Raw genomic sequence first — 57671 nt, 5'->3', positions numbered from 1 at the left:
CGGCGCAGGTCGGAGCCGTCGGCGAGGGAGGAGTACACCGCCCCGACACCCTCGTGGTCGGACAGGAAGGCGATGCGCTCCCCCGCCCACACCGGGAACTCCAGGTTCCCGTGGAGCTCTTCATGCAGCCGTACGAATTCGCCGTTCCCGTCCCGGTCGATCCACAGCTTGCCCGCCGTGCCCCCGCGGTACCGCTTCCACCAGGCGGCCTCGCGCCCCATGGGTGCGGACAGCAGGACGGTGCTCGGCCCGTGGGCGACATGCCCGACGAGGCCGTACGGCAGGACGGCGGAGGGTCCGCCGTCGAGCGGGACGGAGTGCGCCCAGCTGCGGCGCAGGTTCGCCTGGCCGTGCGTGGTGATCGCGAGGACCTGCCCGTCCGGGGTCCAGCCGCGCACCTGGGTGCGCCAACTGCCCCAGTGGGTCAGCCGCTCGGCGGGTCCGCCGGCGACCGGGGCGATGTGCACCTCGGGGGCGCCGTCGCGGGTGGAGGTCCAGGCGACGGTCGTGCCGTCGGGCGAGATGCGGGGCAGGGTGACCGGTGTGTTGTCCACGCTGACCCGCCAGGCGCGTCCGCCGTCGACGGGGGCGAGCCACACGTCGTCCTCTGCCGTGAAGGCCACCAACTCGCCCCACAGGTGCGGAAACCGGAGATAGGCAGGCGTCGCAGGCTGTGTCACCCGATCACCCTACGCAGCGGCGGCACCCGGGGTCAGCGGTTTGGATCACTTGCCCTCGACGGGCCAGCACTTCGGATCGCCCTTGCACCAGATGGTCCTGGTGACCGTCACGGTGACGGTGGCGCCGGGCCGGCCGCCGTTCCCGCCCGAGGGGTTGTTGACGATGGGCGACGGTGTCGCGTTGCAGTTGCCGAGCCCCGTCACATGGAACCACTGTTTGCCGCCCACCTTGGCGGTGAGGTCGCCGCGCACGCAGGCGCCGTCGACAGCGCGGGTGACCTTGCCGGTGACGGTGATCTCCCGTCGGTCCTTGGTCTGCCCCTGGCAGTCGACGTTGGCGACGGTGGTCTCGCTCGCCGAGGGCGCCGTGCGCGTGGAGACCTTGTCGTTGCCGTAGTTGGCGGTGCAGCTGAGCCACTGCACGTCGACGTGCTGCCGCTTCAGTTCCCTGGTCGCGGTCTGGTCGGTCGTGTACGCCACGGACGCCGAGTTCAGCCCGCCCGGGTCACAGGCGACGGCGCCACCGGCACCCAGCACGGCAAGTCCCATCGCGGCCGCCACCCGCCGGGCCCGCGGCCGCCGCCAAATCCGCCTCAAAGCCCCCATGGAGGGCAGCCTGCCACCGAGTGCCGTCCGGCGGTAGAGCGCATACGGTCACGAAAGCGCCCGCGCGCCCTGCCCGTTCAGCCCCGCAGCAGCAGCCACTCCTGCAACTCCACCAGGTTCCCCTCGGGATCCTTGAGATGGGCGACCCGCATGCGGTCCGTCATGGGGGCCGGACCGCGCAGGAGGACGGCGCCCCGGGTGGCGATCTGTTCGCAGTAGGTGTCGAGGTCGTCGACCCGCAGCACCACCAGGGAGCGGTGGCCCGTTGCCGTGTCGCCCAGTTCGTCCAGGACCTCGGCCATCATCGAACGGTCCTGGAGGGCGATGCCCGCCGAGCCGGTGGCCGGGCTGAACTTCTCGTACGGGCCCGCGGTCGCGCCCGACTGCGGCTTGAGGCCGAGGACCTCGGCGTAGAAGCGGTAGCAGGCGGCGAAGTCGCTGACGAGGAGCCGGACTTGGGCGAGTTCCATGGTGTTCCCCCGTGATCGTTCAGGACCAGCGGCCGGTGCGGCCCAGGAGCAGTGCGGTCGCCGCGGTACCCGCGGTCGATGTACGCAGCACGCTACGCCCGAGCCGGTACGCCTTCGCGCCCGCCTCCGAGAAGAGCGCCAACTCCTGTTCGGACACGCCCCCTTCGGGGCCCACGACCAGCACGATCTCGCCAGAGTCGGGCAGCTCGGCGGTCGCCAGCGGCTCGCTGTCGTAGTCGCGGTCCTCGTGCAGTACGGCGGCGAAGTCGGCTTTGGCGAGAAGTGCGGCAACCTGCTTGGTCGTCGCCGCGTCCGCGACCTCCGGGAAGCGCAGCCGGCGGGACTGCTTGCCGGCCTCGCGGGCGGTGGCCCGCCACTTGGCGAGGGCCTTCAGCCCCCGCTCGCCCTTCCACTGGGTGATGCAGCGGGCCGCCGACCAGGGCACGATCGCATCCACGCCGGTCTCGGTCATCGTCTCGACGGCCAGCTCGCCGCGGTCCCCCTTGGGCAGGGCCTGGACGACGGTGATACGGGGGCTGGGCTCGGGCTCGACCGGGAACTCGACGGGCTCGACGAACAGCCGGTCCTTGCCCTCCGTCCGCACGACCGCACCGGCGGCACCCCGGCCCAGACCGTCCGTCAGCACCACGTCCTCGCCGGGCTGCAGCCGCCGTACGGACACCGCGTGCCGCCCCTCGGGGCCGTCCAGTTCGACGATCGAGCCGGGCCCCACGCCCGCCAGCGACTCGACGACGAACACCGGCGCGGTCATCGCAGGTCCCCCTTGCCCGACAACGCTGTCCTGGCCGCGTCGAGCTCGGCGGCGAGGACCTCCACCAGCTGCCCGGCCGGGAGCTCGCGCGCCATGCGGTGCCCCTGCCCCGCCCACAGCGCCATGCCCTGTGCGTCGCCGGAGGCGGCGGCCTTCTTGCGCAGGGGCGCGGTGAGGTGGTGGACCTCCGGGTAGGCGGCGGGGGCGTACGGGCCGTGCTCGCGCAGGAACCGGTTGACCAGGCCGCGGGCCGGGCGGCCGGAGAACGCCCGGGTCAGCTCGGTGCGCACGAACAGCGGGTTGGTGAGCGCCTGCTTGTGAACGGCGTTCGCGCCGGACTCCGGGGTGGCGAGGAACGCCGTGCCGAGCTGGGCCGCGCTCGCGCCCGCCGCCAGCACCGCGGCGATCTGCCCGCCGCGCATGATGCCGCCGGCAGCGACGATCGGGATGCTCACGGTCTCGCGGACCTGCGCGACGAGCGGGAGCAGCCCGATGCCGGTACCGTCCGCCTCCGGGTTGTCCCGGTGGGTGCCCTGGTGACCGCCGGCCTCCACGCCCTGCACGATCACCGCGTCGGCGCCGGCCAGCTGCACGGCGAGGGCCTCCTCGGGGGTGGTCGCGGTGACCAGCGTGAAGGTGCCGGCTCGGCGGAGGGAGTCGAGGACCTCGCGGCTCGGCACCCCGAAGTGGAAGGAGACCACCGGCACGGGGTTGTCGAGCAGCACGGCGATCTTGGAGTCGTAGGCGTCGTCGCGGCCGCTGTCCGGATCGCCGAGTTCGGTCTCGTACCAGCCGGCCTCCCCGGCCAGCTGGTGGGCGTAGATCTCCACGGCGCCAGAAGAGGGCGCGGCGTTAGCCGCTCCAGTGGAGCCGGTGCTTGCACCGGGGTACTCGGGCTGCGGCATGAAGAGGTTCACGCCGAAGGGGCGGCTCGTGAGGCTCCGCAGCTGCTTGATCTCCTGGTACATGCCGTCCGCCGTCTTGTACCCGGCGGCGAGGAACCCGAGCCCGCCGGCCTCGCACACGGCGGCGGCCAGATGCGGCACGGAGACACCGCCCGCCATGGGGGCCTGCACGATCGGATGAGGGAAGAGACCGGTCAGCGCGGAGGACATGACGGCATGTTGTCACGTCCTCCGAACAAGTCCGAATCGGGCCCATTCCAGCCAGTCCGGCGTTTGAGGACGAGGCCGTTCAGGTCGAAAGCGGGAGGCTGGGGGCGCAGCCCCCAGGGACGGGAAGGGTAAGGGCGGCGGGGGCGAGAGAAGCCGCCCGCAGCCACCCCGTCAGCGCCCGTTGAACGCGTCCTTCAACCGCGAGAACAGCCCTTGCTGCCCCGGCTGGAACTGCCCCGTCGGCCGCTCCTCACCCCGCAGCTTGGCCAGCTCCCGCAGGAGCCGCTCCTGCTCCGGGTCCAGCTTGGTCGGGGTCTGCACCTCGACATGGACGATCAGATCACCCCGACCGCCGCCCCGCAGATGCGTGACGCCCCGCCCGTGCAGCGGGATCGACTGGCCGGACTGGGTGCCGGGCCGGATGTCGACCTCCTCCATGCCGTCCAGCGTCTCCAGCGGCACCTTGGTGCCGAGGGACGCGGCCGTCATCGGGATGGTGACCGTGCAGTGCAGGTCGTCGCCGCGCCGCTGGAAGGTCGGGTGCGGCAGCTCGTGGATCTCGACGTACAGGTCACCGGCGGGACCGCCGCCGGGGCCGACCTCGCCCTCGCCCGCCAGCTGGATGCGGGTGCCGTTGTCGACACCGGCCGGGATCTTGACCGTGAGGGTACGGCGGGAGCGGACCCGGCCGTCGCCCGCGCACTCCGGGCACGGCGTCGGGACCACGGTGCCGAAGCCCTGGCACTGGGGACACGGCCGCGAGGTCATGACCTGGCCCAGGAAGGACCGCGTCACCTGCGACACCTCACCGCGACCGCGGCACATGTCACACGTCTGGGCGGAGGTGCCCGGCGCCGCGCCCTCACCGTTACAGGTGGAGCAGACGATCGCCGTGTCGACCTGGATGTCCTTCGTCGTGCCGAAGGCCGCCTCGTCGAGCTCGATCTCCAGCCGGATCATCGCGTCCTGGCCCCGGCGGGTGCGCGAGCGCGGGCCGCGCTGCGACGCCGTACCGAAGAACGCGTCCATGATGTCCGAGAAGTTCCCGAAGCCACCGGCGCCGAAGCCGCCCGCGCCACCGCCGCCCGCCTGGGACAGGGGGTCGCCGCCGAGGTCGTAGACCTGCTTCTTCTGCGGGTCGGAGAGCACCTCGTAAGCGGCGTTGATCTCCTTGAACCGCTCCTGGGTCTTCGGGTCCGGGTTGACGTCCGGGTGCAGCTCGCGCGCGAGCCGCCGGAAGGCCTTCTTGATCTCTTCCTGCGACGCGTCGCGACGCACGCCGAGAACGGCGTAGTAGTCCGTGGCCACTTACGACTCCGCCAGGATCTGTCCGACGTACCGTGCCACTGCGCGTACCGCTCCCATCGTTCCCGGGTAATCCATGCGGGTCGGTCCGACCACGCCGAGCTTGGCGACTGCCTCGCCGCCCGAACCGTAACCGACCGACACCACGGAAGTGGAGTTGAGTCCCTCATAGGCGTTCTCGTGCCCGATGCGCACCGTCATGCCCGAATCCCCCGCCTCGCCAAGCAACTTGAGGAGCACGACCTGCTCCTCCAGCGCCTCCAGGACGGGGCGGATGGTGAGGGGGAAGTCATGCCCGAAACGGGTCAGATTGGCGGTGCCGCCGATCATCAGCCGTTCCTCGTTCTCCTCGACCAGTGTCTCCAGAAGTGTGGAGAGCACTGTCGAGACCGTACCCCGGTCCTCGACGTCGAAGCCTTCGGGCAGGTCTTCCACGAGCCGGGGGACGTCGGCGAAGCGGCGGCCCGCGATCTTGCTGTTGAGCCGCGCCCGCAGATCCGCGAGCGAGGCCTCCCCGAACGGCGCCGGGCAGTCGACCATGCGCTGCTCGACCCGGCCGGTGTCGGTGATCAGCACGAGCATCACGCGCGCGGGGGCGAGCGAGAGCAGCTCCACGTGCCTGACGGTCGAGCGGGTGAGCGACGGATACTGCACGACGGCGACCTGCCGGGTGAGCTGGGCAAGCAGCCGCACCGTCCGCGCCACCACATCATCAAGATCCACGGCGCCGTCGAGGAAGTTCTGGATCGCCCTCTTCTCGGGCGCGGACATCGGCTTGACGCCCGCGAGCTTGTCGACGAACAGCCGGTAGCCCTTGTCGGTGGGGATGCGCCCCGCGCTGGTGTGCGGCTGGGCGATGAACCCCTCGTCCTCCAGGGCCGCCATGTCGTTGCGGACCGTCGCCGGGGACACGCCGAGGTTGTGCCGCTCGGTCAGGGCCTTCGACCCGACCGGCTCCTCGGTGCCGACATAGTCCTGGACGATGGCGCGCAATACCTGAAGCCGTCGTTCACTCAGCATCCAGCGCACACCTCCAGAAGTCGTCCCCTAGGCGCTTCGCCTGGCACTCTGTCCGTCCGAGTGCCAGCCGTTACCGGCCAGTGTACGGCGGTGGGGTACACCCGGGGCAAGGTCGGCCCCCGTTGAACGGGGCGTACCGCTAGCGTCGCCGTATGACGATGACTTGGGAAGAGCTGGGGTGGGAGCGGCTCGCGGCCGGAGTCGGACGGTGCCGTCTTCCGGGCTGGGACTGCACGACGGGGCTGGTCGTCGGGGAGGGCACGGCGCTCTTGATCGACGCGGGGTCGAGCCTCGCGGAGGGCGCACGGTTGCGTGCCGAGGCGCAGGAGCTCACCGGTCACCGTGTGACTCATCTCGCGCTCACCCATCCCCATTTCGACCATGTCCTCGGGGCGGCGGCGTTCGCGGGCGCGGAGGTGTACGGCGCCGTGGGCATCGACACGGTGCTGGACGGCCGGCACGCGCGCGAGGAGCTGCGGGCGGACGCGGTGGGCAACGGACTGGACGCGCGCCTGGCCGATGAGGCGGTCGACGCCCTGGTCGCGCCCCGTCATCACGTCTCCGGCGAGTGGACGCTCGACCTGGGCGGCGGCCGGCAGGTGCTGCTGGCGAACGTGGGGCCGGGCCACTCGGCCCATGATCTGGCGGTGCTGGTGCCGGGCTCCCCGGAGGTCGTCTTCTGCGGCGACCTGGTGGAGGAGTCCGGCGAACCACAGGCCGGCTCCGACGCCCTACCGTCGCACTGGCCGGCCGCCCTCGACCGGCTCCTCGACCTGGGCGGGGAGGACGCACTGTACGTGCCCGGTCACGGAGCGGTGGTGGACGCGGGGTTCGTGCGGAGGCAGCGGGACGAGCTGGCGGCACGTTTCGGCGTGTCGTAGCCGCTGACCGGCCGCTTCTCCTATCGTCACTCGAATGCGCCAGTACTCCGCCGATCTGACCCCGCCGTGGAAGAAGCCCAAGCCCGTCCCCGAGGTCCCGGCGGAGCCCGGTCTGGTGGTGGAGGAGCCCGGCACCGGATTCTGCGGCGCGGTGATCCGCTGCGAGGCGGGCACGGTGACCCTGGAGGACCGCTTCGGCAAGCACCGGGTGTTCCCGTTGGAGCCGCGGGGGTTTCTGCTGGAGGGGCGGGTGGTGACCCTCGTGAGACCTTCGGCCGCTCCGGTACGTCCCACTCGTACCGCGTCCGGTTCGGTGGCCGTCCCCGGTGCACGCGCGCGTGTCGCTCGCGCCGGGCGGATCTATGTGGAGGGGCGGCACGACGCCGAGCTGGTGGAGAAGGTCTGGGGTGACGACCTGCGGATCGAGGGCGTGGTCGTGGAGTACCTGGAGGGTGTCGACGACCTGCCGACGATCGTGGCCGAGTTCGCGCCGGGTCCGGACGCGCGGCTGGGGGTGCTGGTGGACCACCTCGTGCCGGGCACGAAGGAGTGGCGGATCGCGGAGGCGGTGACGAGCGAGCACGCGTTGGTGGTGGGCCACCCGTACATCGACATCTGGGAGGCCGTGAAGCCGGCGTCACTGGGGATCGCGGGCTGGCCGCGGGTGCCGCGCGGGCAGGACTGGAAGACGGGGGTGTGCCAGGCGTTGGGATGGCCGTCGGAGAACACCGGGGCGGTGTGGCAGGCGATCCTGAAGCGGGTGGGGTCCTACAAGGACCTGGAGCCGGAGCTGCTGGGGCGGGTGGAGGAGCTGATCGACTTCGTCACGGTCGGTGGTGGGGCTTGACGCCCTTGCAGGTGCCGAACTCGGTGGTATCCAGTTGCATCTCCAGCATCCTCAGCGGCACCGGATCGTCGAACTTGGTCACCCGCTGCACCTGGTAGTCGGCTTCCTCACCCGTGCCAGTCGGCTCGGTGAGCAGTACACAGTGCCCCATGATCGGATCGATGATCAGATAGACGGGCACGCCGCCCGCTGCATAGATCGAACGCTTGACGACGTAATCACGCTCGACGCTCGTCTTGGACACGACCTCGACGACCATGCTGATGACCTTGGACGGCATCAGCTGCCCCTCACGCGGTCCGACGCCTCGCTCCACCAGTACGAGGTCCGGCAGGGGCTCGCTGGTCTCTTGAAGAATGGCGACGGCCACTGTCTGGAGCCTCCGCCAGTCCCGGCGCGGGAACTGATCGAGAACCGCTTCGACGATGTCGATATGCACCAGGTCTGGCGCCGCCATCATGACGATTTCCCCCCGGAGGAGCTCGGCCTTGTATCCCTCGGGAACCTCGAGGTTCTCGAAGAACTCCACGACATCGGTGGTCATCGGTCGGTCGTCCACAGCGGTCACTCCGCAGCCCTCCGGTTTCTGCCACCGTGCAACTACGGCGACAGCGTACGAACCAGGTTAGGGACCGAACCGACGTTCCGCACCGATTCACCCGCCAGGGTGATCAGTCCACCAAGTCCCTGACCACCGCATCCGCCAACAGCCGCCCCCGCAGCGTCAGCACAGCCCGCCCCTCCTCATAGGGCCCGCCCTCCAGCAGCCCCTCCCCCAGCGCCCGCTGGGAAGCCACCAACCCTTCCGCCCGCAGGAGCGAGAGCGGCACTCCCTCCCGCAGCCGCAGCTCCAGCAGGATCCGCTCCACCCGCCGGTCCTCCTCCGACAGGAGCTCCCGGCCGGCGCCCGGCGACCGCCCCTCCGACAGCGCCGCCGCATAAGCACCCGGGTGCTTCACGTTCCACCACCGCACCCCGCCCACGTGGGAATGCGCGCCCGGACCCGCACCCCACCAGTCGGCGCCCCGCCAGTACAGCTCGTTGTGCAGGCAGCGGGCCGCCTCCGAGGTCGCCCAGTTCGAGACCTCGTACCAGTCGAGGCCCGCCGCCGACATCACCTCGTCCGCGATCAGATAGCGGTCCGCGTGGACGTCGTCGTCCGTCATCGGGACCTCGCCCCGGCGGATGCGACGCGCCAGCTGGGTGCCCTCCTCGACGATCAGGGCGTACGCCGAGACATGGTCGGGCCCGGCGCCGAGCGCCGCCTCCAGCGAGGCCCGCCAGTCGTCGTCCGACTCGCCCGGGGTGCCGTAGATGAGGTCCAGGTTCACGTGCTCGAAGCCGGCCGCGCGGGCCTCCGCGACGCAGGCCTCCGGGCGACCTGGTGTGTGGGTACGGTCCAGGACCTTCAGCACGTGCTGCTTCGCGCTCTGCATGCCGAAGGAGACGCGGTTGAAGCCGCCCTGCCGCAAGACGGACAGATACGCCGGGTCCACCGACTCCGGGTTCGCCTCCGTCGTGACCTCCGCGTCCGCCGCCAGGCCGAACTCGTCGCGGATCGCCCCCAGCATCCGTACGAGATCGTCCGCGGCCAGCAGCGTCGGCGTACCGCCGCCCACGAAGACCGTGCGGACCTCGCGCGGGTCGTCGCCCAGCACCTTCCTGGCCAGGCGGATCTCGTCGATCAGGGTGTCCGCGTAGTTGTCACGGGAGGCGAGGACGCCGCCCGTGCCGCGCAGCTCCGTGGCGGTGTACGTGTTGAAGTCGCAGTACCCGCAGCGGGTCGCGCAGTACGGGACGTGCAGGTAGAAGCCGAGGGGGCGGTCGGGGGCCCCGGCGAGCGCGGAGGCGGGGAGTGCGCCGTCGGCGGGGACCGGCTCGCCGTCGGGGAGTGCGGAAGGCATGCCTTCCATTGTCCAGCACCGTTCGAAATGCTCACTCCGCCTGCAGCACCAGCAGCGCCAGGTCGTCCTCCGGCGGGCGCCCGCCGAACTCGTGGACCAGCCTGCGGATGCGTTCCGCGATCAGCTCGGCGCTCAGCCCGGCGCAGCCGGAGAGGGCGGTCGCGAGGCCGTCGGCGTCGTCGAACATGTCGGAGCCGGAGCGGCGCTCGGTCACGCCGTCCGTGACGCACAGGAGGCTGTCACCGGTGCGGAGCTCGAAGGTCTCGCTGGTGTACGTCTCGTCCTCGACGACGCCGAGCAGGGTCTGCGGGCGGGCGACCGTACGGACGCTGCCGTCGGGGCCGAGGAGCAGCGGCAGGGGATGCCCCGCGGAGGCGAGCGTGCAGCGGATGCCGCCGTCGAAGGGGGTCAGCTCGCCGTAGAGGAGGGAGAGGAAGCGGGTCTGCGGGCCGTCGCCGGGGGCCGGCGGCCGTACCAGGGCGCGGGCGGCGGCGTCCGCAGCCTCCGTCGCGTCGTCCAGGAGGAGGCGGTTGAGGCGGTCCAGGACGTCGGTGACGCGGTAGCCCTCGCGCGCGAGCAGACGCAGCCAGGGGCGGGCCAGTCCGATGACGACGGCGGCCTCGGGGCCCTTGCCCTGGACGTCGCCGACGGCGAAGCACCAGCGGCCGTCGCCGGCCGGGAAGAGGTCGTAGAAGTCGCCGCTGGGGCCGCCCTTGTCGCACGGTTCGTAGACGAGGGCGCTGCGTACGCCGGGGATCTCGGCGACGGCGGCGGGCAGCAGACCGCGCTGCAGGACCTGGCTGATGGTGGCCTGGCGGGCGTACTGGCGGGCCGCGCCGATGGCGAGCGCCACGCGGCGGCTGAGGTCCTCGACGAGCCCGGTGACCTCGTCGGGGAAGCGCAGCAGCCCGGCGCGTCCGATGACGAGCGTGCCGAGCGGCCGGCCGCCCGCGATCAGACGGTAGGCGAGCGCCGCGCCGTGCTCGTCGCGTACGTCGAGCGCCTCGCCGGGCCAGGGGTACGCGACCGGCCCGGACGTCCCCCAGTCCCGGCTGCTCCCCCACTCGCGGCTCCGCTCCGACGGGGGGACGGCCATGGCCGTCGGGACGTTCATCGCCTCCGGCGGATGCGGCGGGTCCTTCTCCAGGGCGCGGCGCAGTTCCTCGATGCGGTTCTCGCTGCAGTGCCAGACGCGGGCCAGGCGGGGCCCGGCGCCGCCGGTGCCGTCGGCCCAGCCTCCGCGGCCCATGGCCTCGTCCTCCAGCCACACCGCGCACCAGTCGGCGAGCCGCGGCACGATCAGCTGTCCGGCGAGTGCGGCGACCAGGTTCTCGTCGAGCTGCCCGGCCAGCAGATCGGACGCCTCGGCGAGGAAGGACAGGGCACCGCGGTGCAGCCAGTCCCGGTCGCGCTCGGCGCGCTGCGGGTCGGGCGCCAGTATCTCGGCGGCGCGCAGCCCGCGTTCCAGTGCCTGCCGGCCGGCGTGCGCCTCCGGCTCGCCCTGGGTCGGGTCGCGCTCGGCGGGCAGTCGCGCCCACACCGTCTTGCTGCCCCGGCGGAAGGTGACGCCCCAGGACTCGGCGAGCGTGGCGACCAGGCGCAGCCCGCGGCCGTACTCGGGTGTGCCGTACGGCACTTCGGCCGTCTCGTACGGCCCTTCGGCGTCGGAGTCGCGGGGTGCCCGGGAGGGGTGGTGGTCGGAGACCTCCACGACGAGGGCGGCGGGCGCCTCCTCCATGCGGCACTCCACCTCGACCTCGGTGCCCGCGTGCACGACGGCGTTGGTGACGAGTTCGCTGACGACGAGCACGGCGTCGTCGGCGAGCCGGTCGCTGAGGTGCTCGGCGCCGGGGAGCCCGGCCTCCGCCCAGTCGGCGAGCGTGGCGCGTACGAGGGCACGGGCGGAACCCGGTGCGAGGGGGCTGCCGGGCAGGCTCGTGTACGTCTGCGCACGCGGGTGCACCCTCCCGTGCTCGGTGGCGTGCAGGTGTGCAGGCGCATCGCAAGCGCAGGAAGCGGTCTCCCGTTGCGTCGGAATGGCCCCCATGGACAGCTCCCCGAGCGGTTCGGACGAATTCGCCTCAGTCGATGCCGACAGAGTGACAGACTGACCCCGCCCATAAGCGCCGAGTTACTGAAGTGGGCCGCCATGAGTGAGAACAGTGCTACGCGTGTGCTCGAAGACGGTCAAAAACCGGAACAACTCCGAGCATCGGAGCTGCGCCCGCTGCTCGCCGCGATGACCGCGGCCCGGGACGGCGACTTCACGAAGATTCCGGAGACGGGCCACGGGATGGTGGCCGAATTGACGGCCGTCTTCAACCAGATCATGGACCGCAGCACGCACTTCAACGGGGAAGTGCAGCGCGTGAAGCGGGAGTTGGTACGGCACGGTCGGCTCGACGAGCGGGTCACGGCGAGCCCCGGGCAGGGCGCCTGGACGTCCCGGGTCAACGATGTGAACCAGCTCCTCGACGCCCTGGTGGCCCCGGCGGCGAACGCGACGCGGGTGCTCGACGCGGTGGCCGGCGGCGATCTGACCCAGCGGGTCGACCTGCATGACGGCAACCGGCAGCTGCGCGGTGATCTGCGGCGGCTGGGCCGGGCCGTGAACAAGATGGTCGACCAGCTCTCCCTGTTCACGGGCGAGGTGACGCGGGTCGCGCGCGAGGTGGGCACCGAGGGGCGGCTCGGCGGGCGGGCCAAGGTGACGGGCCTGTCCGGCAGTTGGCGGGACGTGACCGAGGCCGTCAACACGATGGCGTCCCGGCTGACCGCGCAGGTGCGTGACATCGCCCTGGTGACGACGGCGGTGGCCCGCGGCGACCTGACCCGTACGGTCACCGTCGAGGCGACCGGTGAGCTGCTCGAACTGAAGCTGACCGTGAACACGATGGTCGACCAGCTGTCCGCCTTCGCCGACGAGGTGACGAGGGTCGCCCGCGAGGTCGGCACCGAGGGCCAGCTGGGCGGGCGGGCCCAGGTGCGGGGCGTCAGCGGGGTCTGGAAGGACCTGACCGACAACGTCAACTTCATGGCCTCGAACCTGACTTCGCAGGTCCGCAACATCGCCCAGGTGACCACCGCCGTCGCCAACGGCGACCTGAGCCAGAAGATCACGGTCGACGCGCAGGGCGAGATCCTGGAACTGAAGTCGACCATCAACACCATGGTGGACCAGCTGTCCGCCTTCGCCGACGAGGTGACGCGGGTCGCCCGCGAGGTCGGCACCGAGGGAAACCTCGGTGGCCGCGCCCAGGTGCGGGGCGTCTCCGGCGTCTGGAAGGACCTCACGGACAACGTCAACTTCATGGCGGACAACCTCACTTCGCAGGTCCGCAACATCGCCCTCGTCTCGACCGCGGTGGCCCAGGGCGACCTCGGCAAGAAGATCACGGTCGAGGCGAAGGGCGAGATCCTGGAGCTGAAGTCCACGATCAACACGATGGTGGACCAGCTGTCCGCCTTCGCGGACGAGGTCACCCGCGTGGCCCGCGAGGTCGGCACCGAAGGAAACCTCGGCGGCCAGGCGCAGGTGCGGGGCGTGTCGGGCGTCTGGAAGGACCTGACCGACAACGTCAACTTCATGGCGCTGAACCTGACTTCGCAGGTCCGCAACATCGCCCAGGTGACCACCGCCGTCGCCAACGGCGACCTCTCCAAGAAGATCACCGTCGACGCACGCGGCGAGATCCTGGAGCTGAAGGACACCGTCAACACGATGGTGGAGCAGCTGCGCGCCTTCGCCGACGAGGTGACCCGCGTGGCCCGCGAGGTCGGCACCGACGGCCGGCTCGGCGGCCGCGCCCAGGTGCTCGGAGTGTCCGGTGTGTGGCGGGACCTGACCGACAACGTCAACTACATGGCGGACAACCTGACTTCGCAGGTGCGGAACATCGCCCAGGTGACGACCGCCGTCGCCAACGGCGACCTCTCCAAGAAGATCGACGTCGACGCGCGCGGAGAGATCCTGGAGCTGAAGACCGCCATCAACACGATGGTCGACACCCTCTCCTCCTTCTCCTCCGAGGTCACCCGCGTGGCCCGCGAGGTCGGCTCCGAGGGCCAACTCGGCGGTCAGGCACGGGTCGAGGGCGTCTACGGCACCTGGAAGCGCCTGACGACGAACGTGAACGAGCTGGCGTCGAACCTCACCACCCAGGTCCGCGCGATCGCCGAGGTCGCCTCCGCCGTGGCCCAGGGCGACATGTCCCGCTCCATCACCGTGGAGACCCAGGGCGAGGTCGCCGAACTGAAGGACAACATCAACCTGATGGTGGCCAATCTCCGCGAGACCACCCGTGCCAAGGACTGGCTGGAGTCCAACCTGGCCCGCCTGGCCGCGCTGATGCAGGGCCACCGCGACCTGATGGAGGTCGCCGACCTGCTGCTGCGCGAGCTGACCCCGCTGGTGAACGCCCAGTACGGCGCGTTCTTCCTGGCCGACCCGGACGAGGAGAGCGCCGGGCTGCGCACCGCCGTACCCACGAAGGGACTCGCCTTCATCGCCGGCTACGGCTCGGCCCAGGGCACGACCATCGAGACCGGCGGCCTCCCGGTGCACGGACTGGTCCGGCAGGCGGCCCGGGAGAAGAAGCGGATCCTCGTCGAGGAGGCCCCGCCGGACTACATCAAGATCAACAGTGGGCTCGGCGAGGCGGCCCCCACCAGCGTCGTCATCATCCCGATCCTCTTCGAGGACAAGCTCCTCGGCGTGATCGAGCTGGCCTCCTTCTCCCGCTTCTCCGACGTGCACCTCGCGTTCTTCGACCAGTTCGTGAACACCATCGCCGTCGCGATCAACACGATCATCGCCAACTCCCGTACGGAGTCCCTGCTCGGCGAGTCCCAGCGCCTGGCCATGCAGCTCCAGGAACGCTCGGACGAACTCCAGAAGCAACAGGCCGAGTTGCAGCGCTCCAACGCCGAACTGGAGGAGAAGGCAGCCCTGTTGGCCACCAGCTCCCAGTACAAGTCGGAGTTCCTGGCGAACATGTCGCACGAGCTGCGCACCCCGCTGAACTCCCTGCTGATCCTGGCGAGGCTGCTCTCCGACAACCCGGACGGCCATCTCACCGATCAGGAAGTGCAGTTCGCGACGACGATCCACCGCTCCGGCTCGGACCTCCTCCAGCTGATCAACGACATCCTGGACCTGTCGAAGATCGAGGCCGGCCGCATGGACGTACGCCCCAAGAAGCTGCCGCTCATCAAGCTCCTCGACTACGTCCACGCCACCTTCCGCCCGCTCACGCTCGACCGTGGCCTCGCCTTCGAGGTGGCGGTCGGCGAGGACGTGCCGCGCGAGATGTACTCGGACGAGCAGCGCCTCCAGCAGATCCTGCGCAACCTGCTCTCCAACGCGATCAAGTTCACCGCGTCGGGCCGGGTCGAGCTGCGCGTGACCCGGATCAAGGACCCCGAGCGCCTCCATGTCCGCGACAGCGACGACGTGATCGCCTTCGCCGTCACGGACACCGGCATCGGCATCGCGCCCGAGAAACTCCCGGTGATCTTCGAGGCGTTCCAGCAGGCCGACGGCACCACCAACCGCAAGTACGGCGGCACCGGCCTCGGCCTGTCCATCAGCCGGGAGATCGCGGGCCTGCTCGGCGGCCGTATCGTCGCCACCAGCGAGCCCGGCAAGGGGTCCACCTTCACGCTGTACGTCCCCGTCGTCAGCCCCGGCCACCCGGCGACCGGACCGGCCCCCGAGGAACATGCGCTACCGATGCCGGAACAGCTGTCCGCCGAGCCGTACACCGCCACGCACGAGGTGGACGACTCCTGGCCGGCCCCCACCAAACTGGAGGCCTGGAAGACGGGCCGGCCGGGTCAAGTCCTGCCCGGGCGGCGGGTGTTGATCGTCGACGACGACATCCGCAACGTCTTCGCCCTCACCCATGTCCTCGGCCGCGTCGGCATGCCGGTCCTGTATGCGGAGAACGGCCGCGAGGGCATCGAGACGCTGGAGCGCAACCCGGACGTCGAACTGGTCCTGATGGACATCATGATGCCGGAGATGGACGGCTACGAGACCATCGCCGCCATCCGCCGCACCCCCCGCTGGTCCGGTCTGCCGATCGTCGCCCTGACCGCCAAGGCGATGCCCGGAGACCGCGAGAAGTCCATCGGCCGGGGCGCGAACGACTACGTACCGAAGCCGGTGGACGTCGATCAGCTGCTGACGGTCGTCTGCGCACTGCTGGATCCGGAGGGCGCGGACGAGACCACCGACACCACTGCCCCGCAGCCGGGCACGACCGAGGAAGCGGCGGCAGGGCCGAACACCGAATGAGGCACACTCATCATGAGCGCTGAGGCAACGACCAACGAGCGCGCCAGCATCCTCCTCGTGGACGACATGGAGGACAACCTGATCGCGCTGGAGGCCGTCCTGGGGTCCCTCAACGAGCCGCTGGTACGCGCACGTTCGGGCGAGGAGGCGATGAAGGCACTGCTGCGACGGCACTTCGCCCTCGTCCTGCTCGACGTCCGCATGCCCGGCATGGACGGATTCGAGACGGCCGCCAACATCAAGCGGCTCGACCAGACCAAGGACGTCCCGATCATCTTCCTGACCGGCGCGGAGGACGACTCCGGCTACGCGTTCCGCGGCTACGCCACAGGAGCCGCGGACTACCTGACCAAGCCCTTCGACCCCTGGGTCCTCCGGGCAAAGGTCACCGTCTTCCTGGACCTGCACAGAAAGAACCAGCAACTGGAACGCCTGGTGGCACAGGAGCAGGCGGATTACGGGGAGGTGGGCAGCCGGCTGGCCGAACTGGAAAGCCAGCTGGACCCGGAGAAGCCCCCGGACCTGGCAGCACTGCGTGTGCAGGTCCGGGAGCTACGGGAACTTGTAGCCAGGGGCCGCGGCTTCTAGCTTTTGGCTTTTAGGGGCGCGGGGCTGTATCGATGTGCGGCTCCGCCGCGCGGGCGCGATCAACCACGACGAACCGTCAGTCGCGAAGCAACCCGCACCACCCCCTACGCCTCCCGCGTACCGGCGTACATCTCATCAATGAGGTGCTTGTACTCCCGCTCGACAACCGGCCGCTTCAGCTTCAGGCTCGGCGTGATCTCACCGTGCTCCACATCGAGATCCCGCGGCAGCAGCCGGAACTTCTTGACCGTCTGCCACCGCTGAAGCCCCTCGTTGAGTTCCTTGACGTACCCCTCGATGAGAGCAACCGTCGCAGGCTCGGCGACGACCTCGGCGTACGACTTGCCCGCCAGGCCGTTCTCCGAAGCCCACTGCAAGATGGACGGCTCGTCCAAAGCGATCAGCGCCGTGCAGAAGTTCCGGTCGGCCCCGTGCACCAGGATGTTGGACACGTACGGGCACACCGCCTTGAACTGACCCTCGACCTCGGCGGGCGCGATGTACTTGCCGCCGGACGTCTTGATGAGGTCCTTCTTGCGGTCGGTGATGCGCAGATACCCGTCGGGCGACAACTCACCGATGTCACCGGTGTGGAACCAGCCGTCCGACTCCAGCACCTCGGCGGTCTTCTCGGGCAGCCCGTGGTAGCCCTCCATGATGCCCGGGCTGCGCAGCAGGATCTCGCCGTCGTCCGCGATCCGCACCTCCGTGCCGGGCAGCGGCTTGCCGACCGTGCCGGTGCGGTAGGCCTCGCCGGGGTTCACGAAGGAGGCCGCCGAGGACTCCGTGAGGCCGTAGCCCTCGAGGATGTGGATGCCGGCGCCGGAGAAGAAGTAGCCGATCTCGGGCGCGAGCGCGGCCGACCCGGAGACACACGCCCGCAGGTTCCCGCCGAACGCCTCGCGGATCTTGGCGAAGACCAGCGCGTCGGCGACCTTGTGCTTGGCGCCGAGCGAGAACGGGACGGAGGCCGTGCCGGTGCGCCGGAAGTTGTCCTGCGCGACCTTGGCGTACTCGCGGGCGACCCCGGCCGCCCACTGGAAGATCTTGTACTTGGCGCCGCCGCCGGCCTTCGCCTTGGCCGCGACCCCGTTGTAGACCTTCTCGAAGATGCGCGGGACGGCCGCCATGTACGTCGGCTGCACGACCGGCAGATTCTCGATGATCTTGTCGACGCGGCCGTCGACAGCGGTGACGTGCCCGACCTCGATCTGCCCCGAGGTGAGGACCTTGCCGAAGACGTGCGCGAGCGGCAGCCAGAGGTACTGCACGTCCTCGGCGCTGATCAGGCCGGTCGCGGAGATCGCCTTCGCCATGTACGACCAGTTGTCGTGCGGCAGCCGCACACCCTTGGGGCGGCCGGTCGTGCCCGAGGTGTAGATCAGGGTCGCGAGCTGATCGGACGTGATCGCACCGACCCGCTCCTTGATCAGCTCGGGGTCCTTCTCAAGACGGGCGGCGCCACGGGCCTCCAGCTCGGAGAGCGTGAGCACCCAGTCACTGGTCTCGACGCCTGCCGGGTCGATCACCACGACATGGCTGAGGTCGGGCAGCTCGGCGCGCTTCTCGACCGCCTTGGCGAGCTGGGCCGCATCCTCCGCGATCAGCACCCGGCTGTCGGAGTCGGAGAGGATGAACGCCGACTCGTCCGCGTTGGTCTGCGGGTAGACGGTGGTGGTCGCCGCACCGGCGCACAGGATACCGAGGTCGGCGAGGATCCACTCGACCCGGGTGGAGGCGGCGAGCGCCACGCGCTGCTCGGGCTGCACGCCCAGTTCGATCAGACCGGCCGCGATCGCGTAGACCCGCTCCGCTGCCTGCGCCCAGCTGAGCGACTTCCAGTCGTCGGGGCCCTCACCGGAGGCGGGCGCCACCGGGTAGCGGTAGGCCTCCGCGTCCGGTGTGGCTGCAACGCGTTCCAGGAAGAGGGTCGCCACGCTCGGCGGACGGTTCTCGATCAGTGTCTGTGTGTCGCTCACGACATCCTCCGGGGCCCGCGGCAGCGCGGCTGGCTCAAGTGCGGCGGTATTGACTGCGGCTGTATCCACTCGCGAACCGTTGTTTAACTCGCGAGTAACTATCGAGCAGAGATCAGGGTAGAGCCCGACCGGCCGGTTCGTAAGGGGCAGCGGCCTGTCACTTCATACAGAGAGCGACACTACGCACGCGTAGGGGCTCGCCGCACTTTCGTACGCCGAGCCCCTGTTGTGTCCGGATTGGTGCCGCAACCCGTCGTTACCCACGGTTACCCGTGGTTACTTCTTGCCCTTGCCCGACCCCGCGCTGTCATCGCTGGAGAGCACGGCGATGAACGCCTCCTGAGGAACCTCCACGGAACCCACCATCTTCATCCGCTTCTTGCCCTCCTTCTGCTTCTCAAGGAGCTTGCGCTTACGGGAGATGTCGCCGCCGTAGCACTTGGCGAGGACGTCCTTGCGGATGGCGCGGATGGTTTCGCGGGCGATCACCCGGGAGCCGATGGCGGCCTGGATGGGCACCTCGAAGGCCTGCCGCGGGATGAGTTCGCGCAGCTTGGCGACGAGCCGCACACCGTAGGCGTAGGCCGCGTCCTTGTGGGTGATGGCGGAGAAGGCGTCGACCTTGTCGCCGTGCAGCAGGATGTCGACCTTGACCAGGCTGGAGGTCTGCTCGCCGGTGGGCTCGTAGTCCAGCGAGGCATAGCCCCGGGTCTTCGACTTCAGCTGGTCGAAGAAGTCGAAGACGATCTCGGCGAGGGGCAGCGTGTAGCGGATCTCGACGCGGTCCTCGGACAGGTAGTCCATGCCGAGGAGGGTTCCGCGCCGGGTCTGGCACAGCTCCATGATCGAGCCGATGAACTCACTGGGGGCGAGGATCGTGGCGCGTACGACGGGCTCGTACACCTCGTTGATCTTGCCCTCGGGGAACTCACTGGGGTTGGTGACCGTGTGCTCGGTCCCGTCCTCCATGAGCACGCGGTAGACCACGTTGGGCGCGGTCGCGATCAGGTCGAGCCCGAACTCGCGCTCCAGCCGCTCCCGGATGACGTCGAGGTGCAGCAGCCCCAGGAAACCGACGCGGAAGCCGAAGCCGAGCGCGGCCGAGGTCTCCGGCTCGTAGACGAGCGCCGCGTCGTTGAGCTGGAGTTTGTCGAGGGCGTCACGCAGCTCGGGGTAGTCGGAGCCGTCCAGCGGATACAGCCCGGAGAAGACCATCGGCTTGGGGTCCTTGTACCCGCCTAGGGCCTCGGTCGCGCCGTTGTGCAGGCTGGTGATCGTGTCACCGACCTTGGACTGACGTACGTCCTTCACGCCGGTGATGATGTAGCCCACCTCACCGACGCCGAGACCGTCGGCGGGGAGCATCTCCGGCGAGTTGGTCCCGATCTCCAGCAGCTCGTGCGTGGCGTTGGTGGACATCATCCGGATGCGCTCGCGCTTGTTGAGCTGCCCGTCGATGACTCGTACGTACGTCACGACGCCGCGGTAGGAGTCGTAGACCGAGTCGAAGATCATGGCGCGGGCGGGGGCTTCGGCGACGCCGAGCGGTCCGGGGATCTCCTTGACCACCTTGTCGAGGAGCGCGTCGACGCCGAGACCGGTCTTGGCGGACACCCGCAGCACGTCGTCCGGGTCGCAGCCGACGAGGTTCGCGAGCTCCTCGGCGAACTTCTCGGGCTGCGCGGCCGGCAGGTCGATCTTGTTCAGTACGGGGATGATCGTGAGGTCGTTCTCCATCGCCAGGTACAGGTTGGCGAGGGTCTGGGCCTCGATGCCCTGGGCGGCGTCGACGAGGAGGACGGTCCCCTCGCAGGCGGCGAGCGACCGCGAGACCTCGTAGGTGAAGTCGACGTGCCCCGGGGTGTCGATCATGTTGAGGATGTGCGTGTTGCCGGGCTCATGGGTCGGAGCCCAGGGCAGCCGCACCGCCTGGGACTTGATCGTGATGCCACGCTCGCGCTCGATGTCCATCCGGTCGAGGTACTGAGCACGCATCTGCCGCTGCTCGACCACACCGGTCAGCTGGAGCATCCGGTCGGCGAGCGTGGACTTGCCGTGGTCGATGTGCGCGATGATGCAGAAATTGCGGATCAGAGCCGGGTCGGTACGGCTCGGCTCGGGCACATTGTTAGGGGTCGCGGGCACGCAGGGTCCTGTCTCTTGAGGCGCCTTATGCCTCGGGTCGGATCGATACGTAGGTTCCATGGTCCCACGGGTGGCGACCGGGGACCGTTTTGGGCCGCCGGGACCGCCACTGGTACTCTGGGTGGCTGTGTCTCATGCCCTCTCAGCGCGAGGCACAACTCCCAAGAAATCACCTGGTACGGGACCCGGTATCTCCTGCATCTCCTGCACGGAGTACTCCTGGCCCTGTGCCTGAACCTGAAAAGGCTCAATCAGTGGCGAACATCAAGTCCCAGATCAAGCGGATCAAGACCAACGAGAAGGCCCGGCAGCGCAACAAGGCCGTCAAGTCCTCCCTGAAGACCGCGATCCGCAAGGCCCGCGAGGCCGCTGCCGCGGGTGACGTCGAGAAGGCCACCGAGTACCAGCGCGCTGCTGCGCGTCAGCTCGACAAGGCCGTCTCGAAGGGCGTCATCCACAAGAACCAGGCCGCCAACAAGAAGTCGGCGCTTGCTTCCAAGGTCGCCTCCATCAAGGGCTGAACCTCTTACTGATCTGACCGGTCCCACGGGACCGAACCGCCGGAAGGACCCAGAGCGGGCCCTCTCTCATCCGCCCCCGACCGGCACCAAGGATCCGCGCGCGGCCTGCGTTCGCCACGCGGGCGCGGATCCGACAGCTTGAGCCGAAGGCCCCGGCACCCAGCCCTTCCCCAGGGCGGGATGCCGGGGCCTTCGGCATTCTTGGCCGTACTTCTCGACGGCGGGCCCTACGCCCGCCCCCGGGACCGGGCGGCGCGGGCGATCACCACGACCGCCTTCTCCAGCGCGTACTCGGGATCGTCCCCGCCCCCCTTCACTCCCGCATCCGCCTCGGCGACGGCCCGCAGGGCGACCGCAACCCCGTCCGGCGTCCACCCCCGCATCTGCTGTCGCACCCGGTCGATCTTCCACGGCGGCATCCCCAGCTCACGCGCCAGGTCGGCCGGCCGCCCCCCACGCGCGGACGAGAGCTTCCCGATCGCCCGCACGCCCTGCGCCAGCGCACTGGTGATCATCACGGGTGCCACCCCGGTGGCCAGGGACCACCTGAGCGCCTCCAGTGCCTCGGCAGCCCGTCCCTCCACGGCCCGGTCGGCAACCGTGAAGCTCGACGCCTCGGCCCGCCCCTTGTAGTAGCGCCCGACGACGGCCTCGTCGATGGTCCCCTCGACGTCGGCGACCAGCTGGGAGACGCCGGAGGCCAGCTCCCGCAGATCGCTCCCGATGGCGTCGACGAGCGACTGGCAGGCCTCGGGCGTGGCAGATCGCCCGGCCGCCCTGAACTCCCCGCGCACGAAGGCCAGCCGATCCGCCGGCTTGGTCATCTTCGGACACGCCACCTCCCGCGCCCCGACCTTGCGCGCGGCGTCGAGAAGGGCCTTGCCCTTGGCCCCGCCCGCATGCACCAGCACGAGGGTGATCTCCTCGGCGGGCGCCCCGAGATAGGCCTTCACGTCCTTGACCGTGTCGGCGGAAAGATCCTGGGCATTGCGTACGACCACGACCTTGCGCTCGGCGAAGAGCGAGGGGCTGGTCAGCTCGGCGAGCGTGCCGGGCTGCACCTGCTCCGGTGTCAGGTCACGTACGTCCGTGTCGGCGTCGGCGGCCCTGGCGGCGGCCACCACCTCCTGCACGGCACGGTCGAGCAGGAGGTCCTCCTGGCCCACGGCAAGCGTCACCGGGGCGAGAGGGTCGTCTTCAGCAGTCTTCCTGGCCATCGCGACAAGCATGGCACGCCACACTGACAACGCGGTCGCCACGACCGTTCCCCGAAGGGGCGCGGGGCGTAAAGATGTGCGGCTCCGCCGCGTGGGCGCGACCAGCCACGTCGGACCCGACGCTCACCCTTCAGTTCCATGGCGCCCTCGGCGGAGCGCTACGGCTCCTCCCGCCACCCGTCCCACTCCCCCGCGAACGCATCAAGCTCCCCGGGGTCCAGCCGCCCGTCCTCGTCGCGCAGGACGACCAGCCACTGGGCGTCCTCCGCGTCGTCCTCACCGGCCAGGGCGTCCCGTACGAGCTGCGGTTCCTCGGCCACCCCGAACCGCTCCCCGAGCGCCTCGGCCACCGCCTCCGCGGCATCACGGTCGGGCAGCACCAGCACATGTCTCACATCGCTCACGGCAGCCATTGTCCGGCACCCGCGACGGGCGCCGGCGGGTCACCCTTTGCGCACGATCTGCACGTCGAGGTCGACCCGGATGCTCGGCCCCACCACCGCGATCCCCCGCGCCAGCATGGTCTGCCAGCTCACGGTGAAGTCGTCCCGGTGCAGTTCCGTGGTGGCCCGGCAGGCCGCCCGCACCTCGCCCTCCATGCCGTTGCCGAGCCCGAGGTACTCGGTGTCGAGCGTGACCGTACGCGTCACACCGTGCAACGACAGCGCACCCGTGACCGCCCACCGGTTCCCGCCCTTGTGCACGAACCGCTCGCTGTAGAACTCCAGCGTCGGAAAGCGCGCTACGTCCAGGAAGTCACCGGAGCGCAGATGCTCGTCCCGCATCCGGACGTTCGTGTCGATGGACGCCGCGTCGATCACCACATGCATCGCCGACTGCTCCACCGGCTCGGTGATCCGGACGGCTCCGGCGAAGGAGTTGAACCGGCCGTGGATCCGGGCCAGCCCGATGTGCCGCGCGGTGAACCCGATCGAGGAATGCGTGGGCTCGATCTCCCAGTCGCCCGCCGGCGGCAGCTCCGGCGGCCTCGCGACCTGAAGCGTCACATCCCCCAGCGAGGCGAGCGCGTTCTCCCCGACGGTCGCGCTGGCCCGGTAGGGCGTGTATCCCTCGGCGGACACCGCGAGCCGGTACTCCCCGGCGGGCACCGTGGTCACGAACGCCCCGTAGGGATCCGTCTCCCCGCCGACCACCTTGCGCCCCATGGCGTCGCTGACCGCGAACTCCGCGTGCTTCACGGGCTCGTGGACCGGATCCAGCACCCGGCAGCTCAGCACCCCGGCACTCGGCGGGATCTGCACCGCCGCCAGGGGACTCGTCCGTTGCACCCTGTTCGTTCGGTTTCCCAGCCAGCGGCCGAACATCCACGCCACCCCTGTGCGCCTCGACATCTTCTGTTGCCGAAGAGACATTCGATCACCGATGCGGCTTTCGAGGCAACACGCAGTGTCTACGCACGAGTAGCAACGACTGACCCCCCTCTGGGCCCATGTGACGCCATGTGACCTCAATCAGTCACCGCGAGGGGATTTCGCACAGTCGGCACACGGGCGAGTTCGATCCCGAACCGCTCCCGGTACGCCGCGAGCACCTCCTCGTCCGTGCCCAACTCCCGCTCCTGACGCGCCCCGTCGGCACCCGTGTCCTTGAACGTGCGCCCGCTGAGCGTGATCCTCCCTCCGTCCTCCGTCACCCTTGAGCACACCAGCGACTGCACGAAGTGCGACGCCGGCGAGGTGCTGTGCCACCACGCCCCGGCCACGAAGTCGCCGAGCTCACGGGGCCGCACCTCCAGCCGGTACTGCGGCCTGCCGTTCACGACCACGTCCAGGTCCGGTCCCGCCTCGACGATCCGGAAGCTGCCGCCGGGATCCTTCTGCTCCCCCCTGTCCCCGAACGCCAGCGGGTAGTGGCTGTGCGCCCCGAAGCCCACGTCCGCCAGCCACTCGCTCCCGTCCGACGCCCGAACCCGCAGCGCGAGATGGTCGTACGGGATCCCGAGCCGCCCCTCGTCCCCGTGCACCCGCGCCGCGAGCAGCGTGACCTCGAACCCCAGCGCGCCCAGCAAGGCCCCGAACGCGCCGTTGAGTTCGTAGCAGAACCCGCCCCGCCGTGCCCCCACCACCTTGTCCAGCAGCCGCTCCTCCTCCAGCACGATCTCCTCGCCGAGGTGGATCGAGAGGTTCTCGAAGGGCACTGTCCGCAGGTGGCGCAGGTGCAGCTCGCGCAGCACGTCGGCGGTGGCGCCGGCGGCCGGCTTCGGGCGTTCGGCTCCCAGGTGGCGGAGGTAGGCATCGACCTGTGCTGCATTCATGTCCTCAGTCTCGCGCCACCCCCAGCTCCCTGCCTTCCCCCGCGACCGCGAGGGCCCCGTCCCGGTCCGTCCGCAGCACCACCGCGCCCTCGGCCTGCAGAGCCGCGACCGTGCTGGGGGCCGGATGGCCGTACATGTTGTGCTCCCCGCAGCTGATCAACGCGATCCGCGGCGCCACCCTGCGCATCAGCTCCGGGTCCTGGTACGCCGAACCGTGATGGGCCACCTTGAGCACGTCCACACCGCCGAGCAGCGCGCCCTGCGGCGATCTCAACAGCGCCTGCTGGGCGGGCGGTTCGAGATCCCCGAGCAGCAGCAGCCGCAGTCCGCCCGACCTGGCGAGCAGGGCGACACTGGCGTCGTTCGGGCCGTCCGGGTCCGGTGCCGGGCGGGGCGGGGGCCACAGCACCTGCCAGGAGAGCGAGCCGGTCCGGCGCTGCTCCCCGGCCACGGCGTGGGTGAGCGGGATGTGCCGTGCCGCCGCCTCCTTCCGTACGAACCGCGCCTGGTCCGCGGGTTCTTCGAAGTCCGTCGTCTCGATCGCGCCCACCGGACGTCCGCGCAGCACACCGGGCAGCCCGGCCACGTGGTCGGCGTGGAAGTGGGTGAGGACGACCAGGGGGATCCTGGTGATGCCGAGGGTGCGCAGGCAGTGGTCGACGAGCGTGGGATCGGGCCCGGCGTCCACGACCACGCCGCTGCCGTCCCCCGCCGCGAGGACCGTCGCATCGCCCTGCCCCACATCGCACATGGCGAACCGCCACCCGGGCGGCGGCCATCCCGTGATCACTCTGGTCAGCGGTGGCGGCTGCACGACGACGAGCACGAGCAGCACCCCGCAGGCAGCGCACCACCACGGGTGTCTCAGCAGCCTTCGGCCGATCAGCAGCGCGGTCACCGTGACCAGGGCGAGCAGCGCCGCCCCGCTCCAAGTGCCCGGCCAGTCCACTCCCCCGCCGGGCAGGGCGGCTCCCGTCCGGGCGATGCCCGCGATCCAGCCCGTCGGCCAACTCGCGCACCAGGCCAGCGCCTTGGCCACCGGCATCAGCACGGGCGCCGTCGCCAGCGCCGCGAAGCCCAGCACGGTGGCGGGCGCCACCGCGATCTCGGCGAGCAGATTGCACGGCACCGCCACCAGGCTCACCCGCGCCGACAGCACGGCGACGACGGGCGCGCACAACACCTGCGCCGCGGCCGCTGCGGCCAGCCCCTCGGCGAGCCTCGGCGGGACCCGGCGCCGGCGCAGTGCCTCGCTCCAGCGGGGCGCGAGCGTGAGCAGGGCGCCGGTCGCCAGTACCGAGAGCAGGAAGCCGTAACTCCGGGCCAGCCAGGGGTCGTACAGCACGAGGAGCAGGACCGCCGTCGCCAGCGCCGGGATGAGCGATCTGCGGCGTCCGGTGGCCAGGGCCAGCAGGACGACGGCACCGCAGGCCGCGGCCCGCAGCACACTCGGATCCGGTCTGCACACGATCACGAAGGCGAGTGTGAGGGCGCCTCCGAGCAGCGCGGTCGTCCTGAGCGGGATCCCGAGCCTGGGTGCGAGTCCGCGGCGCTCCACCAGTTGAGCCGTTCCGGCCGGCCCGATGAGCAGGGCGAGGATGATCGTGAGGTTGCTTCCGGACACGGCGAGCGTGTGGGCGAGGTCGGTCTCCTTGAACGCCTCGTCCAGCTCCGGGGTGATGCGCGAGGTGTCCCCCACGACCAGGCCGGGCAGCAGCGCCCTGGCATCCGCCGGGAGCCCCTCGGTCGCCTTCCGCAGCCCGGCCCGCAACCGCCCCGCGAACCGCTGCACCCCCGACGGACCGCAAACCACCTCCGGCGCGGTCTTCCCCCGCACCCGCAGCACGGCCGCGACCCGGTCGCCCTCGACCGCCGCGGGTGCCAACCGCGCGACGACCCGCACCCGCGTGGAGGGCAACAGCTCGAGCCACGGCGACCGAGGTGGCCCCGCCCCTCCGGCACCACGTGACCCCGCGTCGACGACGACCAGCACGGGCGCCCGCGTCACCGCCGCGGTCCCGCCCGCCCCCTCCACCCGCCGCACCTCGCCCTCGATCAGCACGGAGGCCGGGGCGACATGGTCCCCGCTGATCCGGGGCCGGCTGAGCCGTGGGTCGGAGCCGACCTCGACCTCGGCGGTCACGGTGGCGTACCGCCGCGCCAGATCCGGCACGGGGCCACGCCGGACGTCGGCACCGTGCAGCCCCGCGGACACGGCGGCCGCGGCGACGCAGAGCAGCACGGCGGCGACGGAGACCCGCGGCCACGCTGCACGCTCCGGTCGACCCCCCGCCTGCGAAGCCCGGACCGCGGGCACAGGCAACGGCGCCGACTGCTCGGGCATGGGACCGCGGCCCTGGCTGGCACCGGCGGGAGCGCCGGTCGCCCACAGGTCACCGGCGGGAGCACCGCCACGCTGCCGGCTACCGCCGGAGTTTCCACCCCAGGCGCCGCCACCGTCGCCGTAACCGCCCTGACCCTGCCCACCGCGGCTTCCTCCGCCGCCCGCTGCCCGTCTCCGCACGAGCAGCAGCGCACCGGCCGCGAGGAGGCACACCACCGCCGTGCTCATCACCCACGCCGCCGTCGCGTCCAGCATCACCGCAGCCGTCGCCCAGACCACGAGTGCGGGCGGTACGAGGCGCAGGTCTGTCGGCCCTTCCTGTCGGGGGTGAGCGGCTCCCAGCCGTCCTGAGGAGGCGGCGTGGACGGCCGCGCGTCCGGCCTGAGGATCGGGAGCGCGCCTCATGGCCGTACGAGATTCCGGAGATCGGCGAAGCGGCGGTCACCGATGCCGTTGACCTCGCGCAGCTGGTCCACCGAGCGGAAGCCCCCGTGTTGCGTGCGGTAGTCGACGATGTTCTGGGCCAGTACGGGTCCGACGCCCGGCAGGGTCTCGAGCTGCTCCAGGGTGGCAGTGTTCAGCGGGACCGGAGCGGCGGGTGCGGCGCCCGCCGCCGAACCGGCCGGGACACCGGGAGCCGCAGCGGGCGCCGGGGCGGCGGGACCGCCGACCATCACCTGCTCCCCGTCCACGAGGAAACGGGCCCGGTTCAGCCCGTCGGTGCTCGTGCCGGGACGCACCCCACCGGCCGCGCGCAACGCGTCGGCCACGCGTGAACCGGCGGGCAGGCGATGGATCCCGGGCTCGCGGACCTTGCCGCTGACGTCCACGACGATCTCGGCCCCGGCCGTGCCTGCGGCACTCGGCGCCCCGCGCGAAGCCTCCGGACCTGGCCGCCCGTTCCCCTTCCGTTCGGCGAAGGGAGCCGCCGCCCGCACCACCTCGGGCGCCCGCACGGACTGTGTCCGCCCGGCCCAGAAGTGCTGGACGGCGAACACCGCGGCAACGACGAGCAGCACCGAGAGCGCGACCACGCTCCGCCGCTCCAGACCGCACCTCGCCTGCAGCCACAGCGGCATCCGCTCCCGCAGCGCAAGCCCCGCCCGCATGCGCCAGGCCTCTGCGGACCGGTGATCGTCCGGGCTCTCAGCGGTCACCCCGCCCACGGGATCGTTGCTCTCCTCGACGGTCGCGAGCGGCGGGCCTGCCCCCGACTCCCGCCATTCCCCCGCCCGTTCGGGGAAGAGCACCTCCGCACGCCGTCGGAGGTCCTCCGCCGGCGCATGCCGGTGCCGATGCCGGACCCGGCTGCGGGCCAGGGGGCGACGATGACGGAGCCGGCCGTCGGATGCGGGGCTGCGCCCCGGACCACTGGTCGCGGTCGCTGTGCGTGAACGTGATCGAAGTGCCATGCCACGACGATGGGGCACTCCGCCACCCTCGCGATGATCTTGCTCAATTCCCGGGGATTACCCACCAGTTGTGGATAACTTCGTCCCTCACACGGGTGAGAGCGCAGGGGCGCCGAGCCGTCACCGCGGCGAGACCACGACCCCCAGCAGCCCGGGCCCGGTGTGCGCCCCGATCACCGCCCCGACCTCACTCACATGCAGATCGGCCAGCCCGGACACCCGCGCCCTGAGCCGGTCCGCGAGGGCCGACGCCCGCTCGGGGGCGGCGAGATGGTGGACGGCGATGTCGACCTGGGCGCTGCCGGCGCGGTCGGCCGCGATCTCCTCGAGGCGGGCGATCGCCCTGGACGCCGTCCGGACCTTCTCCAGGAGTTCGATACGGCCGCCGTCCAGCTGCAGCAACGGCTTCACGGCGAGCGCCGAGCCCAGCAGCGCCTGCGCGGCGCCGATCCGGCCGCCGCGGCGCAGATAGTCGAGGGTGTCGACGTAGAAGTAGGCGGATGTGCCCGAGGCCCGCTTCTCCGCGGCCGTGACGGCCTCGTCCACCGTGCCGCCCGCCTCCGCCGCCTCGGCTGCGGCGAGCGTGCAGAACCCGAGCGCCATCGCGACCGCCCCGGTGTCCACCACCCGCACCGGCACCGGCGCCTCACGCGCCGCGAGGACCGCCGCGTCGTACGTGCCGGACAGTTCGGCGGAGAGGTGGAGGGAGACGATGCCGGTGGCGCCGGACTCGGCGACCTTGCGATAGGTCTCGGCGAAGAGCTGGGGGCTGGGGCGCGAGGTGGTGACGGGGCGCCGCTTCTGCAGTGCCTGGGCCAGGGAGCGCGTCGAGATCTCGGTGCCCTCGTCCAGTGCCTGGTCGCCGAGGACCACGGTCAGGGGCACCGCTGTGATGCCGTGGCGCTCCATCGTCCGCGGCGGCAGGTAGGCCGTTGAATCGGTGACGATCGCGACATGGCGGGACATGAGCTGGAGGTTACCTGCCGTAGCGCCCGGACGGCAGCCCGGCCCCTCTCACCTGGTCTGCCCTTGACCGGATCAAGTAGTGCTCTCGGGGCGGGGTTTCTTCTGCCAGGGGTAGGCGGGGCGCCGTCCGGGCGGGGTGATGGCGGGCCGCGCCGCCTCCTCGGCGGTGCTGGACCGGGACCCGTCGGGCCAGGTCTGCCGGGATGCCTCGGTGTCGGCGGCGGGGGTCTCGGGCCACGGTGGCGGGGGCGGCGCCGGCTCCGCCTTCGTCCAGTGCCGCAGGGCTCCCGCCTCGACGTCTATCTGGGCGCTCAGCGAGTCCAGGTCGTCGTCGGCGAAGCGGCGGGCCCGGTCGCGGGCCGCCCAGCGCAGTGCGTCCGCTGACTGGACGATGCGCTCGGTGCGCTCCCGCAGGGCGGGCAGCCGCTCGGCGAGCGTCGTGCGGTCCGGCTCGGCCTCCAGGCGCTTGAGGGCGCCGTCCAGTTCGTGCCCGTGCGCGCTGAGGCGCTCGAAGAGGCCGAGGGATTCCTTGAGGGACTCGTCCTCGGCCGCGCCCGCGTGCAGGGCCTCCTGCGTGGCGCGCATCGACGTGCGCAGCTTCAGCCGCAGTTGGGCCAGCTCGCCCGCCGCTCCGGGCTGGGCGAAGGACTTGGCCCGCAGGGTGTGGTCCTCGACGGTGCGGCGGGCCTGGGTGATCGTGCGGTCCACGCTGCGCTTGGCGGCGCCGACGGCCTTCACCGTGGCATAGGCGCCGAGCCCCAGGAAGAGCACGAAGAGCAGGGCGAACACTGCGATCACTGCTTCCACCGCTCCTCCTCCGACGGCCGCGACACACCCCGCGTCGCTCTTCCACGGTAAACGAGGCGGGCAGGCCCGGAGTTCCAGAAGAACCCCGAACCTGCCCGTAGGGGACTACCCCGAGGCGCTCACGCCCCGGCCGTCCGCGGCGCCTACGCCGGAACGATGTTGACCAGCTTCGGCGCCCGCACGATCACCTTGCGGATCCCGGCGCCGTCCAGCGCGGCGACGACCTTCTCGTCGGCCAGCGCGACCTTCTCCAGCTCCTCCTCGGAGATGGCCGGTGAGACCTCCAGCCGCGCCTTGACCTTGCCCTTGATCTGCACCACGCAGGTCACGGACTCGTCGACGACGTACGCCGGGTCGGCGACCGGCAGGTCCTGGTGGACCACCGAGTCGGTGTGGCCCAGCTTGCGCCACAGCTCCTCGGCGATGTGCGGGGCCAGCGGCGCGACCAGCAGCACCAGGGCCTCGGCGACGGAGCGCGGCACCGCGCCGCCCGCCTTGGTCAGGTGGTTGTTCAGCTCGGTGATCTTGGCGATGGCGGTGTTGAAGCGCAGGCCCTCCAGGTCCTGGCGCACACCGTCGATCGCCTTGTGCAGGGCGCGCAGCGTCTCCACGTCGATGTCGGCGTCCTCGACGTCGACGACGGTGACCTCGCCGGTCGTCTCGTCGACGACGTTGCGCCACAGCCGCTGCAGCAGCCGGAACTGGCCCACCACCGCGCGCGTGTCCCACGGGCGCGAAACATCCAGCGGGCCCATCGCCATCTCGTACAGGCGCAGCGTGTCGGCGCCGTACTCGGCGGCGATCTCGTCCGGAGTGACCGCGTTCTTCAGGGACTTGCCCATCTTGCCCAGCAGCCGGGAGACCTTCTCGCCCTGGTAGTAGTACGCGCCGTCGCGCTCCTCCACCTCGGCGGCCGGCACCGCGATGCCGCGGCTGTCGCGGTAGACGTAGGCCTGGATCATGCCCTGGTTGAACAGCTTGTGGAACGGCTCCGCGGAGGAGACGTGCCCCAGGTCGAACAGGACCTTGGACCAGAAGCGGGCGTACAGCAGGTGCAGCACGGCGTGCTCGGCGCCGCCGACGTACAGGTCGACGCCGCCGTGCGGCCGGCCCTCGCGCGGGCCCATCCAGTACTGCTCGATCTCCGGGTCGACCAGCTGCTCGCTGTTGTGCGGGTCCAGGTAGCGCAGCTCGTACCAGCAGGAACCGGCCCAGTTGGGCATGGTGTTGGTCTCGCGGCGGTACCGCTTCGGGCCGTCGCCCAGGTCCAGCGTGACGTTGACCCAGTCCTCGTTGCGGGACAGCGGCGTCTCCGGGGACGTGTTCGCGTCGTCCGGGTCGAAGGTGCGCGGCGAGTAGTCCTCGACCTCCGGCAGCTCCAGCGGCAGCATCGACTCGGGCAGTGCGTGGGCGACGCCGTCCTCGTCGTAGACGATCGGGAAGGGCTCGCCCCAGTAGCGCTGGCGGCTGAACAGCCAGTCGCGCAGCCGGAAGTTGACGGTGCCCTCGCCGATGCCCTTGCGCGCCAGCCACTCCGTGATGCGCGCCTTGGCCTCGACGACGCCCAGGCCGTCCAGGGAAACGCCCTCGCCGACGGAGTTGACGATCTTCGCGTCGTAGGAGACGAAGGCCTCGTCCCAGGTGGACGTGTCCGTGCCGCGGCCGTCGGTCGGCTCGACGACGCAGTTGATCGGCAGCTCGAAGGCGCGCGCGAACTCGAAGTCACGGCTGTCGTGCGCAGGTACGGCCATGATCGCGCCGGTGCCGTAGCCCATCAGGACGTAGTCGGCGATGAAGACGGGGACCTGCTCGCCGTTGACCGGGTTGGTCGCGTAGGCGCCGATGAAGACGCCGGTCTTGTCCTTGGCCTCGGCCTGCCGCTCGACGTCGGACTTCGAGGCGGCCTGGGCGCGATAGTCGGCGACGGCCTCGGCGGGCGTCGCGTGACCGCCGGTCCACACCTCGTGCGTGCCCTCGGGCCAGGCGGCCGGGGTGAACTTCTCGACCAGCGGGTGCTCGGGGGCCAGCACCATGTAGGTCGCGCCGAACAGGGTGTCCGGGCGGGTGGTGAAGACCGTGATGCGCTCGCCGTCGATCGGGAAGTCGACGCGGGCGCCCTCGGAGCGGCCGATCCAGTTGCGCTGCTGCAGCTTGATGGCCTCGGGCCAGTCCAGCGCCTCCAGGTCGTCCAGCAGCCGGTCGGCGTAGGCGGTGATGCGCATGTTCCACTGGCGCAGCTTGGCCTTGAAGACCGGGAAGTTTCCGCGCTCGGAGCGCCCGTCGGCGGTGACCTCCTCGTTGGCCAGCACGGTGCCCAGGCCCGGGCACCAGTTGACCGGCGCGTCGGAGGCGTACGCCAGGCGGAACTCGCTCAGGACGTCGGCACGCTCCGTGGCGCTCAGTTCGTGCCACGCGCGCGTGTGTCCCGGTACGGCGCGCTCACCGGTCTCGAACTGGGCGATCAGTTCGGAGATCGGGCGGGCCTTGTTCGCCTCGTCGTCGTACCAGGAGTTGAAGATCTGCAGGAAGATCCACTGGGTCCACTTGTAGTAGTCCGGGTCGATCGTGGCGAACGACCGGCGCTTGTCGTGGCCCAGACCCAGCCGGCGCAGCTGGGCCTTCATGTTCTCGATGTTGGCCTCGGTGGAGACCCGCGGGTGCGTGCCGGTCTGCACGGCGTACTGCTCGGCGGGCAGGCCGAAGGCGTCGAAGCCCAGGGTGTGCAGGACGTTGTGGCCGGTCATGCGCTGGAAGCGCGCGAAGACGTCGGTGGCGATGTACCCCAGGGGGTGGCCGACGTGCAGACCCGCACCCGAGGGGTACGGGAACATGTCCATGATGAACTTCTTGGGCCGGGCGACGACCGCGGGGTCACCGGCCAGGTCGCCCTTGGGGTTCGGCGCCGCGTACGTGCCCTCGGCGTCCCAGAAGTCCTGCCAGCGTGCCTCGATCTCGGCCGCCATGGCGGCCGTGTAGCGGTGCGGCGCTGCCGCCTCGGCGGCGGCAGCGGGGTTCGTCTCGCTCATGATCCTTAAGCTCCATCGATCGTCTCTGCCAGCAGCGGTGTCGTTCGAGAAACGAAAAATCCCCTCGCACAGGAGGGGACGCCGCGCCGATTCCGACCATCCGATTCGCCCGGTGGTCGGGACTGATCAGCGCGGCCCGCTAAGCAGAAGGCGTACAGCACGCATGGCGTTAGGGTACCGCAGCGCTTGAGCACGATGCGACGCGCTTCCGTATGGCTCCTTGGCACCACTGTCACCACCCGACAAAAGCTGGACCAAGGTCAAAAGTTACTTCGCGTAACACCCACTACCGGGACATCGCAACGAGCGCGTTGTCCTTGGATAACAACGCAATAACTCAAACCTCGTACCGATCGGTATGGAGCCACTTAGAGTTCGGCAGCGGGACCGCCTTCCCGGAACTGCTTCGGAGTTGCCCCCATGAACCCTCGTCGTAGTAACACCACGCTCCCCAAGCCGGGCCGGTCGGCCTACGGGGTGGCGTCGGCTGTCGTACTGCTGCTCATACCCGTCGTCGTGCTGCTCGGAGGCGGGTGGCTGCAACAGTTCCTGAACTTCGGTGCGGGCGTCCTCTCGCTCGTCTGCCTCACCTGCTCGGTGATCTGGGGACTGGTGGCCCAGGACCGGCTCATCCTGAACACCCGCCAGCGGATCATCGCCCAGGGCATCCACCGGGTGACGGCCGTCGGCTCGATCGCGTTCCTGCTGGTGCACATCACCGTCAAGCTGGCGCTGGACCACACGGTGCTGATCGCCGCGCTGATCCCCTTCAGCCTCGGCGTCAAGGGCAGCGCGGGTCTCATCGGCCTGGGCTCGCTGGCCGGACTGCTCATGATCTTCGTGGGCATCACCGGCGCCCTGCGCAACCAGTTCGCCTCCCCGGCGCCGGTCGCGGCGCGCTGGCGCGCCATGCACGCCCTGGCCTACCCGGCCTGGTGCTCGGCGCTGGTCCACGGCCTGTTCGCGGGCCGCGCGGCGAAGCCGTTCTTCATGATCTCCTACGAGCTGTGCCTGGTCGCGGTGGCCGCCGCGCTCGCCCTGCGGGCGGCTCCCCGTCCGTTCAAGCGCCGGGTCGCCGACCGGCTGGCCGCCCTCCTGGGCAACGAGCCGGGCTCGTCCCGTGCCGAGGAGCTCGAAGCGAGCCGCGCACGCATCGGCGAGACCTCCTCCGCACTGCCGGGCTACGAGAACGCGCGGGCGCCGAAGCCGTCCCCCGCCGACACGATGACCACGCCCGCGGCGCCCTACTACGACGCCCCCGCCGCCCGCACCATGACCCCGGAGCCCGCCAACGGCTTCGCGGCCGCCTACCGTGCGGTCACACCACAGCGCGGCCGGCAGTCCTATGGGGCCGACCAGACCGCCCGCATGGACCTGCCCATGGACATGCAGCCCACGGAGTCGATCCCGCGCATGGACGGTGGCGGCAGCACCTCCGGCAGCTGGCCCGTCCCCACGCCCCCGCCGGTCGGCGAGGCACCCCCGTCGGCGTACGACCCGCTACAGGACACCGGATACAACATCCCGGCCTTCGGCAGTCCGGGCACAGGCGGGGACCCCATGCAGGACACCGGATACAACATCCCGGCCTATGGCAATCCGGGCGCCGCGGGGTACGGCGGAAGTGACATGTACGACACCGGTGAGACAAACACCCTCTACGGCACGTACAACCCGAACGACACGTACAACAGCGGTCCCGCCAATGAACCAGCGCCCGGTGCCTCGTTCGACGCACCGGGTTCGGGCGAACCTTGGAACACGCCTTCCGGAGGCTATAGGTGAACGAGGCCCTGCCCGACGTCCCGGAAGTCCGCGTGGTCGGACTTCCCCAGCTCACGTCTGGCTTCGACCTTGTCGAAAGACTCGATCTGCCCATGCACCTCAAGGTGCACGGGCCGCTCGAACCGCTCGGCGGCGAGCAGCTCGCGAAGCTCGCCGAGAACATCAACCTGAAGGGCCGGGGCGGCGCGGGCTTCCCCTTCCACAAGAAGCTGCGCTCGGTCGCCGAAGCGGCGATCAAGCGCGGCGTGCGACCGGTCGTCGTCGTCAACGGAAGCGAGGACGAGCCGGCCTGTCGCAAGGACACGGTGCTGATCAACCGTGCCCCGCACCTCATCCTGGACGGCGCTCTGCTGGTCGCCGAGGCGCTGGGTGCCCGCACGCTCGTGGTGGGGGTCACCCGTGAGTCGACACAGCGCTCGATGGAGGCCGCGCTCGCCGAACGCGGCCTGAGCAACGGCCGCCGATCGGTTCTACGCGCGCGCGTGCAGCGCAACCCCATCCGCATGGTGACCGGAGCGGCGGCCTCGCTGATCCGGTCCATCGACGGCGGCCCGGCGATCCCGCCCGGCCGCAAGGTCAGCGCCTCCCAGAACGGCGTCGGCGGCGCACCGACCCTGCTGTCGAACGCGGAGACCTTCGCCCAGCTGGCGATCGCCGCCCGCATCGGCCCGGAGCGCTACGGCAACACCGGCCTGTACGACGAGCCGGGCACGGTCATGCTGACGGTCTCCGGGGCGGTCGCCCGCCCCATGGTGATCGAGGTCCCCACGGGCGTCCCGCTGCGCTACGTCCTCCAGCTCGCCGGCGCCCCGCCGGTGCCCCAGGGCGTGCTGACGGGCGGCTACCACGGCAAGTGGATCGACGCGGCGACGGTCAACGAGGCGATCGTCTCCCGCAACTCCCTGGACGCGGTGGGCGGCGCGCTGGGCGCCGGCGCGATCCTGCCGATCAGTCAGGAGACCTGTCCGCTGGGCGAGTCGCTGCGCGTGGCGCAGTGGCTGGCCGAGGAGAGCGCGGGCCAGTGCGGTCCCTGCTACCTGGGTCTGCCGGCCGCCGCGCGCGGCATGGCGGACATCCTCAACGGCGGCGGCCCGGCCGCCCTGGAGGCGCTCAAGCAGGTCGCCAAGAACGTGAAGCGGCGCGGCGCGTGCTCGCACCCGGACGGCTCCGCGATGTTCCTGGAGTCGACCATCAAGGCGTTCACCGACGACCTGGCGGCGCATGTCCTCGGAAACGGCTGCGGACGGCCCGTGGAGGGCGTTCTGCCGCTCTTCGAGGGCGGGCAGCTGCCCACGGGCATCCCGGGCGGCGGCGAGCCCGTGGAGAACGGCCCCAGCCGTCAGAAGATCTACGTCGACTGGACCCTGTGCCGGGGCCACGGTCTGTGCGCGGACATCCTCCCGGAGGTGTTCGAGCTCGGCGCCGACGGCTTCCCGACCGTCGCCCAGGCGCAGGTGCCGCGCTACGCGGAGGCCAAGGCCCTGCGCGCGGTGCGCCGTTGCCCGGCACTCGCCCTGCGCATCGAGGAGGAGACGCCCAGGGACCGGGCGCCCTCCCGCAACCTGCCGGTCCTCTCGCAGGGCCGCGGGCGGCGCGCACTGGGCCGCTGAGCCGACGTCAGGAGGGGGGCCGCCCGCACCGGGCGGCCCCCCTCTCGCACAACTGCCCCCGAAAACACGAAGATCCCGCCGAATCGAAACGATCCGGCGGGATCTTGATTGTGGAGCTAAGGAGAATTGAACTCCTGACCTCCTGCATGCCATGCAGGCGCTCTACCAACTGAGCTATAGCCCCTTGCTTGGTCCTCCGGGGTTTCCCCCGGCGGCGACGCCAACATTACACGGTCCACCGGGTGGAACACCAAATCGTTTCCGTCGGCCCCGGGCAGGGCCGAGGGCGTCAAGCGGTGACGAAGGAGTAGAACCGCTTGAGCGTGCAGTGCTCCTCGAGCAGGCGGCCGTAGATCGGCTCGCCCTCGAGCTCACGGTACGTCTCGATCGGGTCGCCCTTTATGATCAGCGCCCGCGCACATTCCTCGCACCAGTACTGGTAGTCCGGATTGACCGGCTCCATGTCGCGGACGATCGGCGTACCGCTGCCGCACCAGTCGCACTTTCGCCTGTGTGCACCCATCGCTCAGCTCCAGCTGTGGCCGCAGGCCGTGCACACGTAGGAGATTCCGCCGTTGTCGCCGAGAACTTGGGCGACATGGACGGAACCGCAGGAAGGGCAGCTCAGACGGGTGACCGTGTCCCGTTTCGACGCCGCTTCGAGGAGGTGGCCGACCTCCTCGAGGATGCTCGCAGGCATCACTGCTCCCTCCCGTCGGGCCGCGCCCCCTTCCGGCCGTTTGATTCTGCCACGGCCGGACCAATACGGTCAGCGACGCCTCAGTACCAGTCCGGACACGGCGCCTTCGCAGAGGTATACGCCTGCGGGGCCGAAGTGACTCAAGCCGGTGCCGGAACACGAAAAAACCCGCCCCCAGTGGGGACGGGATCTTCGTCGACCGAACTGTGGAGCTAAGGAGAATTGAACTCCTGACCTCCTGCATGCCATGCAGGCGCTCTACCAACTGAGCTATAGCCCCTTGCGCTCTCCCCGCTGAGCGGGGCGAACGAGTAGAACTCTAGCCTGCGACCTGCCGGAAAGTGAAATCCGGGTGTGCGGACCGCCGGGCCTCAGTCGTCGTCGCCGAGCACCGGCTCCGGGAGCGTGCCGGCGTTGTGCTCCAGCAGGCGCCAGCCGCGGGCGCCCTCGCCCAGGACGGACCAGCAGCAGTTGGAGAGGCCGCCCAGGCTCTCCCAGTGGCGGGCCTCCAGGCCCAGGAGGCGTCCGATGGTGGTGCGGATCGTCCCGCCGTGGCTGACCACGACGAGCGTGCCGTCGTCGGGGAGCTTCTCGGCGTGCCGCAGCACCACGGGGGCGGCGCGCTCGGCCACCTCGGTCTCCAGTTCGCCGCCGCCGCGGCGGACCGGCTCACCGCGCTTCCACGCGGCGTACTCCTCGCCGTACCGCTCGATGATCTCCTCGTGCGTCAGCCCCTGCCAGACGCCCGCGTAGGTCTCCCGCAGGCCCTCCTCGTGGGTGACGTCCAGGCCGGTGAGCGCGGCGAGCTCGGCCGCGGTGTGCGCGGCGCGCTGCAGGTCGGAGGCGACGATCGCGTCGGGCTTGAGGGAGACGAGCAGCCGGGCGGCGCGGCGGGCCTGGGCGAGGCCCGCCTCGGTGAGTGCGACGTCCGTGCTGCCCTGGAAGCGGCGCTCCACGTTCCAGGAGGTCTGGCCGTGGCGCCACAGGATGACGCGGCGGCCGCGGCCCGCCCGGCCCGCGGACACCTCACCGGTGGCGCTCATCACCATTCACCGCCCAGGTCGGCCGCCTCCTCGGCAGCCTGCAGCTTGGCGTGCTCCTCGGCCTTGCCGCGGGTGGCCTTCGCGTCGGCGGGCAGCTCCAGCTCGGGGCAGTCCTTCCACAGCCGCTCCAGGGCGTAGAAGACGCGCTCCTCGCTGTGCTGGACGTGGACGACGATGTCGACGTAGTCGAGCAGGACCCAGCGGGCCTCGCGGTCGCCCTCGCGGCGCACCGGCTTGGCGCCGAGCTCCTTGTTGAGCCGCTCCTCGATCTCGTCGACGATCGACTTGACCTGGCGGTCGTTGGGTGCGGAGGCCAGCAGGAAGGCGTCCGTGATCGACAGGACGTCGCTGACGTCGTAGGCGATGATGTCGTGCGCGAGCTTGTCGGCGGCCGCCTGCGCGGCGGTGGTGATGAGCTCGATGGAGCGGTCAGTCGCGGTCACTACGAGGCTTTCGGTCGGCGGTCACTTGAGACCAAGGGTCTCACGGACCACCGACAGCACCCCACGTGATTATGGGATCACGTGGGGCTCGGCCGGCCGGCTAGGACGACGACGGCTTGTAGTCCCGGCCGAGGATCACCGAGACGTTCGCGTTGCCGGTGGCCTGGCCCCTGGTGACCGAGGCGGCGGGCAGGCCCAGGGTCTTGGCGACCTCGGCGGCGTTCTCCTTGTCGGCGGCGTCGGTGTAGACGACCTTGGACGTGGCCGAGGGGGCCGGGGCGGTGCCGCCCTCCAGGAAGGTGAAGCCGCCGTTGAGGAGGACCACGCGGGCCTTCTCTGTGTTGTCCTTCACACCGCTGGCGTTCTGCACGGAGACCCGGACCCCGGAGCCCTGGTCGGGGCTCTTCGCGGTACCGCCGAGGACGTCCTTGACCACACTGGCGCTTGCCTGCTCGCTCAGCGTGCCGTCGTTCTGGACGGGCAGCAGGGCGGTCTTGTAGTCGCCGCCCTTGGCGAGGTCGGCGAGCTTGGCGAGGAAGGTGCCGAGGTCCTTGTCGGTCAGGGAGGGGTCCAGGATCTGCGCCAGCGTCTGCACGGTGGTGGTCGCCTCCGTCGGGTCGGAGGACAGCTTGCGCAGCGTGGCCTGCATGACCTGGCCGAAGCGCTCCAGCTGGGCGTTCTGGGCCTCGCCGGAGGCGCGGTAGGTGGCGTAGGCGACGGCCATCTTGCCGCTGAGGGTCTGGTCCTTGCCCTGGTGGACGAGGGGCGCGCTGCCCTTCTTCGTGGCGTCGGGGTCGGGTACGTCGGCGTTGGTGTCGACGTCGATGCTGCCGACGAGGTCGACGAGGTTCTGCAGGTAGGGGGTGTCCAGCCGCCAGGTGCCCTCGATGTTGGTGCCGAGGACCGTGTTGAGGGCGTCGCGGGTGCCGGAGGAGCCGTCGTCCTGGACCGACTTGGCGAGGGTGGAGGTGTTGCCGTTGTCGTCCGTCAGGGCAAGGGAGTTGGGCAGCAGGACGGTGGTGCCCTGCTTGGTGGTGGTGTTGTCGACGAGCAGCGCCGTGGAGGTGCCGCCCTTCTTGGTGTTGTGCAGGTGGACGACGATCACGTCGCGGTTCTGGGCGCCCGCGGCCGTCGTGGTGCCGCCCTTCTTGGAGCCGGGCGACGACAGGCCCGGCAGCTTCCCGGCGTACCAGAGGTAGCCGACGCCGCCGACCGCGACCAGGGCCAGGACGACGACGAGGGCGATCATGCGGCTGCGGGCGCGGCGCTTGGCCTCCTCGCGGCGCTCGGTGCGGTTCTCGGTGAAGTTCAGCCAGTCGATGACGTCCTCGGACTCGGCGTCCGGGTCCTCGACGAAGGCGAACTGCTCGGTGTGGTAGTCCCGTTCGGGCCGGGGCGGCGCCTTCTCGCTCGGGGCGGGCTCCGCCGGGCCGGCCTGCTGCGGGATGTAGGCGGTCTGCTCGGCGACGACACGGGGCTGCTGACCACTCGCCGCGGCCTGCCCGTAGGGGTCGTACGGCGCCCCGGGCGCGCCGCCGTGGTGCGAGCCGGTGCCGTAGGGGTCGTAGGAGGGCACGGGCGGCTGCTGTCCGGTGCCGTAGGGGTCGTACTGCTGGGGGACCGGCTGCTGGCGGCCGGTGGCGTACGGGTCGTACCCGTACGCCTGCTGCTGCCCGTACGGGTCGTACGGCTGCTGGGGAGCGGCCTGCCCCGGCGCGGTCTGCCGGTAGACGGGCCGGCCGTACTCGTCGTAGCCGACGAGTTCGTACTGGTCCTCGTGGTCGCCGCCGTAGCCCGCGTCGTATCGGTCGTTCACCGGTGCCCCTCTCGGCTCACTCGCCGCGGTACAGCTCGCGCTTGTCGATGTAGCGCACGACTCCGTCCGGCACCATGTACCAGATGGGGTCTCCCTTGGCGACTCTCGCACGGCACTCGGTGGACGAGATGGCCAGCGCGGGAACCTCCACGAGGGAGACACCGCCTTCCGGGAGACCGTGGTCGGTCAGGTGGTGGCCGGGCCGGGTGCACCCGATGAAGTGCGCGAGGGAGAACAGCTCCGCGGTGTCCCGCCAGGTCAGCAGCTGGGCGAGGGCGTCGGCGCCGGTGATGAAGAACAGGTCGGTGTCGGGGTTGAGCGCGCGCAGGTCGCGCAGGGTGTCGACCGTGTAGGTGGGGCCGCCGCGGTCGATGTCGATACGGCTCACCGAGAACTGCGGGTTCTCGGCGGTCGCGATGACCGTCATCAGATAGCGGTCCTCGGCCGGGGAGACATGGCGGTGGGTCTTCTGCCACGGCTGTCCGGTCGGGACGAACACCACCTCGTCCAGGTGGAACTGCGCGGCGACCTCACTGGCCGCCACGAGGTGCCCGTGGTGGATCGGGTCGAACGTTCCGCCCATGACGCCGAGCCGGCGCTTGCCCGGGTTCGACGGCCCGTTGCCGGGGCCGCTCGTCGGGCGGGGTTCCGTGCCGATCGTCGCGTCCTTCGCCGGACCGGTAGGCATGTCCTGCTCTCCCATGCGTGCAGACCCTACCGGCCCGGCCTGAGGGCGCCGCCCCGAGGATGCCCGGAGTGCCCTGCTATGGGCACCGGGCGCCTCAGCGGTCGCGGTTGAAACGGGTGGTGATCCACAGCAGGAGCAGCAGGATGAACAGCGCGCTGCCACCGGTGACGTAGGGGCTGAGGCTCTCGTGGTTGGCGCCGCCCTCGCCCTCGGCGGCAAGGGTGGCCAACTGGGCGGCGGTGCTGTGGAAGCTCATCTCGACAGGACCTATCGGTGTGGGCGGGATAAAGATGTCGGCCCATCGTAAGCGGGCGCCTCCCGGGCGATCACCCCGACTCCGCGGTCGGGGAACCCTGGGCGGTCGTCAGTCGTCCTTCTGCTTGTAGCCCCGCAACAGGAACCACCCGGTCAGCGCACAACCCACCATCATCACGATCAGTACGACCCGGAGCAGATTCCCCGGCCCTTGGTGTGGGGCGGCGCTCGCGGCCTCGGCGAGCCAGGCGGCTGCGGGGGTGTGCTCCATGACTGATGGACTCCTTCGGTGTAGTGCCCGTCCACGGTAACTCCGCCTAGGCTGGGGCTTGCTTCGGGGGCGCAAAGGGCCGCACAAGGGTCCGCAAAGGGCCACTACACGCACATGGGGGAAGACATGTCCGACGACGGCCACGAGCACAACGGACACGAGAACGTACCGAGCAGGCAGCGCAGGCGCTTCCCGGGGATCTCCTCCCGTGCGTACGAGCACCCGGCGGACCGCTCCGCGCTGGTGGCGCTGCGCAAGCTGAGCGGCTTCGACACGGTGTTCAAGGCGCTCAGCGGGCTGCTGCCCGAGCGCAGCCTCCGGCTGCTGTTCCTGTCCGACTCGGTGCGCGTCTCGGACCAGCAGTTCGCGCACCTCAACGACATGCTGCGGGACGCCTGTTACATCCTGGACCTGGAGAAGGTCCCGCCGATGTACGTCAACCAGGACCCGCAGCCGAACGCGATGTGCATCGGCCTGGATCAGCCGATCATCGTCGTCACCACCGGGCTCGTCGAGCTGCTCGACGAGGAGGAGATGCGGGCGGTCATCGGCCACGAGGTCGGCCACGCCCTGTCCGGGCACGCGGTGTACCGCACGATCCTGCTCTTCCTGACCCAGCTGGCGGTCCGGGTCGCCTGGATCCCGCTGGGCACCATCGCGATCATGGCGATCGTGACGGCGCTGCGCGAGTGGTTCCGCAAGTCGGAGCTGTCCGCGGACCGGGCGGGACTGCTCGCCGGGCAGGATCTGCAGGCCTCGATGCGCGGCCTGATGAAGATCGCGGGCGGCAACCATCTGCACGAGATGAACGTGGACGCCTTCCTCAAGCAGGCCGAGGAGTACGAGGAGGGCGGCGACCTGCGCGACTCGGTGCTGAAGATCCTGAACCTGCTGCCGCGCTCGCATCCGTTCACCACCATCCGGGCGGCCGAGCTGAAGAAGTGGTCCGAGTCCCGGGACTACCAGCGGATCATGGACGGCCACTACCCGCGGCGCACCGAGGACAAGGACACCTCGGTCTCGGACTCGTTCAAGGAGTCCGCGGCGAGCTACGCGAGCAATGTGAAGAGCTCCAAGGACCCGCTGATGAAGCTGGTCAGCGACATCGCCGGCGGGGCCGGGGGCATCGGCGGCCGGATGCGGCGCGGGTTCGACGGTTTCACCAGCTCGGCTCCCTCGCAGGAGCGGCCGCCGCAGGACGAGCCGCCCACGGACACACCGCCGCGCCACGAGGACTGATCCGGCGGTTCGAAGCCGGCGGGGACGGCGGCACCCCGCCGGTCGCTCATACGCTGGGCTGCGCGCCGGGGGCCAGGGAGCCGCAGAGAGCGGTGGCGCCGCCCGTCGCGTAGGGGTCGGTGCCCGCGGGGCCGCCCGCCTTGGCCGTCTGTCCGGCCAGCAGCGGGTGGAAGTGGTTCGTCGAGTCCTCGGCGCAGGACAGCGGGCCGGCCTGGACGTAGGAGACCACCAGCTGGGCCTGGTGCAGGCGCAGGTCGTCGCGGTCGAAGCGGAAGTGCAGCTCGCGCCGGACGGTGAACAGGGAGGCCGGGGCCTTGGCGTCGGCGCCGGTCGGCTTCAGCGCGTAGACGAAGGTGTGGTCCGCGGTGACCTCGAGGGTGGCCGAGTCGGTCTCGGTGGCCTGCAGCGTGCCCTGGACGCGGATCCTGCCGTCGGCGAGCTGGGCGCGGGTCTGGTCGAAGCGAACCAGCCATCCGGTGGGCTGGTGGCGGCCGTCGGCCGTCGGGTGCTCGAAACTCTGGTCGAACTGGTCGAGTTGGCTGCCGTCGAGCAGGACACGGGCGGCGCGGACGTCCTGGCTGTTGAGCACATCGGGGTCGAGCGAGGAACGGACCAGGTAGTCCTTGGCGGTGGTCAGCGCGGCCACCACCTGGCTGTCCGAGAAGTGCGCGGTGCGCCGCGCGGCGGGCAGCGGTATGCCCTCGGCGCCGACGCGGAACTGCGCGGCGGGGCTGTGCGCGTACAGGTACTCGGGATCGGTCGCGCCCGGCACCTTGCCCTGTGGGGAGAGGGGTATGACGGTCATCCGCAGGGGCTCGACGGGCTGCCGGGCGGTGGCGCTCTGGTACGGGTGCCGTACACCCATGTAGATGGCGGTGCCGAAGGCCACCGCTATCAGCAGGACCAGGATCAGCGCCTGCCGGGACAGGCCTCTGTGCAGCGGCGGGCGCCGGCGTACGGCGGGCGCGTGGTCGGCCATGCGCTCCTGCGCGGAGAACTCCTGGAGGCGGGCAGCGCGGACGAACGACTCGTCGAAGACGACGGATCGGTATTCGTCCTCTCCTCCACCGCCGGGGGCGCCCTCGGGTGTCCCCTCAGGTGGGTCTCCAGGCCCTCCCATATATTCAGGGTAGGTCTCCGGGAGCCCCGGTAAACGCCCTGGTACACGACAACTTCTGACAGGTTCTCACCAGGTTCGAAAGTGAGCACGAAGGGGGCGCTCGGGCCGCCGCTCAGGGGGTCGGCGGGATGACCGAGAGCGCTGGCTGAGAGTTGTCGGCGGAGGCGGAGGGCGGCGGCGCGCTGCCCTGTTCCAGGCCGGTCGAGGCGGGCGGCGGCGGTCCCTGGTCCCGGCTGCCCGAGGAGGCGCCGCGGTAGACCGCGGTGAAGGCCAGCGCGACCATGCCTATTCCCATCACGAGGGCGAGCATCCAGGCGACCGGGCGGTGCCAGCGGACCTGTTTCCCGTACGACCCCGGGGCGCCGTAGCGGCCTTCCAGGAGGTCGGTGTCGTCCAGGTCGTCCAGGTCGGGATCATGGCCGAAACCGGAGGGCTGGTACCCCTCCTCGTACCGCTCGCCCCTGCCGTGGGCCCGGCGCGCTTCCGCCTCGGAGGCCTCCGCTCTCGCCTGGGCGGCGGCAAGGAGGCGTTCGACGGCGGTCGGCTCGTGCACCACGGCCGCCCGTACGAAGGCCTCGTCGAAGACCACGGAGGCGAACTCTTCGTCCGACACCCCGCGGTCGTGGTCGTCGTCGGGCTCCCAGCCGTCAGGGAACGGCGTGCCCCCCACGTCCTCCGGCACGGATCCAGAGTAGACCTGGGGGGTCAATTTGGGCAGACGGTATGGAAATTCATCCGCCTTGTGAGACACCTCTCGTGCGGCGCACCCGCCCGGGAGGGCGCGGTCTCAGCGCCGGATGTGTCCGTCGCCGGTGACGATGTACTTCGTGCTGGTCAGCTCCGGCAGCCCCATCGGGCCGCGCGCGTGCAGCTTCTGCGTGGAGATGCCGATCTCCGCGCCGAAGCCGAACTGACCGCCGTCGGTGAAGCGGGTGGAGGCGTTCACGGCGACGGTGGTGGAGTCGACGAGCTGGGTGAAGCGGCGGGCGGCCTGCTGCGAGGTCGTCACGATCGCCTCGGTGTGACCGGAGGTCCACAGCCGGATGTGCTCGACGGCCTTGTCCAGGGAGTCGACGACGGCGGCGGCGATGTCGTAGGAGAGGTACTCGGTGTCCCAGTCCTCCGGCGTGGCCTCGACGACGGTGGCCTTGGAGTCCTTCGCGTACGCCAGCACCCGCGGGTCGGCGTGCACGGTCACGCCGGCCTCGGCGAGGGCGTCCAGGGCGCGCGGCAGGAACTCCGGGGCGATGTCCTGGTGGACCAGGAGGGTCTCGGCGGCGTTGCACACGCTGACCCGCTGGGCCTTGGAGTTGATCAGGATGTCGATCGCCATGTCGAGGTCGGCGTTCGCGTCGACGTAGACGTGGCAGTTGCCGGTGCCGGTCTCGATGACGGGGACGATCGACTCCGTCACGACGGTCTGGATGAGGGAGGCGCCGCCGCGCGGGATCAGGACGTCCACCAGGCCCCGGGCGCGCATCAGCTCGCGCACGCTCTCGCGGCCCTCGCCGGGCACGAGCTGTACGGCGTCGGCGGGCAGTCCGGCGCCGCCGACGGCGTCCCGGATGACCCGGACGAGGGCGGTGTTCGACTCGTAGGCGGAGGCCGAGCCGCGCAGCAGGACCGCGTTGCCGGACTTCAGGCAGAGGGCGGCGGCGTCGACCGTGACGTTCGGGCGGGCCTCGTAGATGATGCCGACGACGCCGAGCGGGACGCGGACCTGGCGCAGGTCGATGCCGTTCGGGAGGGTCGAGCCGCGGACGACCTCGCCGACCGGGTCGGGCAGGGCGATCACGTCACGCACGTCGGAGGCGATGGCGCGCACCCGCTCCGGGGTGAGCGTCAGCCGGTCGATGATGGCCTCGCTGGTGCCGGCCTCGCGGGCCTTGGCGATGTCCTTGGCGTTGGCCTCGACGATCTCGCTCGTACGGACCTCCAGGGCGTCCGCGATGGCGGCCAGCGCGTCGTCCTTGACCGCGCGCGGCAGCGGGGCGAGGTCGGCGGCGGCGGCCTTGGCGCGGTAGGCGGCCCGGTTGACCGGGGACATGGAGTCGTACGGCGAAAGCGTGGTCATGAGGGAAGGGTAGTGCGCCGAGGGCGCCCGTTCAGCAGCCATTCCAAACCCCGAGACGCGCCCATTTGCGCCTAAACCGGCGCCGCTCTCGCGGAGGTGGTTGCTCGCCGTGGGAGTTCCTCAATTGGTGGTTACGGTCCGTGCGGGATCAAAAGGGGTGTACGCCGACCGGGGTCGCGGGCGCGGGGCCGTAGCCGGCCGCTATCCGCTGGTGGTAGGTCTCGCGGTCGATGACCTCCAGGCCGACGATCTCCCAGGGCGGCAGCTTGGCGGTCTGGCGGTGCTCGCCCCACAGGCGCAGGGCGACGGCGGCCGCGTCGTGCAGGTCGCGGGCCTCCTCCCAGTAGCGGATCTCCGCGTGGTCGCCCGCGTACCGGCTGGTCAGCAGAAAGGGGTGGTCGTGGGCGAGCTGTTCGAGGCCGCGCCGCACCTCCTTCAGGGGGGCCTCCTCGCCGGAGACGCTGAGGGTGACGTGCCACAGGCGCGGCAGGTCGGCCGGCTCCTCGTACCGGTCGCCGGCCGCGACGCTGGTCAGGGCGCGCTCCTCGCCGGCCGCGCGGGAGGGGGCGCCGTCACGGGACGCCGCCGCCCCAGGGCGCACTCGTCTCACGACGGCCTCCTTCACGCAGTGATCGACTGGCGGACGTGCGGAATGTATCCCTGAGACAAAGTTGAGCAGGCCGCAAGGGCTCGTGGGGCGGTTTTGCGGAACGTCCACCTCACGACGGGTCGATTTGCGGGGCGTTCCCCCCGTTTTCGGCTGGGGCCTGGGGGCTGCGGCCAGAGATACGGGGGCCGGGGGCCAGGGGCGACTTCGTAGGGCCGGGCGCCGCGTTTGCCGTCGGCGGGCGTCAAGGGTGCAGGAGTACCAGGTCGTCCCGGTGGATGACCTCGCGTTCGTAGGCCGGGCCCAGTTCGCGGGCCAGTTCTCGGGTGGAGCGGCCGAGGAGTTGGGGGAGTTCCTTGGCGTCGAAGTTCACGAGGCCGCGGGCCACCGCGCGGCCTTCGGCGTCCCGCAGTTCCACCGGGTCCCCGGCGACGAACTCGCCCTCCACGGCGGCGATCCCGGCCGGCAGCAGGGACTTGCGCCGCTCGACGACCGCCCGTACCGCCCCGTCGTCCAGCGTGAGGGAGCCCTGCGGGGTGGAGGCGTGCTGCAGCCACAGCAGCCGGTCGGCGGAGCGCTTGCCGGCGGGGTGGAAGTAGGTGCCCGTGTCGCCACCGTACAGGGCCTCGGCCGCGTGGATCGCGCTGGTCAGGACGACGGGGATACCGGCGGCTGCCGCGATCCGGGCCGCCTCGACCTTGGTGACCATGCCTCCGGTGCCGACGCCGGCCTTGCCAGCGCTGCCGATCTCGACGTGCGCGAGATCCTCGGGCCCGCGTACCTCGGCTATCCGCGAGGTGCCCGGCTTGCTCGGATCGCCGTCGTACACGCCGTCGACGTCGGACAGCAGCACCAGCAGGTCGGCGTGGACGAGGTGGGCGACGAGGGCGGCGAGCCGGTCGTTGTCGCCGAAGCGGATCTCGTCGGTGGCGACGGTGTCGTTCTCGTTGACGATCGGGAACGCGCCCATCGCGAGCAGCTTGTCGAGGGTGCGGGAGGCGTTGCGGTGGTGGGCGCGGCGGCTCATGTCGTCGGAGGTGAGCAGGACCTGGCCGACCCGGACGCCGTAGCGGGCGAAGGAGGCGGTGTAGCGGGCGACCAGCAGGCCCTGGCCGACGCTGGCGGCTGCCTGCTGACGCGCGAGGTCCTTGGGGCGGCGGCGCAGTCCCAGCGGTGCGAGCCCCGCGGCGATGGCGCCGGAGGAGACCAGGACGATCTCCTTCTCCCCGCCGCTGCGGCTCTTGGCGAGGACGTCGACGAGCGCGTCGACCCGGTCGGCGTCCAGGCCGCCGGACGCGGTGGTCAGCGACGAGGAACCCACCTTGACGACGATCCTGCGGGCCTCGCTCACGGCCTGCCTTGCCCCTGCCACCTTGTTCTTCCGTCCCCTCGCACGCTCAGGCTCCCCCGCCCGGCAATCTACGCGAAGGGGACCGCACCCCGCGCGCCGGTCCAGTCACCGGACAGGCGCCACGTGACCATTTGGCGCTGCGGTCCGGCAGGGCAAGAGCGCCTGCTCCCCGCTCCGGGGGACGTGCCGCGCGCCTTAGGACGCGGGCCGTCAGGCCGCCGCCGCGGTTCCGCCCGCGCCCGCCCGGGCCTTCATCACCCTGCGTGCCTTGCGCACCGCCCGCTTCAGCACGGAGGCGGCGGAGTGTTCGCGGTAGCCCTCGACGGCCCTGGCCTCGCGGGGCGCGGCGAGGTAGACGGAGTCGGGTACGGCGGCCGTCGCGTCGCGGAAGTGCGGGTAGGCGAGGTAGACCTCCCGGCCCTTCTTCTCCAGGACGGGCGCCGCCTGCTTCTTCGCCTTCACGAACTGCACGACCGGCACGAGGAGTTCGGGCCGCTGCTCGGCGACCAGGTGCAGTCGCAGCCGCTCCTCGACCTTGAGGCGGCGTGCGACGCCCTCGCTCCAGAACTGCTCCATCAGCGGCTTCGCCAGCTCGAACTTGTGCCGCCGTACCTTCTCGCTGTCCGTGAGGTACTTCGGGCCGAACTGCGGCAGCAGCGTGATCAGGAAGGGGCGGACCAGGAGCATGTCGCGCTTGTCCCCGGCGGGGACGAGTTCGGCGATCAGGTTCATGAGGGCGCGCGCGGAGTCGAAGCGCAGGGTGTAGCCCCCGCTCTTCGTGACGTGCTTGCCGTCCTCGCGGCCCACCAGGTAGTAGCAGGTGTAGTCGGCGAGCACGGAGACGCCGTTCGCCCGCAGATACGCCTCCATCGTGAACAGGGCGTCCTCGCCGGTCCACAGGGACTCGTCGAAGCGCATGCCGTGCCGCTCCAGAAGCGCACGGCGGAACAGCTTCTGCGCGCTCAGCGTGAACTTGATGTTGGAGGAGTAGACGTCGGTGCGGCCGAGGGTCTTGCCCCACATCGACCCCGGCGGCTTGCGGTTGATGCCCTCGACGCGGCCGAGGACGACGTCCGTGCCGTTGCGGTCGGCCATGGCGACCATGCGCTCCAGGGCCTCGGGACCGAGCCGGTCGTCGGCGTCGAGGAAGAAGACATAGCGACCGGCGGCCTTGCCCAGGCCGACGTTGCGCGGGCCGCTGGGGCCGCCGGAGTTGTCCTGCCGGATCACCGTGACCGACATCGCCGCGCGGGCCGCGAACTCCTCCAGGTACTCCCCCGACCCGTCCGTGGAGCCGTCGTCGACCGCGATGACCTCGATGCGCTCCGGGTCGATGGTCTGTGCCTCGACGGACGCCAGGCACTCGACCAGATACGGCATCGCTTCGTACGCCCCGATGACGACGCTCACATCAGGCTGCGTCACGGTCACTGTTTCTCCCTCGTCAACGGGATATTCCCCCCGTATCGCCTCATTCGCTATCCGGAAAGACGGCCGGCCCGGTCAAGCGGTTGCCCTATGGTCAGCTTTTCGTGATCCGGTTCACATGGCGAACGGACAGGTACGGACACATGAACCTACGAAGAAGGGCCCGGTTTTCGAGGATCACTCCTCGAAAACCGGGCCCTTCTCACTGGTTTCACACCGTGAGCGGCGGCCTTCTCACGCGGTGGGCGGCTGCGCCGACAGGGCGTCCGACAGCTCGTCCGCGCCGGGGGTACCGGCCGCGGCGGCCCGGGACTCCTGGCCGCGGTTGCGAGTGTCGGCCTTGAGCGCCAGGTTCGCCACCGCGGTGTTGAACTGCTGGATGGACGTCGGCTCGTCCGGGCCGAGCAGGTACTTCTTCAGCTCCTTGCGGTCCTCCGCCAGTGTGTCGGCGGCGGGGTCGCGGACCGCGTCCAGCAGTGCGCCCAGTTCCTTGGCGCTGGTGGAGAGGATCACCGCGGCGCGCACGGCGGTGTTCTGCCGCTTGAACTCCTCGACGCCCAGCCCGGCGGAGTCCGTGACCGCGTACGGCTTGCCGCTCGCGATGAAGTCGGAGACCACGCTGGAGATGTCGGAGACCATCGCGTCGGAGACGTTGAAGCAGTCGTACAGGCGCGGCTCGGCGCCCTCGATGACACGGTGCTCCCACGCCGGGAAGGAGCGCCAGTAGGCCTCGTTCCACTCGCCGCGCAGCCGGGCGACCTCCTCGTACCTGTCGACGTCGACCACACCGTCACGGGTGGCCTCGGCCTCGTCGGCCCGCTCACCTCCGGTGCCGACCAGTTCCGCGATCCGGGCCTCGATGCGGACGAGGTCGGCCTTCGCCTTCTCCTGCGCGGCGGCGTCGGAGGTGAAGCCGGAGTCGGCGGCGCGCTCGGCGGCAGCCTTCTCGACCAGGGCGACGATGCGCTGGTGGGCGGCGGCGGCCTTGGGCAGGACCGTGCCCGTGAAGGGGTGCGGCTTGTACAGGACACGCACCGGCGGGTCGGCCTTGACCAGCTTCTTCACGATGCTCTCGCCGGCGAGCATGATCGAGGTGTTGCCCGGGTCGCCGTCCCAGCCCTCCCAGGTGGGCGCGTACAGCACGGTCGGACAGCGCCCATCAGCGGCTCCGCCGCGGGGCCCCTGCGGCACGCTCTCCCGCCCCTGGATCGGCGCCAGCTGCGGGCGACCGACCTCCACGATGTCCTCGTCGCGGACGCCGACGTCGGCGATGGCGTAGCGGTCGCGGCCCGCGCGGCCGGCGGTCCACACCTCGTCGTACGCCTTGCTGAACGGGTTGACGCTGGCCAGCTTGTCGCTGTCGCCGTGGCCGATGAAGACGTGCTTCATGGTGGGCACGCGCAGCAGGTGGATGTTCTTGCCCACGTTCGCGGCGTACAGCGCGACCCGCACCGTGGACAGGTCCATGTTCATCAGGTGCACCCCTCCGGGCACGCAGATGACGGGGACCGTGGTGGGCGCCAGGTTCTGCAGGATGATCCGCTCGCGCAAGAGGATCAGCGGCCGGGAGTCCAGCTGCTCCATGGTCTCCAGCCACATGTTGACCTGGTAGGCGGAGTCCTTGGAGCCGGAGAAGTACAGCACCGTCTGCGGCTTGTACTCGTGCAGCCAGTCGTCGACGGCCGCGAGGACCTTGTCGGCGCCCGGCGGGATCTTGCGGCCACTGACGTACGGCACGAGCGCGAGGACGTACAGGCTGCCCAGGCCGAGGGTGATGCCGATGCCGACGAAGCCGGCCACGGACGAACCCGCCACGGCGGAGATCAGGATGCCGACGACGGCCGCGAGGTCGAGGTGGAGCATCTTCTCGGCCGACCGGTCGAGCAGCCCCAGCGGCGGGGCGTCCGGGATGGTGATCCGCGACTTCAGATCGACGTTGCGGGTGGCGACCGGCAACCGCCGCCGGTTGCGGATCAGCGTGACCACGGCGCCATGCGGGGCCTGGAGGCCGTAGAACGCGATGAAGCAGCCGATCGCTCCGTAGTAGATCAGGTTGTTCGCGAGGTCCAGCCGGGCCAGCAGCAGGATCAGCAGGAGCTCTCGGATCAGGAAGCGGATCGAGAGACCGGCTCTGACCTTGCTCAGCCGGTTGACCAGATAACTGCCCTTCCGGTGCAGGTAGTGGTCGGCCAGGTACGTCACGGCGGCCGCTGCCGCGAAGGCGTAGACGCTCGGGACGAGCGCGGCCACCATGATCGCCGGGAAGCCCAGCATCATGAGGATCGCCGCGGCCAGTTCGGCCGCGCTGCCCACCCGGGCGACGCGAATAGCGGTGGATATCACGGAGAACCTGCTCTGGGAGGGGGAGTGCCGGTTTTGTTCTGAAGTGCGCAGGATTTGTGGCAATTCGATGGGAATTCGTCGGGTGTACGGATTCAGGCCCCTGCGAACACCCGGTCAATACACTGCATTGACACCGGAAAGCAGAGGCCTGAATAACGGAAGACTAATTCCCGTCGATTATTACATGCCGTCCTGTCGGTCCAGCACCGAGGCCAGCGCCTGCTCGAAGCCGGAGGCCTTCGCCGCGCCCGCCGTCGGGTCCTGCTGGCGGACGTCGATGACATGGCCGGTCAGCTCGGACAGCAGCACGTCCAGCGAGGTGCGGGCCACCGCCTCGGAGGAGAGCAGCGAACCCTCGGGTTCCTGGCCGAAGGCCTTGGTGCGCATGGGCGTCGCGGTGCGCTCCGGGTTGACGCAGTTGACGCGGATGCCGTCACCGGCCCACTCGTCGGACAGGGCCTGGGTGAGGTTCACCATGGCGGCCTTGGTCGAGGAGTAGAGGCTGTACTCGGCGCGGCCGCGTGTGTAGCTGCTGGAGGTGTACAGCAGCAGCTGGCCCTTGGTCTCCGCCAGGTACTTGTACGCGGAACGAGCGATCTGCACCGGGGCCAGGTAGTTGACCTTCAGCGCTTCCTCGATGGTCGCATTGTCGGTCTCGGCCAGCTTGCCGATGCGCAGCACGCCCGCGGTGTTGACGACGTAGTCGATGCGGCCGGTCTCCGCGTACGCCTTGGACAGCGCGTCGTCGACCTCCTCCGGGTTCTCCACGTGGGTACCGGTGGTGGAGCGGCCGAGCGCGTACACCTTGGAGCCGTAGGACTCGGCGAGTTCGGCGATGTCCTTGCCGATGCCGTACGAGCCGCCGAAGATCACGACGGTCTTGCCGGTGAGCAGCTCGCGGTAGGCCTGCTCGCTCACCTGCTCGGGCGCGGCCGTGGAGGCGAGCTGGAACAGCTTGTCGGCGATGAAGACGTCGACCGGCTGGGTGACCTTCATGTTGTACTCGTCGCCCGCGACGACATGGATCGGCACGTCCGGCAGGTACTTCAGCACGACGGAGCAGTCGTCCGTGGCCTGGAAGTTGGGGTCGCCCGCCGCGACCTCGTAGGCCCTGCGGATGGTGGACAGCTTGAAGGCCTGCGGGGTCTGGCCGCGGCGCAGCCGGGACCGGTCCGGGATCTCGGTGATGAACTCGCCGTCCTCGCCGTGCGTGCGCGTGACGATGATGGTGTCCGCGGACGGGATGGCGACGTCGACGGCCTGGTAGCGCTCGAGGGCGACCACGCAGTCGTCGATCACGCGCTGCGCGAGCAGCGGGCGCACGGCATCGTGGAACAGGACGTTGAGGTCCTCGCCCTCGGCCAGGCCCTCGCCGAGGGCCTCGATGGCGCGCTCGGTGGTCTCGTTCCGGGTCGAGCCCCCCTCGATGATCTTCTTGACCTTCTTGAACCCGGCCTTGGCGACGATCTTCTCGATGTCGGGCACGTATCCCGGCGCCATCAGCACGATGACGTCGTCGATCGAGTCGGCCTTCTCGAAGGTGGTCAGGGTGTGCTCGATGACTGCCTTGCCGGCGATCTTCAGCAGCTGCTTGGGGATCGAAAGACCCACACGCTGGCCGGTACCACCGGCCAGGATCACTGCGGTGGTACGGGGCTTGGCTATGTGCTGGGACACAGAGGACCTACCTTGGGGCGACAGGGAACGCGGAAATGGTCCCACTTGCGGTTACCGCTGTGCAAGGTGAGCGCTGTTCGCTGCATATGTGCGCGCCATCTGTCATTCACCTGGCACTGCTGGTGACGGTGGGACCACCTGCGTCGGCCGCGTCGGAATTGCTGTGAGTAACTGCACAGGGACGGCGCGGGGCGGCGCCGGATCGCCGAGGGGCCGTACGCCCATATGGGCGACGCGGTCAATCATCTCGGCGGTGGTCCAGGTGGCGGCCTCGACGGTCCACTGCGCGGTCGAGATCTTCACGTCCCGCGGCGTCGGGCTGCACCTGTTCTTCATATGCATGCCCGCGCCGTTATGAACGAGCCTGGAATGCAGCCGGTCAAGCAGTCCATTGCCCCGGATTTCGGTATTGGGATTCCGGGGAGACACATTGCTTCCGCAGCGACAGTTTGCGCGGCCGGTCAGACCAGCCGCACGCCGGGTTCGCCCGATTCCACCCGCAGCCGCGCCAGCGTGCTGGGCGCGGCGGTCGGCCGGAGGACCGTGTCCACCACCCTCACCTGCGCGTCGATGCCGTCGCGGTCGATGTCGAAGAGGTGGTAGCCGCGGTGGGCGTCGATCAGCTTCCAGTGCGGGTTGTCCGGCATCCGCCGGTCCCACTCGGCGTGGAAGGCGGCCTGGTCCTGGTCTCCGTTGCTGGAGATGGACGTCCCGACGAACTCGGCGCCGACGACCTCGGACTCCGGGTCGTCGTAGTCGGTCCTGAGGTCGCTGATCATCGTGAAGTGGCGGTCGCCGCTGAGCACCACCGGGTTGCGGATGTCGGCGAAGTCCTCCAGCAGGGCATTGCGCTCCACCTGGTAGCCGTCCCAGGCGTCGTAGTACCAGAGCTTCCCCTCGCCGATCTGCAGATCGGTCTCGGCCATCATGATCTGCGAGGCGATCAGGTTCCAGCGGGCCGGGGAGTCCTGCAGCCCGTCCAGGAGCCACTCCTTCTGCCGGGCGCCGAGCATGGTGAGCGACGGGTTCTCGGCGGCCGCCTGGCCGGTCACCTGGTCACTGCGGAACTGCCGGGTGTCCAGGACGTTCAGGCGGACGAGGCGGCCGAACTCCAGCCGCCGGTACATCTGGATGTGCGGGCCGTTCGGGATCGCCGAGGCACGGACCGGCATGTGCTCGTAGTACGCCTGGAAGGCCGCCGTCAGCCGGGCCACGAACGCGTCGTGCGGCTGCTTGTCGGGGTCCTGCGGGATCTCCCCGGCCCAGTCGTTGTCGACCTCGTGGTCGTCGAAGGTGACCACCCAGGGCGTGCTCGCGTGCACCGCCGCGAGATCGGGGTCGGTCTTGTACTGCGCGTACCGGTTGCGGTACTGCTCCAGGGTGTACGGCTCTCCCGTGCCCTCGTGCCTGCGCACGGCCGTGGCCGACGGGGCGGACTCGTAGATGTAGTCGCCGACGAAGAGGACGAAGTCGGGGTCCTGGTCGAGCATGTCGGCGTACGGCGTGAAATAGCCGTGCTGCCAGTTCTGGCAGGAGGCGAGCGCGACGCGCAGCGAGCCGCCCCTGCTGTGCGGGTGCGGGGCCGTGCGGGTGCGGCCGGTGGGCGAGATCTGGCCGCTGGTGCGGAAGCGGTACCAGTACGTGCGGTCCGGGCGAAGGCCCCGTACGTCCACGTGAACGCTGTGCCCGTACTCGGGCCGGGCCTGGGCGACACCCCGGCGCACGGGCTTTCTGAACCGGTCGTCCTCCGCGAGCTCCCACTCCACCGGGACCACGGTGTCGGGCATGCCTCCGCCGTTCAGGGGGTCGGGGGCGAGCCGGGTCCACAGCACGATGCCGTCGTGCAGCGGGTCGCCGGAGGCGATGCCGAGGCTGAACACGCCGTCGGGCAGGGTGGCTTCGGCCGCGCGGGCCGTGGCCGGCAGCCAGAGCTGGGCGGACGCGGCGGCGCCGAGGACGGCGGCACCGGCGGTCAGAAAGCGGCGTCGGTCGGGCGAGATTGCTCCGGTCATCGCGAACTCCCCTGTCTCGCAAGCCTGGACACGTGAAAGCTCACGCAGCCGGGCGGTCCACCCGCTGAACAGAGGCCTTCGCGTGCATGACAAATGGGCAGACAACAGAAGGCCCGTTGCGACACGGGAACAACACGACAACGTGATTTTGCCGCAACGGGCCCTACATGCCGTCAATTGACACCGGGCAGGGGGCTGTTCAGTGAGCGAAGTTCAAGCCGAGTTCGGCGTCGGCCGCGCCCGAGCCGGCACCGTCGAAGACGTTTTCGCCCGGTGAACCGACGGAGAGCTCGGCGCGTGAACTCAGCCGGTGCCTTCAGCGGGTGAACTCGCTTCCGAGCCGCGCGAGTTCGGGGTCGGTACCGAGCGCCTTGGCGCCGAAGGAGAGGGAGCCGGTGGTGGTGACCCCGGAGGCAGTGGAACGGAATCCCCATACCGAACCGGCATTCGAGTTCTCACCGGGCGCGCCGACGACCAGATCCGCACGGCCGATGGGGGTCCCCCCGCTCGAGCGAAGTCGAGAGTGGGGGAGGTCGCCGTCGAGGAGGGTGACCGCCCCGCCGAAGTGGTCCGCGCGCTCGGCCGTGCCGGGTACGCCCGCCGTGTTCTGGCTGAACACCTTCGTACCGGCGCCGGTCGGCCCGGACGCGCTGCCGGGAACGACGGCGACCGTCCCCGCATCGGTCACACCGGAGAAGTCCTCACCGGGAATGCCGACCGCGATGTCGGCGTAACCGTCGCCGTTCACGTCACCGACCGCGACGTCCGTACCGAAGAGATCACCGGACTCCGTCGCCCCCGGCACGCCGGGCGTGTCCTGGTCGATCGTGCGCGGGTCGGCGGCCTGCGGCCCCTGTGCCGTACCGAGCACAATGCCGATCCGCTCGCCGTACTCGCTCGGGTCGGGCGTGCCGTCGCCGGAGTACGCGACCCGGGGCCGCCCGAAGACGAGATCGTCCCGTCCGTCGCCGTTGACGTCACCGAGCGCGATGCTCTCACCGCCCTCGATCTCCCGTCCCTCGCCGTCCTTCAGATGCACCGGCGAGGCGAGACCGTTCCGGGTGCCGTGCAGGTAGAGGAGGGTGTGCCCGACATTCTGGTCGCCCGGGTCGTCGAAGTCGTACGGCCCGGTCAGCACGACCACGTCGCCGATGCCGTCCCCGTCGACGTCCCCGCTGGCCACGTCCAGCACCTGCACATCGGCGTCGGTGAACGAGATGTCCTGGCTGCGGGCGGGCACTCCGGTCCGGCTGAACGGCCCCGACTCCAGCGACGAGGGCCCCGCCAGGTCGGCGTGCCCGTCCCCGTCGAAGTCACCGGCGACGACCCGCGCGAAACCGTCGGTGAGCGCGCCCGGCAGAATCGTCCCGCCGGAAAGCCCGCGCTTCCCGCCCCACAGCACGGTCACACTGCCGTGCCGGGCCACCCCGCCCTGCGTCCACTGCTCCCCCGCCGCCGGGACCACGAGATCGGTGTAGCCGTCGCCGTCCAGGTCACCGGCGGTGAGATGCGCCCCGAAGTGGTCGCCCGCCTCGGGGGTGCCGGGGACACCCGGCGTCGCCTGGGTGAAGACCTGCCTGCTCGCAAGGTTCAGCCCATGGGCCGACCCGTACACGACGGCGACATAGCCGGCGGCCTTCTTACCGCCGACCGTGGCGCCCGGCGCCCCGGTGGCGAGGTCCTCGTACCCGTCACCGTTGAAGTCCTGCCGGACACTCTTCGACGCGGCGGGCTGTGCATGGGCGAGCGGCGAGACCACACCGGTCGCGGCGAGCAGAGCGATCGCGACCGCGACGGCACGCCGCGTTCTGGGTACTGCAACGGACTCGGACACGTCGACTCCGGGAATCTGAAGGACAGTTGACCGCGGTGAGGCTCAAGATCCTCTTCCGCGCTGCCCAGTACGACTCCCCACGGGCCGAGAGGGTTGCCCCACCCAGCCCGTCCGGCGTTTGAGTACGAGGCCGTTCGGGCCGAAAGCGGGGGTGGGGGGGGGGGGGGGCGGCCCCGCCCCCCCCCACACCCCCGCCC

General features: G+C 70.5%; 47 protein-coding genes and 2 tRNA genes (1 of these 49 running past the window's edge). 8 read left to right on the top strand and 41 right to left on the bottom strand.

Translation table 11 applies throughout. The annotated features are described in order from the left end of the window. From ACWCRD_RS19715 to hrcA, 7 genes are all read right to left on the bottom strand, one after another. On the bottom strand, positions 1–680 hold the 5' end (the start) of the coding sequence (locus tag ACWCRD_RS19715; RefSeq protein ID WP_450967090.1) for a S41 family peptidase. 2518 nt of this gene lie to the left of the window's left edge; only the first 680 of its 3198 coding nucleotides appear in the window; it begins with the start codon at positions 678–680; the stop codon falls past the left edge of the window. Positions 681–725: 45 nt separating this feature from the next. Further along, positions 726–1286, bottom strand: a complete 561-nt coding sequence (locus ACWCRD_RS19710) for a hypothetical protein (RefSeq protein ID WP_450967089.1) — start codon at positions 1284–1286, stop codon at positions 726–728. A gap of 77 nt (positions 1287–1363) precedes the next feature. Continuing rightward, positions 1364–1756, bottom strand: coding sequence for a VOC family protein (locus ACWCRD_RS19705; protein WP_450967088.1), 393 nt, complete (start codon positions 1754–1756; stop codon positions 1364–1366). Positions 1757–1775: 19 nt separating this feature from the next. Further along, on the bottom strand, positions 1776–2528 hold the full coding sequence (locus ACWCRD_RS19700) for a 16S rRNA (uracil(1498)-N(3))-methyltransferase (RefSeq protein WP_450967087.1): 753 nt from the start codon (positions 2526–2528) through the stop codon (positions 1776–1778). Next, complete coding sequence (locus ACWCRD_RS19695) at positions 2525–3643, bottom strand: nitronate monooxygenase (RefSeq protein WP_450967086.1); 1119 nt, start codon at positions 3641–3643, stop codon at positions 2525–2527. The genes ACWCRD_RS19700 and ACWCRD_RS19695 overlap by 4 nt, the downstream gene beginning before the upstream one ends. 171 nt (positions 3644–3814) lie before the next feature. Next, on the bottom strand, positions 3815–4951 hold the full coding sequence (gene dnaJ, locus ACWCRD_RS19690; protein WP_351470861.1) for a molecular chaperone DnaJ: 1137 nt from the start codon (positions 4949–4951) through the stop codon (positions 3815–3817). Further along, entirely contained in the window at positions 4952–5968 is a 1017-nt protein-coding gene (gene hrcA / locus ACWCRD_RS19685) for a heat-inducible transcriptional repressor HrcA (RefSeq protein WP_450967085.1), read from the bottom strand. A gap of 152 nt (positions 5969–6120) precedes the next feature. On the opposite strand from hrcA, the gene ACWCRD_RS19680 reads away from it, so the two are divergent. Both ACWCRD_RS19680 and ACWCRD_RS19675 read left to right on the top strand, forming a co-directional pair. Beyond that, positions 6121–6849 carry an MBL fold metallo-hydrolase gene (locus tag ACWCRD_RS19680; RefSeq protein ID WP_450967084.1) on the top strand — a complete coding sequence of 243 codons (729 nt, stop codon included), beginning with the start codon at positions 6121–6123 and terminating at the stop codon, positions 6847–6849. A 34-nt stretch (positions 6850–6883) separates the two neighbouring features. Next, positions 6884–7696 (top strand): DUF3097 domain-containing protein, encoded by an 813-nt coding sequence (locus tag ACWCRD_RS19675; protein WP_450967083.1) that lies wholly within the window; start codon positions 6884–6886, stop codon positions 7694–7696. Here the strand turns inward: ACWCRD_RS19675 and ACWCRD_RS19670 are convergent. The 3 genes from ACWCRD_RS19670 to ACWCRD_RS19660 all read right to left on the bottom strand — a co-directional run bounded on the left by ACWCRD_RS19670 (position 7674) and on the right by ACWCRD_RS19660 (position 11647). Beyond that, a complete protein-coding gene (locus tag ACWCRD_RS19670; protein ID WP_450967082.1) occupies positions 7674–8240 on the bottom strand; it encodes a Uma2 family endonuclease in 567 nt (188 codons plus the stop codon). The genes ACWCRD_RS19675 and ACWCRD_RS19670 overlap by 23 nt on opposite strands. Before the next feature lie 127 nt (positions 8241–8367). Continuing rightward, on the bottom strand, positions 8368–9600 hold the full coding sequence (hemW, locus tag ACWCRD_RS19665) for a radical SAM family heme chaperone HemW (protein ID WP_450967081.1): 1233 nt from the start codon (positions 9598–9600) through the stop codon (positions 8368–8370). Positions 9601–9631: 31 nt separating this feature from the next. Continuing rightward, positions 9632–11647, bottom strand: a complete 2016-nt coding sequence (locus tag ACWCRD_RS19660) for a SpoIIE family protein phosphatase (protein WP_450967080.1) — start codon at positions 11645–11647, stop codon at positions 9632–9634. Between the two features lie 102 nt (positions 11648–11749). Between ACWCRD_RS19660 and ACWCRD_RS19655 the strand changes: the two genes are divergently transcribed. Beyond that, a complete protein-coding gene (locus tag ACWCRD_RS19655; RefSeq protein ID WP_450967079.1) occupies positions 11750–15898 on the top strand; it encodes a HAMP domain-containing protein in 4149 nt (1382 codons plus the stop codon). A gap of 12 nt (positions 15899–15910) precedes the next feature. Beyond that, positions 15911–16486, top strand: coding sequence for a response regulator (locus ACWCRD_RS19650; protein ID WP_450967078.1), 576 nt, complete (start codon positions 15911–15913; stop codon positions 16484–16486). A gap of 104 nt (positions 16487–16590) precedes the next feature. Here ACWCRD_RS19650 and ACWCRD_RS19645 read toward each other — a convergent pair whose 3' ends face one another. Together ACWCRD_RS19645 and lepA are read right to left on the bottom strand one after the other, a co-directional pair. Beyond that, positions 16591–18465, bottom strand: a complete 1875-nt coding sequence (locus ACWCRD_RS19645; protein ID WP_450967077.1) for an AMP-dependent synthetase/ligase — start codon at positions 18463–18465, stop codon at positions 16591–16593. Between the two features lie 276 nt (positions 18466–18741). After that, on the bottom strand, positions 18742–20610 hold the full coding sequence (lepA, locus tag ACWCRD_RS19640; protein ID WP_450967076.1) for a translation elongation factor 4: 1869 nt from the start codon (positions 20608–20610) through the stop codon (positions 18742–18744). A gap of 254 nt (positions 20611–20864) precedes the next feature. Here lepA and rpsT point away from each other — a divergent pair, with 254 nt between their 5' ends. Then, on the top strand, positions 20865–21131 hold the full coding sequence (gene rpsT, locus ACWCRD_RS19635; RefSeq protein ID WP_030934199.1) for a 30S ribosomal protein S20: 267 nt from the start codon (positions 20865–20867) through the stop codon (positions 21129–21131). Positions 21132–21358: 227 nt separating this feature from the next. Here the strand turns inward: rpsT and holA are convergent, their stop codons facing one another. From holA to leuS, 9 genes are all read right to left on the bottom strand, one after another. Further along, complete coding sequence (gene holA, locus ACWCRD_RS19630; RefSeq protein WP_450967075.1) at positions 21359–22348, bottom strand: DNA polymerase III subunit delta; 990 nt, start codon at positions 22346–22348, stop codon at positions 21359–21361. A 158-nt stretch (positions 22349–22506) separates the two neighbouring features. Continuing rightward, the gene (locus tag ACWCRD_RS19625; RefSeq protein WP_344402449.1) at positions 22507–22752 is read right to left on the bottom strand and encodes a hypothetical protein; all 246 of its coding nucleotides are present in this window, start codon (positions 22750–22752) and stop codon (positions 22507–22509) included. Positions 22753–22791: 39 nt separating this feature from the next. Continuing rightward, complete coding sequence (locus ACWCRD_RS19620) at positions 22792–23673, bottom strand: YceI family protein (RefSeq protein ID WP_450967358.1); 882 nt, start codon at positions 23671–23673, stop codon at positions 22792–22794. A 143-nt stretch (positions 23674–23816) separates the two neighbouring features. Continuing rightward, entirely contained in the window at positions 23817–24623 is an 807-nt protein-coding gene (locus ACWCRD_RS19615) for an arylamine N-acetyltransferase family protein (RefSeq protein WP_450967074.1), read from the bottom strand. Between the two features lie 4 nt (positions 24624–24627). After that, complete coding sequence (locus tag ACWCRD_RS19610; RefSeq protein ID WP_450967073.1) at positions 24628–27372, bottom strand: ComEC/Rec2 family competence protein; 2745 nt, start codon at positions 27370–27372, stop codon at positions 24628–24630. Continuing rightward, positions 27369–28379, bottom strand: a complete 1011-nt coding sequence (locus ACWCRD_RS19605; RefSeq protein WP_450967072.1) for a helix-hairpin-helix domain-containing protein — start codon at positions 28377–28379, stop codon at positions 27369–27371. The genes ACWCRD_RS19610 and ACWCRD_RS19605 overlap by 4 nt, the downstream gene beginning before the upstream one ends. A 120-nt stretch (positions 28380–28499) precedes the next feature. After that, positions 28500–29345 carry a DegV family protein gene (locus tag ACWCRD_RS19600; protein WP_450967071.1) on the bottom strand — a complete coding sequence of 282 codons (846 nt, stop codon included), beginning with the start codon at positions 29343–29345 and terminating at the stop codon, positions 28500–28502. Between the two features lie 72 nt (positions 29346–29417). Then, on the bottom strand, positions 29418–30152 hold the full coding sequence (locus tag ACWCRD_RS19595) for a hypothetical protein (RefSeq protein ID WP_450967070.1): 735 nt from the start codon (positions 30150–30152) through the stop codon (positions 29418–29420). A gap of 143 nt (positions 30153–30295) precedes the next feature. After that, the gene (leuS, locus tag ACWCRD_RS19590; protein WP_450967069.1) at positions 30296–33178 is read right to left on the bottom strand and encodes a leucine--tRNA ligase; all 2883 of its coding nucleotides are present in this window, start codon (positions 33176–33178) and stop codon (positions 30296–30298) included. 420 nt (positions 33179–33598) lie between these two features. On the opposite strand from leuS, the gene ACWCRD_RS19585 reads away from it, so the two are divergent. Both ACWCRD_RS19585 and ACWCRD_RS19580 read left to right on the top strand, forming a co-directional pair. Then, a complete protein-coding gene (locus ACWCRD_RS19585; protein ID WP_450967068.1) occupies positions 33599–34963 on the top strand; it encodes a cytochrome b/b6 domain-containing protein in 1365 nt (454 codons plus the stop codon). Continuing rightward, on the top strand, positions 34960–36573 hold the full coding sequence (locus tag ACWCRD_RS19580; RefSeq protein WP_450697984.1) for an NADH-ubiquinone oxidoreductase-F iron-sulfur binding region domain-containing protein: 1614 nt from the start codon (positions 34960–34962) through the stop codon (positions 36571–36573). Before ACWCRD_RS19585 ends, ACWCRD_RS19580 begins: the two co-directional genes overlap by 4 nt. Before the next feature lie 111 nt (positions 36574–36684). Here the strand turns inward: ACWCRD_RS19580 and ACWCRD_RS19575 are convergent. The 10 genes from ACWCRD_RS19575 to ACWCRD_RS19530 all read right to left on the bottom strand — a co-directional run bounded on the left by ACWCRD_RS19575 (position 36685) and on the right by ACWCRD_RS19530 (position 41789). Further along, positions 36685–36757, bottom strand: a tRNA-Ala gene (locus ACWCRD_RS19575). Positions 36758–36862: 105 nt separating this feature from the next. After that, entirely contained in the window at positions 36863–37096 is a 234-nt protein-coding gene (locus tag ACWCRD_RS19570) for a hypothetical protein (RefSeq protein WP_003976229.1), read from the bottom strand. Between the two features lie 3 nt (positions 37097–37099). After that, complete coding sequence (locus tag ACWCRD_RS19565) at positions 37100–37273, bottom strand: hypothetical protein (RefSeq protein WP_450967067.1); 174 nt, start codon at positions 37271–37273, stop codon at positions 37100–37102. 207 nt (positions 37274–37480) lie between these two features. Then, positions 37481–37553, bottom strand: a tRNA-Ala gene (locus ACWCRD_RS19560). 91 nt (positions 37554–37644) lie between these two features. Continuing rightward, complete coding sequence (locus tag ACWCRD_RS19555; RefSeq protein ID WP_450967066.1) at positions 37645–38316, bottom strand: histidine phosphatase family protein; 672 nt, start codon at positions 38314–38316, stop codon at positions 37645–37647. Then, positions 38316–38759: a ribosome silencing factor gene (rsfS, locus tag ACWCRD_RS19550; RefSeq protein WP_450967065.1), complete on the bottom strand. Its 444-nt coding sequence runs from the start codon at positions 38757–38759 to the stop codon at positions 38316–38318. Before rsfS ends, ACWCRD_RS19555 begins: the two co-directional genes overlap by 1 nt. 100 nt (positions 38760–38859) lie before the next feature. Then, positions 38860–40575: a LytR C-terminal domain-containing protein gene (locus tag ACWCRD_RS19545; RefSeq protein WP_450967064.1), complete on the bottom strand. Its 1716-nt coding sequence runs from the start codon at positions 40573–40575 to the stop codon at positions 38860–38862. A gap of 16 nt (positions 40576–40591) precedes the next feature. Then, positions 40592–41278, bottom strand: coding sequence for a nicotinate-nucleotide adenylyltransferase (nadD, locus tag ACWCRD_RS19540; RefSeq protein WP_450967063.1), 687 nt, complete (start codon positions 41276–41278; stop codon positions 40592–40594). A gap of 79 nt (positions 41279–41357) precedes the next feature. Next, a complete protein-coding gene (locus ACWCRD_RS19535; protein ID WP_450967062.1) occupies positions 41358–41519 on the bottom strand; it encodes a hypothetical protein in 162 nt (53 codons plus the stop codon). Between the two features lie 108 nt (positions 41520–41627). Beyond that, positions 41628–41789, bottom strand: a complete 162-nt coding sequence (locus ACWCRD_RS19530) for a hypothetical protein (protein ID WP_344402465.1) — start codon at positions 41787–41789, stop codon at positions 41628–41630. A gap of 126 nt (positions 41790–41915) precedes the next feature. Between ACWCRD_RS19530 and ACWCRD_RS19525 the strand changes: the two genes are divergently transcribed. Then, positions 41916–43028, top strand: coding sequence for a M48 family metallopeptidase (locus ACWCRD_RS19525; protein WP_450967061.1), 1113 nt, complete (start codon positions 41916–41918; stop codon positions 43026–43028). Positions 43029–43074: 46 nt separating this feature from the next. On the opposite strand, the gene ACWCRD_RS19520 is transcribed toward ACWCRD_RS19525, so the two are convergent. From ACWCRD_RS19520 to ACWCRD_RS19475, 10 genes are all read right to left on the bottom strand, one after another. After that, positions 43075–44148, bottom strand: a complete 1074-nt coding sequence (locus ACWCRD_RS19520; RefSeq protein ID WP_450967060.1) for an SCO2583 family membrane protein — start codon at positions 44146–44148, stop codon at positions 43075–43077. A 112-nt stretch (positions 44149–44260) separates the two neighbouring features. After that, complete coding sequence (locus tag ACWCRD_RS19515) at positions 44261–44830, bottom strand: SCO2584 family spore wall biosynthesis protein (protein ID WP_450967059.1); 570 nt, start codon at positions 44828–44830, stop codon at positions 44261–44263. 105 nt (positions 44831–44935) lie between these two features. Beyond that, positions 44936–46222, bottom strand: coding sequence for a glutamate-5-semialdehyde dehydrogenase (locus ACWCRD_RS19510; protein ID WP_450967058.1), 1287 nt, complete (start codon positions 46220–46222; stop codon positions 44936–44938). Positions 46223–46370: 148 nt separating this feature from the next. Beyond that, positions 46371–46823 carry a hypothetical protein gene (locus ACWCRD_RS19505; RefSeq protein WP_389071596.1) on the bottom strand — a complete coding sequence of 151 codons (453 nt, stop codon included), beginning with the start codon at positions 46821–46823 and terminating at the stop codon, positions 46371–46373. 250 nt (positions 46824–47073) lie between these two features. After that, the gene (gene proB / locus ACWCRD_RS19500) at positions 47074–48180 is read right to left on the bottom strand and encodes a glutamate 5-kinase (RefSeq protein ID WP_450967357.1); all 1107 of its coding nucleotides are present in this window, start codon (positions 48178–48180) and stop codon (positions 47074–47076) included. A 210-nt stretch (positions 48181–48390) separates the two neighbouring features. Further along, complete coding sequence (locus tag ACWCRD_RS19495; protein WP_450967057.1) at positions 48391–49611, bottom strand: glycosyltransferase family 2 protein; 1221 nt, start codon at positions 49609–49611, stop codon at positions 48391–48393. 231 nt (positions 49612–49842) lie between these two features. After that, entirely contained in the window at positions 49843–51951 is a 2109-nt protein-coding gene (locus ACWCRD_RS19490) for a hypothetical protein (RefSeq protein ID WP_450967056.1), read from the bottom strand. 180 nt (positions 51952–52131) lie between these two features. Beyond that, positions 52132–53628 (bottom strand): D-ribitol-5-phosphate cytidylyltransferase, encoded by a 1497-nt coding sequence (locus ACWCRD_RS19485; protein ID WP_450967055.1) that lies wholly within the window; start codon positions 53626–53628, stop codon positions 52132–52134. A gap of 461 nt (positions 53629–54089) precedes the next feature. After that, positions 54090–55640, bottom strand: a complete 1551-nt coding sequence (locus ACWCRD_RS19480; RefSeq protein WP_450967054.1) for an alkaline phosphatase D family protein — start codon at positions 55638–55640, stop codon at positions 54090–54092. Between the two features lie 316 nt (positions 55641–55956). Continuing rightward, complete coding sequence (locus ACWCRD_RS19475; RefSeq protein ID WP_450967053.1) at positions 55957–57474, bottom strand: VCBS repeat-containing protein; 1518 nt, start codon at positions 57472–57474, stop codon at positions 55957–55959. Positions 57475–57671: the final 197 nt, after the last annotated feature.

This window comes from Streptomyces sp. NPDC002092, from assembly GCF_053593775.1.
Note: the sequence above shows the minus strand (reverse complement) of the source record. Positions and strands in the feature narration are given on the sequence as shown.

Bases quoted from the DNA above. Each gene is read 5' to 3' on its own strand.
- ACWCRD_RS19510 (WP_450967058.1), bottom strand. From the start codon at position 46,222: ATGACCACGCTTTCGCCGTACGACTCCATGTCCCCGGTCAACCGGGCC.
- ACWCRD_RS19600 (WP_450967071.1), bottom strand. From the start codon at position 29,345: ATGTCCCGCCATGTCGCGATCGTCACCGATTCAACGGCCTACCTGCCG.
- ACWCRD_RS19480 (WP_450967054.1), bottom strand. From the start codon at position 55,640: ATGACCGGAGCAATCTCGCCCGACCGACGCCGCTTTCTGACCGCCGGT.
- holA (WP_450967075.1), bottom strand. From the start codon at position 22,348: ATGGCCAGGAAGACTGCTGAAGACGACCCTCTCGCCCCGGTGACGCTT.
- ACWCRD_RS19650 (WP_450967078.1), top strand. From the start codon at position 15,911: ATGAGCGCTGAGGCAACGACCAACGAGCGCGCCAGCATCCTCCTCGTG.
- ACWCRD_RS19530 (WP_344402465.1), bottom strand. From the start codon at position 41,789: ATGGAGCACACCCCCGCAGCCGCCTGGCTCGCCGAGGCCGCGAGCGCC.
- ACWCRD_RS19710 (WP_450967089.1), bottom strand. From the start codon at position 1,286: ATGGGGGCTTTGAGGCGGATTTGGCGGCGGCCGCGGGCCCGGCGGGTG.
- ACWCRD_RS19705 (WP_450967088.1), bottom strand. From the start codon at position 1,756: ATGGAACTCGCCCAAGTCCGGCTCCTCGTCAGCGACTTCGCCGCCTGC.
- hemW (WP_450967081.1), bottom strand. From the start codon at position 9,600: ATGCCTTCCGCACTCCCCGACGGCGAGCCGGTCCCCGCCGACGGCGCA.
- ACWCRD_RS19670 (WP_450967082.1), bottom strand. From the start codon at position 8,240: ATGACCACCGATGTCGTGGAGTTCTTCGAGAACCTCGAGGTTCCCGAG.
- ACWCRD_RS19565 (WP_450967067.1), bottom strand. From the start codon at position 37,273: ATGCCTGCGAGCATCCTCGAGGAGGTCGGCCACCTCCTCGAAGCGGCG.
- ACWCRD_RS19695 (WP_450967086.1), bottom strand. From the start codon at position 3,643: ATGTCCTCCGCGCTGACCGGTCTCTTCCCTCATCCGATCGTGCAGGCC.
- leuS (WP_450967069.1), bottom strand. From the start codon at position 33,178: ATGAGCGAGACGAACCCCGCTGCCGCCGCCGAGGCGGCAGCGCCGCAC.
- ACWCRD_RS19660 (WP_450967080.1), bottom strand. From the start codon at position 11,647: ATGGGGGCCATTCCGACGCAACGGGAGACCGCTTCCTGCGCTTGCGAT.
- ACWCRD_RS19605 (WP_450967072.1), bottom strand. From the start codon at position 28,379: ATGGCACTTCGATCACGTTCACGCACAGCGACCGCGACCAGTGGTCCG.
- ACWCRD_RS19620 (WP_450967358.1), bottom strand. From the start codon at position 23,673: ATGTTCGGCCGCTGGCTGGGAAACCGAACGAACAGGGTGCAACGGACG.
- ACWCRD_RS19680 (WP_450967084.1), top strand. From the start codon at position 6,121: ATGACGATGACTTGGGAAGAGCTGGGGTGGGAGCGGCTCGCGGCCGGA.
- ACWCRD_RS19585 (WP_450967068.1), top strand. From the start codon at position 33,599: ATGAACCCTCGTCGTAGTAACACCACGCTCCCCAAGCCGGGCCGGTCG.
- ACWCRD_RS19535 (WP_450967062.1), bottom strand. From the start codon at position 41,519: ATGAGCTTCCACAGCACCGCCGCCCAGTTGGCCACCCTTGCCGCCGAG.
- ACWCRD_RS19700 (WP_450967087.1), bottom strand. From the start codon at position 2,528: ATGACCGCGCCGGTGTTCGTCGTCGAGTCGCTGGCGGGCGTGGGGCCC.
- ACWCRD_RS19615 (WP_450967074.1), bottom strand. From the start codon at position 24,623: ATGAATGCAGCACAGGTCGATGCCTACCTCCGCCACCTGGGAGCCGAA.
- hrcA (WP_450967085.1), bottom strand. From the start codon at position 5,968: ATGCTGAGTGAACGACGGCTTCAGGTATTGCGCGCCATCGTCCAGGAC.
- ACWCRD_RS19610 (WP_450967073.1), bottom strand. From the start codon at position 27,372: ATGAGGCGCGCTCCCGATCCTCAGGCCGGACGCGCGGCCGTCCACGCC.
- ACWCRD_RS19520 (WP_450967060.1), bottom strand. From the start codon at position 44,148: ATGGGAGGGCCTGGAGACCCACCTGAGGGGACACCCGAGGGCGCCCCC.
- ACWCRD_RS19570 (WP_003976229.1), bottom strand. From the start codon at position 37,096: ATGGGTGCACACAGGCGAAAGTGCGACTGGTGCGGCAGCGGTACGCCG.
- ACWCRD_RS19525 (WP_450967061.1), top strand. From the start codon at position 41,916: ATGTCCGACGACGGCCACGAGCACAACGGACACGAGAACGTACCGAGC.
- nadD (WP_450967063.1), bottom strand. From the start codon at position 41,278: ATGGGAGAGCAGGACATGCCTACCGGTCCGGCGAAGGACGCGACGATC.
- ACWCRD_RS19655 (WP_450967079.1), top strand. From the start codon at position 11,750: ATGAGTGAGAACAGTGCTACGCGTGTGCTCGAAGACGGTCAAAAACCG.
- ACWCRD_RS19555 (WP_450967066.1), bottom strand. From the start codon at position 38,316: ATGAGCGCCACCGGTGAGGTGTCCGCGGGCCGGGCGGGCCGCGGCCGC.
- ACWCRD_RS19675 (WP_450967083.1), top strand. From the start codon at position 6,884: ATGCGCCAGTACTCCGCCGATCTGACCCCGCCGTGGAAGAAGCCCAAG.